A 55,519-nucleotide genomic window follows, 5' to 3' on the forward strand; every position below is an offset into this window, starting at 1 on the left:
GTTTAAATAACGTAAAACGATTTGTATTTTTTCATCAGCTGTAAATTTAGCCATAGAAAAACTGCACCTCCAATTGTTAGACTGTGTCTAACAATTGGGGTGCAGTTCATAATTCCTTACTCTTTTTGCTTCTATAGTGTGAATAATTGATTATCTTTCGTATTTAATTGTCGTTCTTTTTTTATTCTTATAGATCTTAGTACAATCCCAATTCCAAGAAATATAATAGTAGCAACGACTCCGCTAATAGGGTTTAACCAAAAATCACTGCTGTTAGTAAGTGTAATGATCCCTGTTATTGTAACTAAAACAGTAGGAACGGCATCTTCAATTGCATGCATGATAACGCATGGCCATACTGACTTTGTAAGTCTATATATTTCAACATACATAATAGACCAAGAAACCATAAGTATACAGCCTGATAAAAGCATATGTAACCTTGAAATAGATTCAAAATATTCATTTGGTAAAAAGACTAAATAATAAGCGGCATGCCAAAGAGCCCAAACTAAACCAGAAATAATATAAATAAACCAATCGTTTAACTTTATTTCAATGAGCTTAGGAGTTAAATAACCGCGCCATGAAAACTCTTCAAAAATATTTTTAATAAAGTTACCAATAGTAGACATGAATATGAGTGACAATAACGAATATATTTCAAAACTAGTTATGTTAGCTACTCCAAAAATAAGTGCTAAACTTATCGTTATTACTGTAACGAACGGATAAATTAGTATCGCAACGAAGTACCATTTAAAGTTTGCCTTCAAATTTAGTTTTATACCAAAATCATTCCAATCTCGGCTAATAACTCTAAGGAAAATACATGAGAGGAAAGGTAATATTAGCCACAGTCCCATGCCTAAAGAGTTTCCTTCAGGCTGATCTGTTAGAAAAGAATCTAGAATTACGCCAATCCAGCCACTTGCCAATACAATGAACACAAAAATAAGTAAATGTAACTTAATGGGTTTTCTTTTGGTAGCAGTCATTTTGAATAGACTCCTTTACTTTTATTTTTGTTTTTGTGATTTTAGTTATTTTATAAATGAAATAATAGATATCTAGAAAAGAAGCTGGAGAGTATGTAAGGGGAACTTAGTTAGATAGTATAAAGTCCTTTTATCAATAGAAAATAGCAGCTTTTGTATAAATCACTTTATTATATGTGTAGTTGTATGTTTTAGATGTTATATATTCTTATCATGTAAAAATATCATTTGAATTTCAATATTAGAAAGGTGAAAAGTAAGTTTTTTCAGAAAAAACAAATTAAGTCCTTGACTTTATAATTGGATTTTTAATACAATTATATTTCGACTGAAAAATTAGAACGGACAGGAGGGAATCATCTAATGAACAACATTTTTGAAGAAGAGTTACAAAAAATGAAAGATACATTACGTACGATGGATGATCAATTAGAACAGCTTGAAAAAATTCCAGTTTATTATGGCGATGATTTTAAAGAGCAAATTCTTGAAAGTATGAGGGAGTCTAATAGACAAAACTTACGTATTGGTGTACAAGAACCGTACTTTGGAAGATTAGATTTTCAAGAGGATGGCAAGGAAGAAGTTATGCCAATCTACATCGGTAAGGTAGGTGTTTCAGATAAAGATACGATGAAACCAATTGTAATTGATTGGCGGGCACCTGTCGCAAGTATGTTTTATTCATTTACCGGCGGTGATGAATTAGCGTTTTATCAATCACCAGACGGATTAGTAGAAGGTGATGTTTATTTAAAGCGAAACATCTCTATTCGAAAAAGAGAATTAGAACGTGTTGTTGATACATATGTAAAAGGAAATGAAGATGTCTCGCATGCTGATGATTTTCTTCTATATCGATTAGGTGAGAATAAAGATAATAAACTAAAGGATATTGTTTCGACGATACAATCGGAGCAAAATGATATTATTCGTGCGGAAAGAAACTTACCATTACTTATTCAAGGGGTTGCAGGAAGCGGTAAAACAACGATCGCTTTACATCGCCTTGCTTTTTTAATTTATGAATATCGTGAGCAATTAGAAGCGGAGCGAATGATTGTTTTCGCTCCGAATAGTCTGTTTTTAGACTATATTTCGAGTGTACTTCCTGAATTAGGTGTAGGGAATATTAGTCAAACAACATTTCCGGACTGGGCATTACGTACGTTAGATGATCCGGTGAAACTGAAGCAGACAGAAGAAAAGTTGAAAGAAGCATTTTCTATTAATCGTGATGAAAGAAAGGTTATGCTTGGTAAATTAAAAGGTACGCTAGAATTTAAGTCCTTTATTGAAGAGCAAATGTTTCAAATTGAAAAAGAACTAGTACCAACAAGTAATTTTGAGGCATGGGATAAAGCTGTTATTCCAGTGGAAGATATTAAAAAGTGGATGCAAGTCGAATATAAACACTATCCATTAAAGAAAAGAAGAGAACGTCTAGTCGGCCGAATGAAACGCTGGATTGAAATTGAACTGAAAAAGTATGGAGAAACAAACGAGAAAAAATTACTCAAAAAAGAAGCAACTAAAAGACTGAACACTTACATGAAGTTTTGGCCGAAAATGAGTGCTCTTTCACTGTATAGTTCAATATTAAAAAGTAAGGAAATACTCGAAGTATTACCTGAAGAACTTGTTAAAGAAACAGAAAAGAATTGTCGTAAAAAAGAAGTGTATGTAGAAGATTTACCTGCTTTAATATACATACATCACCGCATCACAGGTATTGAAATTGGACAAAAGTTTCATCACGTCGTTATCGATGAAGCGCAAGATTTCTCGCCTTTTCAAGTTTATGTATTGAAAGAAATTACATTAGGTAATTCTTTTACTATATTAGGTGATTTATCTCAAGCGATTTATGATTACCAAGGGATTGAAGATTGGAGTGCTTTTAAGGAAGTATTCCAAGAAACAGGCTATTATGAACTGACGAGGAGCTATCGTTCTACAAAAGAAATTATTGAATTTGCGAACGAAATAATTAAAAACGCTGAGATTCCAGTAGGGCTTGCGACACCAGTTTTTCGTAGTGGTGAAGAGGTCAAAGTAATTCAAGCAGAAGATCAATTTAATGAGATTATGAAGACGTTAAAACATTTACAAAATGATGATGTGAAAACAATTGCGGTAATAGGAAGAACAGACGATGAATGTCGCGATATATATGAGAAATTAACAAAGGCAAGAGTAGCTGTAAACGTCATTGAAGCAGATCAAAGTAAATATGAAGGTGGTATTTCAGTAGTACCTGTATACTTGGCGAAAGGGTTAGAATTTGATGCTGTTCTACTCATTGATGTTGATGAAGAACATTATAAAAATACGAAACACGATGCAAAGTTATTATATGTCGGATGTACGAGATCACTTCATGATTTATGGATTTTCCATAGTGGGGAAGCATCGCCTTTAATTAACGGATTAAAATAAAAATGAAACGCAAGAGGCTTTTCTAGTAACAAAAAGAAGGACCTCTTGTTTTTCCATATAAAGGTACGGGGAGAGAATAACTATGATTACAAAAGTAATAACAAAGAGAAACTGGGAAATCGCAAAGATAAATGGAGAGATTAATGAAGTTTCACTAAAAGAAGAGGGATTTATACACTGTTCAGTTTTAGAGCAAGCCTTAAACGTTGCGGAAAAATATTTCATTCATGAAGAAGATGTTTTATTACTGACAATTGATTTATCCTTAGTAAAAGCAGAAATAAAATATGAACTTGCCTCAAATGGTCAAAAGTATCCGCATGTTTACGGAGCAATTAATATAGATGCAATTATAGATGTTGTTCCATTGCTTAAGGAAAAAGGGGAATTTATATTACCAGAGTTACAAAGTTAAGCGTGTTATAAGTAAGCTAGAAAAGCACAAATTACAAATTTGTGCTTTTTATTATCCGTTTTTTGGTGAAATATTGTTGTTTTTGTCACACTAATACTGTACGACACATAGTATAAAACATATACTGTATGACATATAGTAATGAAAATGAGGTGAATACATGGATGCTTTATTAAATTCGTTAATTACTGAACTAAGAAGAGGTACATTAACATTAGCAGTTTTAAGCCAATTAAGAACGCCGCAGTATGGATATTCACTTGTCCAATTATTAGAGAAATCAGGAATCGTAATCGATCAAAGTACTTTATATCCACTACTTCGCCGGTTAGAAAAGCAAGAGCTAGTGACGAGTAGTTGGGATAAAACAGAGAGTAGACCTCGTAAATATTATGTTTTAACTGAATACGGATTAGAAATATTCCAGCAGTTGAGAAAGGAATGGATAAAGGATTCGAAAGAACTTTATAACTTATTAAAGGAGGAGGACAAGAATGAATTTGATTGATATTTATGTCGAGGAAGTAGCGAAGAGATTACCTGAAAAAAATCGTGAAGATATTATTCTTGAGCTACGGTCAACAATTGAGGATATGTTGCCTGATGATTATAATGAAGATGATGAAAAAAGGGTTCTTGAAAAATTGGGGAGTCCGGTTTCATTAGCTAATGGATATTTGGATAGACCGATGCATTTAATTGGACCGCGTTATTTTGATGTATATACGACATTATTAAAAATGATCATTCCAATTGCAGTTGTTATTGCACTCATTGCAATGGTTGCAGAAAATTTTTTAAGTTATACTGGTGATCAAGCAGTATTAAATGTTATTTTACAAGTAATAGGTAAAGGCATTGGAGAAATTTTTGAAGTAGCCCTCCATGTATTTTTCTGGTTAACACTCGTATTTGCTATTTTAGAAAGAACGGATAAAAACAAAGATACCGAGCCGTTGACGACAAGTTTAAAAAAGTGGACGCCAGATGATTTGAAAAACATTTCGCACATTCCGAAGAAAAAAGCAATCTCCAAGTTTGAAGTTTTTGGAGGGTTAATGTGGACGGCAATATGGGCTACACTTTATTTTTATGCGAATCATCTCGTTGGCGTATACAGTGGTACGGGAAGTGGATTGAAGTTTGTCGCGCCAACGTTTAATCAAGATGTGTTACTTCAGTATTGGCCAATCGTTGTGATGATAATTGTTTTTGAAATAGCTATATCTCTTTATAAGTTAGTACAGGGACAATGGACGAAAAGATTGGCAATCGGGAATGCTATTCTCCAAATAGCTGGAACGATAGTATTTATTATAATTGTAGTAAATCCGCACATATTTACCGATGGATTTATTACGTTTGTGGCAAATGTGTTCACTATTTCTCCGGAAGAACTTAAAAAGTGGCTAATTAGTGGGGGTATTCTCATTTACGTTTTATCTGCTGCATTAAACATTTATGATGGCTTTCGAAAAGCTAGTGTTCGTGTAACAAATAGGTAGTTAAAAAGAGAACGTATATGAAAGGAAGAAAACGATGATAAGGGAAGCAACGGAAAAAGATGTAATATACATTTTAGATATTTATAATGATGCGATACTGAATACAACTGCTGTATATACGTATAAACCCGTAACCCTTGAAAATAGAATAGATTGGTATGAACAAAAAAAGGCTGATGGTTATCCGATTTTTGTATACGAACTAGATAATAAAGTAGTAGGATTTGCAACATTTGGTCCGTTTAGAGCTTGGCCAGCTTATAAATACTCAATTGAGCATTCAGTGTATGTTCATAAGAAGTATAGAAAAAATGGAATTGGAACTTTTTTACTGAAGGCATTAATCACAATTGCAAAAGAAAGAGAATATATGACTTTAATTGCTGGAATTGATGCGGAAAATGAGAAAAGTATTGCTTTACATGAAAACTATGGATTTGTTCATGCAGGGACGATTAAAAAGGCTGGTTATAAGTTTAATAAATGGCTAGATTTAGCTTTTTATCAATTGGAGCTTAATGGTCCTAAAAATCCTTTAGAAGAATAGAGATTTTTTGTAAACATGTATCTTTTAGGTAGCAAGGAGTAATTCATGCTACCTTTTTTTATTGTAAAAGCCTATTTAATCTGCAAAAAAGGGGTTTTTACATTCTATATTGAATGATTAAAGGTGATAAAACGATATGAAATGAGGAATGAAAATGGAAACTGTCATTCAAAAAATGAAAGAGATACAATCTGATCATGTTGGAATAGCTATTTATTCTACAAAAAGCAATCGTATAGTTGCTTCATATAATAGTGAAATAAATATTCCGTTAGCATCGGCAGCAAAAGTAGTAATCGGATTTGTAGTAGCGCAAATGGTGAAGGAAAATAAACGTAATTGGCATGATATACTTCATCATGTTAAATTTAATCCAAATGAAGATAGTGCGCAGTTGTATCCACATTTACAAGGAAGAAGGAATTTAACACTTAGTAAAGCAGTAGAAGTGATGATAGCATGTCATGATAATTACGTTGCACAGTCAGTTGTAATGTACTGTGGTGGATGGGATGCTGTGAAAATGTATGTCCAAACGTATTTTTCAAAAATTCATATACAAGAGGACGCTAGAGATGAGAAAAATGTTGGAGAATTAAATGAAGTTCTTTCACTTTTAGTACATATTTTTCAAGGTTATAAATCAGAAGCAGAATTATGGGAACCAATTATTAGCGGCATGGTAAGACAGCAAGGTGAATATGAAGGAATACATTCATATCACTTAGCTCATATGACAGGTGGATTATCTACAGCTACAATAAATATTGGTATAATAGGAATATTTAACGAATTCCCGTTTCTTTATGTTATTGGGGGAAAAGATTTACCTAATCGACGTGAAAATAAAGAGGTAGATGAAGCTTTTGCAGTAGCTTTGAAGTACATATACAAAGAATATAGTGAAAGCATGCTAGGAGTGAGTAATTGAAAAGAAACTTAAAGACATCAACAATCATTATGTTAATTGTAACGATTATTGCTCTTGAAGTGGGTATCGCACTATACGATCACAATTTGTCATTAGATACTATTTATTTTGCAGCGATCCTCATTTGTATTGTATTACTTTTTGGTACACGTGTTTCTAAGAAGAAAGAGAGACGAAGAAAAACAGCTCTTTTATTTTGGCCATCTATTTTACTGTCTATCGCTTGTTTTGCAGTTATAAGTTACATAAGAATAGGCTATGTTTCTGTACCAGGTATAATTGGCTTTTCATGCTTTGTTATTTATGGTGGTTTCGTATTTATTAGTATTTTAAAAAGGAAAAGTAAAAATGAGAGGTAGCTTACTAAGTTGAAAGGAAGAGATATATGAAACGCATAGAGAATGGTACTCGCATAGAAGGAGAATATATAAAGAATAAAGTCATTCAATATAACATGTCTATTTTAACAGATGAAGCAAAACAGCCGATGGAACAAGTAAGTTTTGTTCTGAAAGATGAGGCTGGGAAAATCTTTGGCGGGGTAACAGGAACGATGTATTTTTATCATCTTCATATAGATTTTTTATGGGTTGATGAATCAGTTCGTCATGATGGTTATGGTAGTCAACTATTACATAAAATTGAAGATATTGCGAAGGAAAAAGGTTGTAGATTAATATTATTAGATTCATTTAGTTTTCAAGCGCCAGAGTTTTATAAAAAGCATGGCTACCGAGAATATGGTGTTGTTGAAGATCATCCGAAAGGGCATAGTCAACACTTTTTAGAGAAGAGGTTATAGTATTCGTGTTTTGCGAGAAAAGTGTTTTTTAAAAGCATCGCCAATAAGGCGATGCTTTTTTTAGTTTATAGAAACTAATCAATCTGATGCAATTATGCGAAGAAATAGTTCGATTCGTATTACAAGGATTTTCTTTTTTTACTATTCAAATAGCTTATTCATTAAATCTTGTATTTCACGTCTTCTTTTATCTGTTTCATCCTTATCAATTGTATACGTATCATCCTCTATTATAAGAACATCACCCTCTTTTGCAGTGGAAGGGAGTTTGGATTTAGGTACATCAATTGTTACGTTATTCACTTCAATAACTGCTAGTTCGCCTTCAAAACGGTCAATAATACCTCTCTTCATAATTATCTCTCCGTTCTTACAGAAATGTTAGAACCATCACTAGTAATAATTACAGTTCCATTTAAATCAGTTCTATATACTTTAACAGACATTGCATTTAACTTTGCTAAAGTTTCCTGAGTAGGATGGCCATATCGGTTACCTGCACCTGCACTGATTACAGCGATACTTGGTTTCACTGCATCTAAAAATAGCTGAGAAGAAGATGTCTTACTTCCGTGATGGCCAGGTTTTAATACATCGGATTTTAGGCCGGAACCATACGTTGCAACCATATCTTTTTCACTTTTAGATTCAGCATCACCAGTAAATAAGAAAGATTTGTTGCCATGTGTTACTTTTAATACCGCACTCCACTCATTTAGATCGTTACCGTATTCTTTAACAGGAGCTAAAAATTGTGAGTTTAAACCATTGATTGGTAAAGTTACTCCAGACTTCGCTTCTTTAATAGTTAACCCTTTGTTAGCTACTGCAGTTAAAAAGTCTTTAAACGTTTGTGTCGTATGACTTACTTTAGGTGCGTAAACGTTTTTTACGTTCATAGCATAAAGTACTTCATCTAATCCACCTACATGATCAGCATCAGGATGGGTGGCAATCATATAATCGATAGTTTGGAATCCTAATCCTTTTAAATAGTTTGCTACTACTTTACCTTTCCCGTTATTTCCGCCATCAATAAGAATCGTTTCTCCACTTGGAGATTTAATAAACGTCGCATCACCTTGTCCGACATTTATATAATGAACTTCTAACTCTCCTTTAGGCTTAGGAAGAGCCGGACGGAAACTAGGTTCTAATACACGAGCTAAAAATGCAGCGAACTGTTCACGAGTTACTTTTACGTCTGGACCAAATGTACCATCAGGAAACCCAGCTGTAATATTATTTTGAGCTAAAATTTTGACAAAATTGTAACCCCAATGAGTAGATGGAACATCAGGGAAATTGACGTCTGCACCTGTAGGTTGCAAATTAAAAGTTTTAACTAAAACTACTGCCATTTCTGCACGAGTTAATGAACGGTCAGGGAAATAGTTTGTTTCACGTTGTACAATGTTATTATGTGCTAACTTATGTACAGAATCATAGTAATAGATACCTTTGGCTACATCGGAAAAAATATGATTATAGCTAGATGGTTTTTCTAATTTTAATGATAAATCTAGCATTAAGGCCATTTGTCCACGAGTTACATCATCACCCGGTTTAAAAGTTCCTTCTGGCGTACCATTAATGATACCTTTATCCGATAAATAGTTAATTTCCTTAATTGCCCAATGATTAGATTGGACATCTGGGAAAGCTTTAGCACTTGTAAGATTTGGAATGAACAATGTTAAAATCATGACAAATGCTGTTAGTAATAAACTAAACTTTTTCAAAAAATCGCCTCACTTAATGTATTTTTTACCTTATTAACTTTACCATTTCTTACAAGTAATTCAAAGTTTAATAGGTAAATATTTTATTAGTTGTTTTGTATTTCCATAAATTCATTAATTTAAAATAATCTAACTTAATAGAGGAGATAGGAAAGGTATTAGAGAATTGTTTATATTGCAATTGTAAAATCTATATTGTAAATTTATAAAATCATTTATAATAATTTATAACATGTTAAATGGGAGAAAGAAAATGTATACATATAAATTACAAGATGAGAAACTAATCTGTTCAGAAAAATTAAAGAGGCTTTACGATTCTGTCGGTTGGTGGCCAGAAAGAAAAGAAATCGATATTCAAAAAATGTTAAAAAACAGTATAGCAATTGGGGTATGGAAAGAAAATGAGTTAATTGGATTTGCTAGAGTTGTGTCTGATGGTGTTTTTCGAGCGTACATAGAAGATGTTGTTGTGCATGAGAGTGTAAGAAATAAAGGTATTGGTGAGAAGATGCTTACAATGTTGCTTGAAGATATATCTCATATCAATATTGTGAGCCTATTTTGTGGAGAGAAACTTATAAAGTTTTATGGTCAACAGCAATTTCAAGCGACGAAACAAATTGTGATGCATCGTAATCAAATAGTGAAAGAATAAGAGGTGACAATTAGAATGATTGCGACAAGAGCGTATTGTTTATCGAAAAGAAAAGCGACAGAAGATTCTCCTGATGGTTGGAATGCAACATGTATGAGGCTTAATAATAAAATATTTGCGATATTGAACCATGAAGAAGGCGAAAAAGCGGCAATAACATTAAAATGTGATCCAGAACTTGCGCTAAGATTAAGAGAAGAGTATCCAGAAACAATCATTCCGGGGTATCATATGAATAAAAAACATTGGAATACGGTGTATATACATAAAGATGTGGAACAGGTGCAAATTAATAAGATGATTGATTGGTCGTATGATTTAGTTCTGCAGTCATTTTCAAAGAAAAAGCAGCAAGAGTTATTAGATTAATATGTATAAGGGGTGGGTGTATTGAAAGACACGATTAAAGATACATATGATAAATTAGCGAGTACATATAAAGAAAATCTAGATGTGGCAAATCCATATAACAGCTATTATGAAAGACCAGCGATGATGGAGATAATTCCAAAGAAATTAGAAGGGAAGAGCGTGCTAGATGCTGGGTGTGCAGCTGGATGGTATACTTCTCAATTTGTAGAAAGTGGAGCAAATGTTACTGCAATTGACGTAAGTTATGAAATGGTAAAAGCTGCAAAGGAAAGTATGGGTGATAAAGCAACGTTTCTTTGTCATGACTTGCAAGAAATATTACCGTTTGAAGACAATACTTTTGATGTAATTGTAAGTTCGTTAACCCTTCATTATTTAGAAAATTGGAATCAAGTATTTCAGGAGTTTCGTCGCGTATTGAAGCCAGGTGGAGAATTTATATACTCCATTCATCATCCTTTTATGGATTTTACAAAGTTTACTTGTAAAAATTATTTCGAAAAACAACTATTGGTAGATACTTGGATTAAACCAAATATTACAATAGAAGTTGAATTTTTTAGAAGGTCACTTCAAGACATTATTAATGAAACAACAAATTATTTTGTGTTAGAAAAAATGGTTGAACCGAGGCCCGTTGAAAAGATGAAAGAAGTAAATGGAAAATCTTATCATTATTTAAATACAAATCCACATTTTCTTATTGTTAAAGCAGTTAATAAATAGCTAGTAAAATGATTATATTTTACTAGCTATTTTGCAGTTTTAAATGATGAAATAGGAGTTTTGAAATGAATACGAAACGAAATAGATTACTATACGTAATGTTTACTATTCTTGTTATTATTTTAGGGCTTAGTTCAAGAAAGTTTGCTTTTGCGCTGCCGGCTCTATTAAATGATTATTTAGGTGATGCTTTATGGGCGTTAATGATTTTCATTGGATTTGGATTTTTATTTCCTAAAATAGAAACGAAGAAATTGGCTTTTATTAGTTTAATGTTTTGCTACGGGATTGAAGTGAGCCAATTGTATCATGCTGAATGGATAGATAGTATTCGTGCAACGACTTTAGGTGGACTTGTGTTAGGTTACGGATTTTTGTGGAGTGATTTGGTGGCTTATACAATTGGTGTTGGGGTAGGATTTCTTTTTGAGTTTATATTAACGAAGAATAAGCGATTTTAAATGGGGGTATTTATTATGGGGGATATATTGGAAATTGTGAATTTTTGGTTTGAAGATAAAGATGTCACAGCCATTGAAATAAAAGCAAACGTAACAAAGATTCATTGTAATAATAAATCCTATATTTTAAAGGAAAAGGGATCGATAAAACAGCTATTAGTTGAAATACATGTATTAGAACAGCTTGAGGAAAAAGGGATTAAAGTACAAAAATTAGTGAAAACGAGTAATAGTAAAAAGTATGTATTTTATAAAGAGAAGTATTATTGTTTGTACGAATATATTGCTGGAAGTGTACTTGAAATAAAAGATACAGAAAATCTGAAGGAGCTAGGAAGTACAATTGGAGAAGGAATAGCTAATTTACATCAAGCACTTAATTCGGTGAATAATAATGAGTTAGTAAAAAGAGATTTGTATACATTGGTATACGAATGGGCGTTACCTAATTTACAAAAGAATGAGCATGTTGATCAGGATGTAGTTCGAAAAATGAATCAAATACATTCAGATTTTAAGAAAACTATCACCTCTTTAAGAAAACAAATCATTCATCGCGATATGCACTTATCGAATGTGATTTTTAAAGATAATGAATTTCAAGGATTTATAGATTTTGAGCTTTTAGAAAGGAATGTTAGAGTATTTGATTTATGTTATTGCTGTACAAGTATTTTGAGTGAGTTACATAGTGATGAGGAATTAAGAGGGAAGTGGCAACATATCATTAGCAAAATCTTTGAAGGATATAATAAGCAAAGTATTTTAACGAGAGAAGAACTACAAGCCATTTGGTACGTTATGCTTTCAATTCAAGTTATCTTTATTACTTATTTTGTTCAGTTACCAGATTTACTAAAGTTAAATGAAGAGATGTTTTTCTGGATTTTTGCTAATAAAGAAACTATTGAAGAATTAATAGAAAGTAGTGTACAAATATGAAAAAAATAATATTAATAGGTTCTGGTGGTTCGGGGAAATCTACATTAGCAAGGCAGTTAGGAAATAAATTAAATATTAAAGTACATCATCTTGATGCGTTATTTTGGAAACCGAATTGGGAAGGGGTACCGAAAGAGGAGCAAAGAACGGTTCAAAATGAATTAGTTAAAGAAGATGAGTGGATTATTGATGGGAATTATGGTGGGACAATGGATATAAGAATGAACGCAGCTGATACAATTATTTTTCTTGATATTCATAGAACAATATGTGCTTATCGTGCTTTTAAAAGAGTTATACAACATCGGAATAAAACAAGACCGGATATGGGCGCGGGATGTAAGGAAAGATTTGATTTGCAATTTTTTAAATGGATATGGGAATATCCTAAGACGAAGCGACCTACAATTTTAAAGAAGTTAAATCAATTGAGTAAGGATAAAGATGTTATTATTTTAAAATCTACAAATGAAGTAAGACTATTTTTAGAGAAGTACAATGCTATAAATGGTTAGATTATAAAAAGAAATAACCTGGGGGTATAGAATTGGATAGATTTATTAGGCTAGTTGATTCTAATATGGTGAAAATTCCAGCAGGAAAAGTAGAATTAAGAGATGATCGAATAAAGAAAGAATGGAAAGTCCAAGTTAATTCGTTTCTTCTTGCAAAGTATGTTGTAACGATGGAATTGTATGATGCGATTACGAATCGTACATCAAATTTATCCAAAGATAAAAACAAACCAGTTGTAAATATCTCATGGAATGATGCCATTATGTTTTGTAATCTACTTTCAAAAAAAGCGGGGTTAAAAGAATATTATTCTATTAATGACGGTGGTCAAATTGTTAGTTGTAATTTAGATTCAAATGGGTACCGATTACCTTCAGAAGCAGAGTGGCAATATGCGTGTAAAGCAGGAACTAATGGATACATATACGGTGAACTGAAAAAGATTGCTTGGTATAATGAAAATTCAAACGGACAAATTCAAGACATCGGTAAAAAAGAACCAAATGCATGGGGACTGTATGATATGTTAGGGAACGTTTGGGAATGGTGCTATGATTTGTATGATGAAAAGGTGTATGGATCATACCGGATTTTTCGAGGTGGTAGTTGGGCTGAGGCAGCTAGAGGTTGCGGTGCGACTTGTCGTCGACGTAGCCATCCTACATTTTATATAGATGACCTTGGGTTTAGGCTCGCTAGGTCCATTTAGAAGAATAATAAGACCTGGGAGCATGGGAAATACCTGTAATCCTAATGACAAAATAGAAAAGATTTAAATTAAGGAGTGTTTAAAGTGGCACGTGTTTTATTCATTAATGCTGGATCAGAAGGACATATAAATCCAACGTTGCAAGTTGTAGAAGAATTAGTTTCGCGCGGAGAAGAGGTAGTTTATTTTTCAATAGAAGCTTTCAGAGAACGTATTGAAAAAACAGGGGCTATTGTAAGAACAATTGACGACCAAAGGTTTATAAAAGCATTTCTTTCCGGTGGCCGAAATTATTTGCAGGAAAGAATAAATGGCCTTCTACATACAGCAGATGTTATTATACCAAGTGTTCTTGAACAAATTGAAGGAGAATATTTTGATTATATGATTCATGATTCGATGTTTGGCTGTGGCCGTATAATTGCTCAAATTTTAAAGCTTCCAGCAATAAATTCCTGTACATCTTTTGCACAAGATGAAAAATCATTTAAACAAATGTTAGACCACCTTTCTAAAAATATCCCACTGGAAATTCAGAATAGAATACATAAAGATTTTCAAAACTTAACAAAAGGAATTGCAGAAAAATATAATGTAGAAATAAACTCACCATATGAAGTTTTTTGTAATCCAGCATCACTCACTATTGTGTATACGATTAAAGAATTTCAACCTTTTGGTGATATGTTTGATGAAACATATAAATTTGTAGGCCCATCTATTTCTTCACAAGTAAAAAATGAAGACTTTGATTTTACTTCAATTGAAGAAAAAAGCCCGATTTATATTTCGCTAGGCACTGTTTTTAATGAAGCGCTTGATTTTTATAAACTTTGTATGAAGGCGTTCGAGAATAGTGATCATACAATTGTGATGTCTATTGGTAATAAAACGAACATAAGTGATTTAGGTGAAATTCCTAAAAACTTCATTGTAAAAAATTATGTGCCACAAACGAAACTACTTGCATATACAAAGTTGTTTATTACACATGGCGGAATGAACAGTACACATGAAGGATTAAATAACGGGATTCCACTCATTGTAATTCCGCAAAGTGCAGATCAGCCAGTAATTGCAAAGCAAGTAGAGAATCTAGGAGTTGGGATTAAGTTATCTATGAAAGAATTAACTGTAGAACAACTACGTGAAAGTGTAGAACTTGTATTAAATAATCCATCATATAAAGAAGCTGCATTGCATTTGAAGGAGTCTTTCCGTAAATCTGGTGGCTATAAGGAAGCTACTAATGAGATTTTTACATTTATAGGTCAGTAATAAATGGAATATTATACATTAGAAGAGTGTCTATATGAAATGATATAGACACTTTTCTGTTATATGAAGCGGAGAATCAATTGTTTTGAAAGATTAAATATCTTGTTTTATAAATTCTAGCCATAGTTTTACATGTTAGTAATGCTTTCACAGTTTCTGCACAACTTCTGCACATACTTTGTTAATTTTTATGTCATGATATATTCGTTAAGTGAAATATTTCACATAAAAAGAAATATATTTTCACTGCGGTGTATGTATAAGTAACACATACATCGTTACAAGATTGTCTCTTGTTATTCTTTTACATCGAAGCCCACATTACACTACGAATTATAACAAGAAGGGGACAGGAACATGAAGAATCAATTTTTAAAACAACTACAAAACATGAAAATGAACAAAAAAAGTCTAGGAGCTGTTGCATTAACAGCTGGAATTATTGGCACGACACTTATTCCTCAAAACGCATACGCGCACGGTTTTGTTGAAAAGCCTGGCAGCCGATCTGCTTTATGTAGTCCAACCTATGGTGCACTGAATGTAAATTGCGGAAGTGTTATGTATGAACCGCAAAGCTTAGAAGCACCAAAAGGATTCCCACAAGGTGGCCCAGTTGATGGACAAATCGCTTCTGCAGGTGGTAAGTTTGGTGGTATTTTAGATCAACAAACAGCCGATCGTTGGTTTAAAAATACAATTACAGGCGGGGAAAATACATTTACGTGGAAATATACAGCGCCTCACTTAACGAGCAAATGGCATTACTATATTACAAAAAAAGGATGGAATCCAAATAAAGCGCTCACAAGAGCAGATTTTGAACCAATTGGAACTGTACAACATGATGGGTCTGCAGCCTCAAATCATTTAACTCACAAAATCAATGTACCTACTGATCGTAGTGGATATCATGTGATTTTAGCAGTATGGGATGTAGCCGATACAGCAAATGCATTCTATAATGTTATTGATGTTAATCTCATCAATGACGTAAAACCAGATACAGAGGCTCCAAGTATTCCAAATGGAATTAAGGCCCAAAAAGTAACAGCGAATAGTATAGAACTAGCTTGGAACAATTCTACGGATAATGTAGGGGTAAAAGGATATCAAATCTTCCGTAACGGAGAGATGATTGACACAGTACCGGGCACTCATTATATTGATAAAAAATTACAACCAAGCACGGAATATTCTTATACTGTAAAAGCGATTGACGCGGCTGGAAATGCTTCGAAAGAAAGTGCAAAGCTTACAGTAAAAACGGCAGTTGAGGCTCCCGATACAGAAGCACCAACACAACCAAAAGGATTACATAGTATGGGAACAACATCGTCAAGTGTGGATCTAATGTGGAGTCCTTCTGACGATAACATTGGTGTGGACCATTACGATATTTATAGAGAAGAAGAAGGATCAATGAAAAAGATTGCAACATCTAATACAACTTCTTATATGGATAAAAATTTACTTCCTAATACTACTTATAAATATGTAGTGAAAGCTGTTGATGTAGCTGGAAATGAATCTGTACAGAGTGATATATTCGTAATCACCACAAAAACTGAAAGCGCTTCATATGAAGAGTGGGATGCAAAGAAAGCATATGAAAAGGGAGATAGAGTTCTACACGAGGGAAAAGTATATGAAGCAGTCCAGAGTTATAAAGGAAATGGGGATCCAAACTGGATTTATGCTTTATCATTATGGAAAACAGTGTAAGCTTTACTAAGGTATGAACTAAGAGATAATGGGCTTTGATGCAAAAGGACATCTTGAGAATTCATTTTTCTATTAATAAAAAAGGGTAGTATATGAATACATAATGTAGTTTCATATACTGCCCTTTTTATTATGATAACATTTTCGTCATAAGTATATGCGGAATGCCATCTTCCATAAATATATCAGAAGAAGTTTGATAGTCTAATTTTTTATAAAATCCTTCAGCTTGTGTTTGACCGTGTAGCTTCACTTTTGTAACTTGTTTGCTACGAGCAATTTCTTCTAACGCTTGAATAATTACTTTTCCTAATCCATATTTGCGATAGTCTTTTAAAATACAAATACGTTCTAGTTTACCAGTGCCATCAACAAATCGTATGCGACCTGTACCAACGGGAAGCTCATTATAATAAACTAAAATATGTTTACATGTCTCACCAATTTCATCGAATGTATCGAATTCGTCTTCAAGAGGGACATTTTGTTCTTTTACAAATACTTCTTTTCGAATGTAGAAGGCAGTTTCTAAATCTGTAAGTTCTGTTATGAGTTTGGAGTGCAATTTGTTCAGCCCTTTCTAGTGTAATGTACTTTTATTTTCATAGTATATCATAATGATACGTAGTAAAGAGAAATATAAAAAGCTGACTGTAAGAGTCAGCATCCATTATAATTCCTGTATCCCGTTGTTTGTTCCAATAATCGCCTTACTAGTCATATTAACAAACAATCCGGTTTCAACTACACCAGTAATCATTTTTAAATGATTGTGTAAATTGGCAGGATTCGTTATGTTATGAGGGAATACACAATCAATAATCATGTTATTATTATCGGTTATAAATGTTTCATTATTTTTTAAGCGTAACGTTGTTTGACAACCTAAAGATTGAATTTTACTTTCGGTTTGTTTCCATGAAAAAGGTATGATTTCAACAGGTAATGGAAAAGTACCTAAATGCGTTACAAGTTTTGATTCATCAGCAATAATAAGTAGTTCTTTAGAGGAGGAGGCAACGATTTTTTCACGAAGTAATGCGCCACCGCCTCCTTTTATAAGGTGTAAATTTGAATCAATTTCATCCGCTCCATCAATTGTAAGATTAAGACTTTGTATGTCGTTTAATGAAATTAGTGGGATATTTAGCTGCTGTGCCAATGCTTCCGTTTCCTTTGATGTCGGGACGGCTTGAAATGATAGTCCTTCTTTTACACGTTCACCTAATTTTTCTATCGTCCAGTATACGGTAGAACCTGTACCAAGCCCAATCTTCATTCCATCTTTTACGAAAGTTGCAGCATATTCACCAGCGAGTTGTTTTAAATTCATCGATTTACTCCGCCGGGCGTGGTCCAGCATCAAGACCTGAATTTTCAACTGTAAGTACCGGACGAACTACTATATCCTTATGTACACGCATTTGACAAGATAATCGTAAATGATCTTCAATCCCTTTTTCTGTAATCGCATTTTTTTCATTTGCATTCGCTTCACAAAAATCACCTGCTATAATTTCTACTCTACAAGTTGTGCAACGTGCTTTTCCGCCGCAACGATGGAGTATGTTTACACCGTTGTCTTCAATTGCTAATACTAATTTTGTGCCTTCTTGTACATCAAAAGTTCCCGTACCTTCAATTGTTAATTTTGGCAAATTTGTTCCTCCTCACGTAAAATGGTACATAACATATTTATGACCGCGAATTATTGAACATAAACATAATTTTTTTATATGCCCCGTAACTTTTTTATTTGTTGAATCGTTAATTAAGTAAGCGCTGAAAAGGAGTGGTTATTTTGTGCACAAAAGTTACTCATATTTTAAAGAATCATATCGATATGAATCATTCAAATATAAATTTTTTAATTGAGCAATATGGAGAGTTAAAAAGATACTGTACTTTTTTAACGAAAAACAAATGGGATGGGGAAGATCTCGCCCAAGAAACAGTGTGTAGAGTACTTCAAAAATATAGAAATAAAGATATTTGTATGGCACTCGTCTATAAAATAGCAAGAAATCGTTGGTTAGATCAGATGAAATCTAAGTCTGTTCATGAAAAAATAAGAGAACAAATCACTTTTGAAGAGCCACAAGAGAATATTGCAGATTTGCATGAAATGGTAGGGAAAGTATTATCTTCATTAAATGTACAGCAATCCACGATTTTATTATTAAAGGATGTTTTTCAATATAGTATCGCTGATATTGCTAAAGTATGTTCCGTATCGGAAGGGGCAGTAAAAGCTTCTTTGTTTCGGAGTAGAAATAGGTTGAAAACTGTAAGTGAAGAAGGGATTGAGATAGTTGAATTCACAGATGATATGGAAGTTGTAGTGACGTCTATTCGAGAGGAGAGACCGGAATTATTAACGAAACTGCTTCCGACAATAGATTTTACTAAGTTACCATCTAAACAGCCAGTCTTATTATTTAATGTGAAACAATCCTCTTCCTACAGTTGTATGCTTTGCGCGGCATAAAAATTATTGGAGGGATTTAAAATGAATGCAATTCCATATGTAGTAGAACAAACAAAATTAGGAGAACGTTCCTATGATATATATTCAAGGTTATTGAAAGACCGCATTATTATAATCGGTTCAGAGATTAATGATCAGGTTGCGAGCAGTGTAGTAGCGCAATTATTATTTTTAGAAGCGGAAGATGCGGAGAAAGATATATTTCTGTATATTAATAGTCCTGGTGGCTCAACGACAGCGGGATTTGCAATATTAGATACAATGAATCTTATTAAACCGGATGTGCAAACGCTTTGTATGGGCTTAGCTGCATCATTTGGTGCCCTTTTACTATTAGCTGGTGCAAAAGGAAAAAGATTCGCGCTTCCTAATAGTGAAATCATGATTCATCAGCCACTTGGCGGTGTAAAAGGGCAAGCAACAGAAATCGAAATTACAGCAAAAAGAATATTGAAATTAAAGCATGACATTAATAAGATTATTGCTGATAGAACAGGACAGCCAATCGAAAAAATAGCACATGATACGGAAAGAGATTATTTTATGACAGCAGAGGAAGCTAAAGAATATGGGATTGTTGATGGGGTCGTTGAGAAAAAATAACATAAACCAGGCTAGAGAATATGCTCATTCTCTAGCCTGGTTTTTTAATCTTTAATCCATTCATCAACTAACGTTTGGTTCTTTTTAATCCATTTTCGCGCCGCTTCTTCGGGATCTTTCGTTTTATTTAACTCGACCATTAATGTACCGAGCTGTTCATCGTTCATTTTCCATTTGTCAAAGTATTTTATGATATCTGGATGATCTTTTTCGAAACCTTTACGAACAGAGTAATAAATGTCATCTTTTTCACCATATACTTTCTTAGGGTCTTTTAAATATTTTAAATCAAATTCTGAAAAGCCCCAATGCGGATTCCAAAGCGTAACAGCGATTGGTTTCTTTTTCGTATATGCTTTCTTTAGTTCACTCATCATCGCCGCTTCAGAAGATTGGACAAGTTTTAGTTTAATATCATATTCCTTCATCGCCTTATTTGTTAAATTCATTAGGCTGCTGCCAGGTTCAATTCCGACAATTTTATTATCTAGTTCATCTTTATGTGCATTTAGATCTTCAATGCTGTTTATGTTTTTTACATAAGAAGGGACAACTAAACCTAGTCCGGTTCCTTCATACCATTTTGATTTTAAGACAATATCATCTTTATAACGATCATTTAGTGGTTTATCCGTAACGGGTAGCCATACTTCTAAATTAGCATCAACATCACCGCGAGCAACACCAGTCCAAATTGCCGCTTTTTCTAAATACATAAGCTCAACTTTGTAGCCTTTTTGTTCTAATAGAACTTTCCACATGTTTGCTGTTGCAATGTTTTCTTTCCAACTTGTTACACCTAGTTTAATTTTTCCTTTCGAATTTGCATTTGTTGCATTACATGAAGAGAAAATCATAGTAATAAATAATGCAAGGCATATGAGCCATATTTTCTTTCTCATTAAAAACCTCCTAAGAAACGTTTGCTTTTTAAATAAATGTATAAGTAAGCATTCTTATTATGAACGGAAAAGAGAATTTTAAAGAAATCTTATAAATGTTATTTTTATGTAATATTTCTTTGCAAAATCGCAACACTATGTGAATAGATGGGTAGAAAAGGAGTAGTGACATGGATAATACAAAGGTACGTGTTGAAAACGTAACAAAAGTATTTGGGAAACACCCGCAAAGAGCGCTTACCTTATTAAAAGAAGGAAAAAGTAAATCGGAAATTTTGAAAGAGACAGGAATGAACGTTGGCGTAAAAAAGGCGACGTTCGAAGTATATACGGGAGAAATTTTCGTTATTATGGGATTGTCTGGTAGCGGGAAATCGACGTTAGTTCGTATGTTAAACCAACTGATTAGACCAACAGCGGGGCATATATACATAGATGGAGAAGATATCGCAACGATGGGCAAAGAAGAGTTGCGAAGAGTGAGAAGAACGAAGATGAGCATGGTGTTTCAGAAATTCGCTCTATTCCCTCATCGTACCGTTTTGCAAAATGTTGCATATGGGTTGGAAATACAAGGAGTTCCAGTAGAGGAACGAGAGAGAAAAGCGTTAGAGTCCTTGAAGTTAGTTGGATTAGACCATCATAAAGATAATTATCCAAGTCAACTGAGTGGTGGTATGCAACAGCGTGTCGGCATTGCGAGAGCGCTTACGAATGATCCGGATGTTTTACTTATGGATGAGTCATTTAGTGCATTAGATCCACTGATTCGAAAAGAAATGCAAGATGAACTGTTAGAATTACAAGATAAAATGGAAAAAACAATTATTTTTATTACGCATGATTTAGATGAAGCCCTTCGAATTGGTGATCGAATTGCGTTAATGAAAGATGGAGAAGTTGTCCAAATTGGAACGCCAGAAGAAATTATGATGAGTCCTGCGAATGAATTTGTAGAGAAATTCGTGGCGGATGTGAATTTAGGAAAAGTAATAACGGCGGAATCTATATTAAAACGACCAGAGACGTTATTAATTGACCGTGGACCACGTGTAGCACTTCAAATTATGAGAAATGCCGGCGTTTCTACAGTGTATGTTGTTAACAAAAAGTATGAGTTTTTAGGAATATTAACGGCAGATGATGCGAGTAAAGCAGTTCAAAAACAGTGGCCAATTGCTGATTTATTACTTACCGATATCCCACACGTGTATTTAGATACTTTACTGGAAGAAACGTATGCGAAAATGGCGGAGATGAAATATCCGTTACCAGTAATTGATGAAAAGAAAAGGTTAAGAGGAATTATTAAACGTGAAAGTGTCATTCAAGCTCTTGCAGGTAATATTGAGGAAGAGGTGAAAGACGATGAATAGTATACCACGTATTCCTTTAGGGGAATGGGTCGACTCATTTGTTGCAAGTTTATATGAGCACTTTGAAGGCTTATTCCGAGGATTCTCTTATATTATCGGCGGATTCGTTGATTTACTCACTAATTTTTTAACAATAATACCGGCTATATTGCTGATTATTATTTTGTGTTTCCTCATTTGGTACACAACGAGAAAAGTATCTTTAGTTATTTTTACACTGATCGGGTTATTATTTATTTTAAATATTAACTACTGGGCACAGACGATGCAGACATTAGCTCTTGTACTTACATCTGTTATTATTTCAATCATTGTAGGTATACCAATTGGTATTTTAGCTTCGCAAAATGAACGGTTTTCAAAATTTTTAAAACCGACATTAGATTTTATGCAAACAATGCCGGCTTTCGTATATCTTATTCCCGCGATTACATTTTTTGGAGTAGGTGTAGTACCTGGGATTATTGCATCAGTAATCTTTGCAATGCCACCGACAATTCGTTTTACTGACTTAGGAATTAGACAAGTTCCAGAAGATTTAATAGAAGCAGCGAATGCGTTTGGCTCTACCGCATCACAAAAATTATTTAAAGTACAATTACCACTCGCAACCGGAACAATCATGGCTGGTGTGAACCAAAGTATTATGCTCTCTTTATCAATGGTAGTAACAGCATCGCTTGTAGGAGCTCCAGGTCTTGGAGTTGATGTATACCGTTCTGTAACACAAGTTAATATCGGAATGGGATTTGAAGCCGGACTAGCCATTGTTGTCATTGCGATTATATTAGACCGCATTACACAAGGATTTCATCAAAAAAGAAGATAAACAAAAAACACACTTTATTATACAAAGTGTGTTTTTTGTTTGAATAAATTACATATGAACAATGAAAGAGCCGCCAGCTGACGCAAAAACTTGTTTTTTTATTTCATTGATTTAATTCTTCGATGAATAACGATATGTTTGTTTAATAGCGACTTTAAAATCTCTTCTTAAGTAGAGGATTATGTGGTGGAAAAGTATAAGTAATAAAGTACATTTTTTGGAAATTATTAAGTGAAATAGCGAATATATTAGTAGACAGTGAAGTCATGTAAATAGATATTATTTTGGAAGAAATTATGAGAGGAGATGCTATTTTGTCTAAAAAGAAAAAAAGCAATGATGCCTTGGCAATAGGCGTCGGTATAGGGGTTGTAATCGGTGTAGTCCAAGGTTATTTTACAAATAATTTAGTAATCGGAATTGTGATTGGGATTGTAATTGGAGTTGTGGTTTTGAAGAAAAAATGAGGTGTAAATTCAATTCAAAATTGTTGCGTTAAAAGAATGAATTTTCGGAATATAAATCCTGTTTTTCCTTTTTTTATGATATTATATATAAAAAGGATGGTGATGGATATGCCAACAAATAATCAAGAAGAACAAAATTGCTTCATTTGTGAAAAACATAAAGGAAATATTACAGTTCCAGGTGGAGCTATTTACGAAGATGAACTCGTTTACGTTGGACATGTCCACTGGGATAGCGAAGAAACGTATCTTGGTTATGTAATGATAGATATAAAAAGACATGTACCTGGTCTTGCTGAACTAACAGATGAAGAAGCAAAAAGGTTCGGACTTATATCAAGTAGAGTAAGTAAAGCACTAAAAGAAAGTGAAGGTGCAGAACATATTTACACTTTTGTTTCAGGGAATGGTGTACCACATATGCATATGCACATCATACCGCGTTATGCAAATACACCAAAAGAGTTTTGGTCACCGACTGAAGTAGCGAAATGGAACGGTGCGCCTTATGGTGATACAGAAAAAATCAAAAAACTATGCGAAAGAATACGAAAGTATATGGTGAGTGAATATGCATACAACAAATAATAGACAATATTCATGGGTTGGAAGTAGAGAAATGTGCTTAGACGAAATTTCGATAAAGCAATATGGTGAAATCGTAATTGGTAAATACGGCGGGAATATAAGTGCCGGAGCAAAAAAGAATGAAGATGGTGCGTTAGTTTGGTCAAATGGTGATTGGGAATTTGCAGCTATACTAGATGGACATAATAGTGCAGAAAGTGTTGATTTAGTAGTAAATACAATTCAAAAAGAATATGAAAATATAAAAGAAATGATGGCTGCATCGATTGATAAAGTATTTCGATCTATTGAAAATCATATTCTTACTATCTTTCAATCTTCTTCATTTAAGGAAAAGTGCCAAAGAATTAAAGGTGAAACAGCTTGCTTACTATGTGTAAGAAAAGAAAATTATATATGGTGGCTATCTATTGGAGACTGTTTAGTTTATGTATTTCATGAAGAGTTACATAAGTTAGGACAATATGCATTAAACTAACGTCATTTTTACGAATGGATTGGAAATATAAACACATTTGATTTACCTATTCCTTGCTATTCATCAGGGATTCGTGAATTACGTAATGGAAAGAATCGAATTGTAATGGTGACAGATGGAGTATTAGAATGCGGGGAACGTCGGTATGAAACTCCTGTAAATCTGTATAGTGATATGAATAGAAATAATATAAAACTTGAAGAAAGTGTTCATCATGTATTAGAGCACGTTCATCATCAATTCGGACGCGATAGTGCGACAATTGTTAGTTGGGACATTGATAATAAAGGAAAGGCTACTTATCCGAGTGATCAGCCAGAGAAAATAAAAGTAAGAAAATAAAAGGAGAGAGTTTTCTGTCAATTACCAAAATAACTCTATTAATTTTATGGGTACTATGTATATTCGTTTTTGAAAAAATAGCAAGAAAAAGATTAAACATCCCGAAACAAAAGGGATGGGATAATCAATATGTGAATAAAACACATAAATGGGGGAATAGAATTATTATTTTCTCTTATATAGTTGTTATTGCGCTAAGTGCTTTTTTTCCAAACCGTATATTTATGGGGTATGTACCTCTTTTGTTTTTTATCACGTTATATGGATTTCAATCACATATGGAGTGGAAATATGATAAGGAATCGCGCGAGTTCTTGATTTCATTATTTGTAGTTACAGCGCTAATAATAACTGGATTAATTATATATTTCTTTCTTTAATAAATTTTCAATTAAATATTTAAAGGAGGAAAATAATGAATAGATCTGTATTACGTGTAGAAGTCATTATTTATAATGGAAATAACTCAAAAGTGCTCGTTCAATGCGATGAAAATGAATCATTTTATCGTTTTCCAGGAGGCTCTATTGAATTTGGTGAAACAGCAAAAGAAGCGATAATAAGAGAATTAATGGAAGAATACGATTTGAAGATTGATGTTCAAGAGCTAGCTGTTGTAAATGAGCATATTTTCGAGTGGAACAACGAAAAAGGACATCATTGTACATTGATACATTGGGGAGTTGTTAAAGAGAGGGTTACAAATGAAATAAGACATAAAGAATATGAAGATATTATTTTAATATGGAAGGGCATAGAGGAATTAAAGGAGAAACCAACATATCCTGAAGGAATTGTAAGTTATTTAGAAGAGAATAACCGTAATATAGTCCACTTTATTACTAAAGATAAATAAGGTAATAGGAGGGGGAGCAATGGGTATTTCTACAATTTTGCTTATTATTATTATTGGACTTGGTATAGGTGGTTACTTTATAGAACAGTTTTTAAGAAGAAAATTAAATATGGAGAAAAGAGGCTTTTTTGGATATAAGCATGTGAATAGTTTGCATGTGAAATTGGAAATAGGATTGTTCTTTATTTATTTCGTAAGTAGTATCATTTATGTTAATAGTAATGAAAATGCAAATGTAGGATATGCCCTTTTCATTTTTTTTGGAACATTATGGACGTTAAGGGCATGGATGGAGTGGAAATATGATAGGGAATCGAAGGAATATATTCTTTCGATAATCGGCTTATTGGCATTTATAGTTATGATTTTATTGCTCATTTACTTTGATCCGTTTTCAATTTAAAACAAAAAGAATAAAAAAGGGGGATGGAATAATTTGGGGCTAAATGAGGTAATTGAAAGAATTCAAGAAAAATGTACGGAACAATCAGTTATAATAATAGGTATTGATGGCTGTGGCGGTGCAGGTAAAAGTACGTTAGCTAATAAAATAAAAAGTGATTTTTCAACTGTAACGGTTGTACATATGGATGATTTTTATTTACCATCTGCAAAGATTGTAAATGTACATCCTACGAATAAATCGATTGGTGCAGATTTTGACTGGAAACGTCTTTTACAAGAAGTTCTAGATCCTATTAGTAATGGATTAGAAGGGCGTTATAAGCGTTATGATTGGGAAAAGGATTCTTTAGTTGGATCCCATATTGTTCCTGCCAGTGGTATTGTAATTATTGAAGGTGTATATGCAACACGTCAGGAGCTAGCGGGAATGTATAATTTGAAAATATGGGTGAATTGTCCTCGTGAAACACGTATAAAAAGAGGGATTGCTAGAGACGGGGAAGCTGCGCGCGATATGTGGGAAAACAATTGGATGGTTGCTGAAGATATGTATGTAGAAAGTCATAAGCCACATGAATTTGCAGATGTTATTATTGATGGCACAAATAATGAAATAACTAATAAATAAGAAACCATTTACTACTAAATGGTTTCTTATTTAATTTAAACATTTAATTTCGTTAATACAGATTTAATGAAATTTGTTTTATCCTCTGCATATTGATGTTTATCATTAGGATTAGCTTGTGAAAGTTGAATCTTTAACTGTTCATACTGTATACGAGCAGTTTTATTGTCTATTAAGTAATCTCGAAATTGTAATTGTTCTATTAAATATGTATTCCCTCGCTCATACATATGAATTTGATGAGTTCTTGGCTCACCTTTATTAAAATAATATCGTTCAGGCAATACATTTTCTCTATATTTATAGTTTAGTAGTTCTAACTTTTTAATACAATGTATACCGTCCGTATAATTTTCTAATTCGATTGCTATATCAATAATTGGCTTTGCACTTAAATGTGGAATAGAAGTACTACCAATATGGTGTATCGCTAAAATATGCTCGCCAATTTGTTCCTCAATGAATTGTTTCTCCTTTACAAATTCAATTGCCCATTCTTCAGTCCATGGAACTAAAAACACTTTACCGTAGGGTAAACCTAACATTTAATTAGCACCTCTTTCAAAATGGTTTTTAATAAAGGGAATTACATCTTCTTAAAACTTCTCAAAACAAGGTATTCCCACAATCTCCAAGGAAGAATTTTCTTTGCAAAGATCATAAATTTCACGCCTTTTCCAATCGGATATCGTAAATTCGTACGCTTAGATTCAGCAATTTCTACAATTTTATTAGCAACATCTATCGGATTGCCAAATGTATCACTGCCGTTATTAATATGTTTTTGTATTTTATCCATATATTCTTTGTAAGGAGAAGTAGTATCAGATTGGTTTGTAGCTAGTTGTTTACCAACTTCCCATATATTCGTGTTATAAGAGCCAGGTTCCACTAAAGCAACATCTATTCCAAAAGGTTTTACTTCTAAACGAAGGGATTCACTCCATCCTTCTAATGCATGTTTTGAAGAAACGTAAGGAGATAGACCGGGGAATCCAACTTGTCCACTAATGCTACTTATATTAATTATTTTTCCACTTTGTTGTTCTCTCATATATGGTAAAACAAGCTGAGTGATCGATATAGCACCAAAAAGATTCGTTTCAAATTGTTTGCGATATTCCTCTACTGGAATTTCTTCTACAAAGCCACCATTAGCATATCCTGCATTATTAATAAGGAGGTCTACTCTGTTTATTTCTTTTAAAAATAATTGAAAGTTATGTATAGAGTTTTGATCGGTTACATCTAATTGTTGAATTTTAATGTTTTGCTGTAAGCTGAGTTGGGTAGCTATAGATAGTAAGTTCACTTGTTTTTCAAGGTTCCTCATTGTAGCGATAACGAAATAGTCTTTTTTCGCAAGTTCAATTGTTGTTAAAAGACCGAATCCACTTGAAGCCCCGGTTATAACTGCGATTTTTTTATTCATTTTTTGCTCTCTTTCTTTTTCTTTTATCATAACGAGTTATGATAAGAAAATCTATTATTCTTATATTCGTTTTGAGAGCATTACCCGTTAACTCTATATTCTATGTGATTTTTAAAAGAGGAAATTATACGGACTCAGCGTATATAGAGAAGTGAGTATGAATACGTTTATGAAATGAGGGAAGAGAGATGGCCCATGTGAAAGATGTATTAGCAGATCAGTTATTAGCGAATGCGAACGATCCTAGTTGGTATATTCCGTTTTCAGATGCAGTTAAGGGTTTATCTGAGAGGGAAGCTTTCTGGAAACCGAATGAAGAGAGTAACAGTATAGCTGAAATTGTACAACATTTATTGTATTGGAATTCTACGTGGCAAACTAGATATAAAGAATCGAATGTGAATGCTGTGCCTGCTATCGGAGATAATAACAAAAGTTTTATGCTTTCAAATAATCAAACTTTCGATGAATTACGAGAAAAACTACTAGAGAAACTGTTACTATGGCAAAATCTCATAAATGAAGAAAAGGTTGAAAGCGATGTAGTGGGATTTCCTGTTTCTGCAAAGTGGTGGGAAGTGCTAGCCAATGTAACTACTCATAATGCATATCATATCGGTCAAATTATTTACATCCGAAAATTACAGAAGAGTTTTGATGGTGAATAACATAATAATTTTCAAATTAGGTGAACAAAAGTGGACAAAACGAGACTAATGTCTCATTTTGTCCACTTTTTTATTTTCAACATAGAGAGAAAACCTATTAAATCAAGGATTGGAAATTGGCACGGTACTTGCTATATAAAAGATGAACAAGAAAATAGGAGGGCTGAACATGTTAAAAACAACTGAAAGTAAAGGGAATGGAATTACGAAAGAACAAGCTCGCTGGATGTACGAAAAAATGTTAGAGATTCGTAAGTTTGAAGATAAGGTGCATGAATTATTCGCGCAAGGCGTTCTGCCAGGTTTCGTTCATTTATACGCTGGGGAAGAAGCGGTAGCAGTTGGTGTATGTGCTCACTTAACGGATAGTGACAGTATTACAAGTACGCATAGAGGCCATGGGCATTGTATCGCAAAAGGTTGCGATTTAAACGGTATGATGGCTGAACTTTTTGGGAAAGCGACAGGGTTATGTAAAGGTAAAGGCGGCTCCATGCACATTGCTGATTTAGATAAAGGAATGCTTGGTGCAAATGGCATTGTAGGTGGTGGTTTCCCGCTTGCTTGCGGCTCAGCATTAACAGCTAAATATAAAGGAACGAAAGATGTAAGTGTTTGTTTCTTCGGTGACGGAGCAAATAATGAAGGAACATTTCACGAAGGGGTTAATTTAGCGGCGATTTGGAAATTACCAGTTATTTTTATCGCAGAAAATAACGGTTACGGTGAAGCGACAACATTTGAATATGCTTCAAGTTGTGATTCCATTGCAGATCGAGCGAAAGCTTACAATATTCCAGGTGTTCAAGTGGATGGAAAGGACTTGCTTGCGGTGTATAAAGCAGCGGAAGAAGCAGTAGAACGTGCTCGTAATGGCGGTGGTCCAACAATAATTGAATGTATGACATATCGTAATTACGGTCATTTCGAAGGTGAAGCACAAACGTATAAAACTTCAGAAGAAAAAGAAGAACATTTAAATGAAAAAGATGCGATTGTGAATTTCCGTAAGCATTTAATTCATGAAGCTTTATTAACTGAATCTGAGCTTGTAGATATGGAAAAGGCAGTAGATGAAGCGGTTCAAAAATCAATTGAATTTAGTGAAAATAGTCCATATCCAGAGGATGAAGAGTTATTAAAAGATGTATACGTTTCTTACAAATAAGAGGAGGGTGAAAAATAATGACTAGAACAGTAAGTATGTCAACTGCAATTAATGAAGCGATGAAAATCTCAATGCGTCGTGATGAAAACGTAATTTTAATAGGAGAAGACGTTGCAGGTGGTGCACAAGTTGATCACTTGCAAGATGATGAAGCATGGGGCGGTGTTCTTGGTGTTACGAAAGGCCTTGTACAAGAATTTGGCCGAAATCGTATTTTAGATACACCAATTTCAGAAGCGGGTTACATGGGAGCAGCAATGGCAGCTGCGGCAACAGGACTACGTCCGATTGCTGAATTAATGTTTAATGATTTTATCGGTAGTTGTCTTGATCAAGTATTAAACCAAGGTGCAAAGTTCCGCTATATGTTCGGTGGTAAAGCGAAAGTGCCAGTTACAGTACGTACGATGCATGGTGCAGGTTTTAGCGCAGCTGCACAACATTCACAAAGTTTGTATGCGTTATTTACGAGCATTCCAGGTATAAAAGTTGTCGTTCCTTCTACTCCATATGACGCAAAAGGCTTATTATTAGCGGCAATTGAAGATGATGACCCAGTAATCTTCTTTGAAGATAAAACACTTTACAATATGAAAGGTGAGGTGCCGGAAGGGTATTATACAATTCCATTAGGTAAAGCAGATATAAAACGTGAAGGTTCTGATGTAACAATCGTCGCCATTGGAAAACAAGTTCATACAGCACTTGCAGCTGCTGAGCAATTATCGAAAAAAGGACTTGAAGTAGAAGTAATTGATCCACGTTCTTTATCACCACTAGATGAAGATACGATTTTAGCATCAGTTGAAAAAACAAATCGCCTTATTGTTATTGATGAAGCAAATCCAAGATGTAGTATCGCAACGGATATTGCGGCAATTGTAGCGGATAAAGGATTCGATTTGTTAGATGCACCTATTAAACGAATTACAGCACCACATACACCAGTTCCGTTCTCGCCACCACTTGAAAAGTTATATTTACCAACGCCGGAAAAAGTAATTGAAACTGTATCAGAAATGATCGGAGACCAATCTTTATTACATGTGTAATAAAACGATGAGAAGGGAGAGAGAAGCATGGCTGTAGAAGTTGTAATGCCGAAGTTAGGTATGGCGATGAAAGAAGGTGTTATTACGAGCTGGAATATTAAAGCAGGCGATCATGTATCAAAAGGTGAACTAATTGCTAGTATTAATTCGGAAAAAATTGAAACTGAAATAGAAGCACCAGCGGATGGAACTGTTCTTGATATAGCTGTAAGTGAAGATGAGGGAGTTCCACCTGGCACTGTCATTTGCTATATCGGTAAGCTGAACGAAAAAGTAGAAATCAATGAAAGTATAAATGTTGTAGAAGAAAAAGCACCTAATCTAGAGCCTAAAAAGGTCCAACATCCAGAACCATATGCGAAAGAAGTGGCGAAGCAAAGAATCAAAATTTCACCTGTAGCGAAGAAAATTGCAAAGTCTGAAAATCTAGATATCAAAGCATTAGTTGGTACAGGACCTGGCGGAAGGATTACAAAAGTAGACGTATTAAAAGTGATTGAAGAAAGAGTAACAATTCCAGAAGTACTTGAACAAGAAGAAAGTAAAGCAATTCCTGTTACTGGTATGCGGAAAGCAATCGCAAACCGTATGCATGCAAGTTTACAAAATAGTGCGCAATTAACATTAACGATGAAAGTAGATGTTACAGATTTAGTTGCTTTACATAAAGAAATAGCGGCAGTTGTACAAAAACGATACGATAACAAACTAACTATTACGGATTTCGTTTCTCGTGCTGTTGTATTAGCCCTTGGAGAGCATAAAGAAATGAACAGTGCTTATATGGATGATACAATTCATCAATTTGAACATGTTCATTTAGGCATGGCAGTCGCATTAGAAAAAGGATTAGTCGTTCCAGCTATTCGCTTTGCTAATGATCTATCTTTAGTAGAGTTATCTAAACAAATTAAAAATGTTGCACAAAAAGCAAGAGAAAGTAGTTTAAGTAGTGATGATATGCAAGGGACAACCTTTACAATTAGTAATTTAGGTAGCTTCGGTATTGAATATTTTACGCCAGTATTAAATACACCTGAAACTGGTATTTTAGGTATAGGTGCAATTGAACATGTTCCAGTATATAAAGGGAAGAAAATAAAAAAAGGCAGTATGTTACCTTTAAGTTTAACATTCGATCATCGTGTATTAGATGGTGCACCAGCAGCTGCATTTTTACGCACAATTAAACGTTATTTAGAAGAACCTGTAACAATTCTTTTATAAAGAGAAGGTGAGAGAATGAGTAAACTAGTCGTTATTGGTGGCGGACCTGCTGGCTATGTAGCAGCAATTACCGCGGCTCAAAGTGGAAAAGAAGTCACTCTTATTGATGAAGCTGATCTTGGCGGGACTTGTTTAAATGTTGGGTGCATGCCTACAAAATCATTGTTAGAAAGTGCAGAAGTGCATGACATTGTGAGAAAAGCGAATCATTATGGAATTATGCTTAACGAAGGAAGTATTTCAGTTGATTGGAAGCAAATGCAGGCGAGGAAATCACAAGTTGTAACACAGCTCGTCCAAGGAATTCAATATTTAATGAAGAAAAATAAAATAAAAGTTATACAAGGTAAAGCAAGATTTGAAACGAATCATCGTGTGAGAGTTACACACGGTGATAAAGAAATTGTAGTAGATGGAGAACAGTTCATTATTGCAGCAGGTTCAGAACCGACTGAATTACCTTCTGCTACATTTGATGGGAAATGGATTTTAAATAGTAGCCATGCAATGTCCCTAGAAAATATACCGAAATCATTATTAATTGTTGGTGGTGGTGTAATAGGATGCGAGTTTGCAAGTATTTATAGTCGTCTTGGAACAAAAGTTACGATTGTTGAAATGGCACCGCAATTATTACCTGGTGAAGATGAAGATATCGCACACATTTTAAGAGGGAAACTAGAAAATGATGGCGTAGAAATATTTACAGGAGCAGCTTTAAAAGGATTAAATAATTATAAAAAGCAAGCTTCATTTGAATATGAAGGAAGTACCCAAGTAGTTAATCCAGAATTTGTTCTCGTTTCTGTCGGCCGAAAACCACGTGTACAACAATTAGATTTAGAAAAAGCAGGCATTCAATATTCAAATAAAGGAATTTCTGTGAATGAACATATGCAAACCAATGTATCACATATTTACGCAGCGGGTGATGTGATTGGTGGAATCCAGCTTGCTCACGTTGCTTTCCATGAAGGAACGACAGCAGCATTACATGCGAGTGGAGAAGATGTAAAAGTAAACTATCATGCTGTACCTCGCTGTATTTATACAGCTCCAGAAATTGCTAGTGTCGGTTTAAGTGAAAAATTAGCAAGAGAGCAATATGGTGATATTCTTATCGGAGAGTTTCCTTTTTCAGCAAATGGAAAAGCGCTTATTATTGGAGAACAAACGGGTAAAGTAAAAGTCATTGTGGAACCTAAATATCAAGAAATTGTAGGGATTTCTATTATTGGTCCACGTGCAACCGAACTGATTGGACAAGGAACTGTAATGATTCATACAGAAGTTACTGCTGATATTATGAGAGATTATATTGCAGCACACCCAACTTTATCTGAAGCGATTCATGAAGCGCTATTGCAAGCGATAGGACATGCTGTACACGCTTAAATGGAAGTGTAATAAACCACTATTCTCTAAATGTATGAGAGAATAGTGGTTTGAATTTTTACAGAAGAAATTGAATATCCTATTATTTTTTTACTTCAATCGCTGAAGTAATATCGTTCCAATCAGCAGCTAAATTAGCAGTTTTACCGTACCAATCAGCGTGTTTAAATATAACACCTTTTCCATATCCTTGTGTAGAAGTATGCTCCCAAAGTGTCGTTGAATAACTTGCTGAAGGTGATGCTGTACTTACAGAGGAAATTCTGTCGTTCCAGCTAGATGGCAAGTTTTTAAAGCCGCTGCTCCAGTAAATATATTGGCCACCTTTATCTTTATGTTCATAAAAATCAGTACTACCAGCACCGCTACCTAAAGGATTGATTTTATTTTTAAGTACTTTTTTATCCTTTTCAATATAAGCATCTAATGTTTCGCGGCTAGTAAAACCATAAGCTAGCCAATCTCCATTTTCATTTTGCTCTGGTAATACCATAGTAATTTGGATGTCTTTCTTATCTTGATCACTTAATTTTGTAAGAGAATTAACATTCTGTTCATCCACTTTTAAATAATCAAAAGACTTAATTGTGTTACCTTTTTCTTCAGCACTTGCTACTCCTAGTCCTCCAGTTAATGCAAATCCCACTACTAATGTACCTGCTACTAATTTCTTCAACATATAACCATACCTTTTTGTTTAGATTTTTGTACTAGTAAAATGTATTCTAATTATCAACTATCGTAAATATTCTGGAGTTTTAGAAGTGAAAGGTGGAATATTTACAGTTTTGCATTTTTTCTTTAGAAAAAATAGGTATTAGAATGATATAATAAATAGATATATCGCTTTTGTTGGATGTTAAAATATTTTAGGAGGGAAGCTGAAGAAGTAACGATTTGTGCAAAAGATGTATTGCTGGAGATAGATTACTAGTAAACTTGATGACTTTACAAACAAAAAAACAGTCGTATTTGACTGTTTTTTATTTAGTTGCTAAATTATCAAGTTTCCAATATGTATCTGTTAACGGCGCGGCTTTGCTATCTATGTATAGATACATATTATTTAAATCTTTTGGTGAAGTTTTCAGTTCAAATACAACGTCAGTAGTTAAAGAGAATTCGTGTGGAACATTTTTATAGTGCTCGTCATATATCGGATGAGCTTCACCTTCATATTTCTGACCAGTTTTTTCATCTTGTATGAAATATTTTATTTCCGAAAGATCAATAGTTTGTCCATCATCTCGAACATTATTAATCATAACACGAGTAGTAATGCGCCATTCTTTGTCTATTTTTTCGAATTTAGCATTTTCAACAGTTGCTCTATAGTATTCATTTTTAACTATTTCCCCATAATGCATTGCATTCTTTTCAAGAGCGCTCTTTTCTTGTTTTGGTGCAGTATTCCCATTACATCCTGCCATTAGTCCTGTAAATAATAATGCTGTACAAGTTACTTTCATTATAGATTTCATAATAATTCCTTTCTGTGTTAAAAAGTGAGACATAGGAATAATTTTACATTAATAAAAGGATGAATGGAAGTATAATTGTGAAACATGCAAATATGCATTTATTTAGTTGTTAATTTAATGGGATAGAAAAAGGGAGAAAACCTGTATAGAGCTGAATAAAGAAGTATTGAAAATATTGTAAAACAGAAAAAACATGCATATAATTAAAAGATGGATAAATTTTACGAATATTCAATGATAGTGGTGAGAACATGTTTACTGAAGAGCGTAGAGAGAAAATTTTGGAGTTACTTAAGAAAAATGGAAGGGTAATTGCTAAAGATCTTGCGGAAAGTTTTGATATGTCTATTGATTCAATAAGAAGAGATTTGTCTATTATGGAGAAGGATGGCTTATTAAAAAGAACGCACGGAGGTGCAATTGAACTTGCTCGAGTAAGGAATTTAGCTGCTGAGCGATTTGAACGTTATAGTAATGGTTCTGTATATGAAGACGCAATTGCAAAAATCGCAGCTTCTTATATACAAGAAGGAGATTCTGTTTTTATTGGTGGGACTTCTATTTATTATGTCATGTTAAAATATTTACCTGAAACATCATTTACAGTTGTTACAAATTCTATAGAAATTGCTAGTACGTTACGGGAATATAAGAACATTGATACGTACTTAATTGGTGGAAAGGTGAAACCATCAGGAAATATGACAGATACACTTGCCTCAGAATGGATAAGTAGATTCTCTATTGATCTGTATTTCTCTACAGGTGGTGGCATTTCATTGAATGGTATAAGTACTGCAACGCCTGAAGTTGCTTATTTTAGTAAAACAGTAAATAAGATTGCTAGACGAAATATTTGTTTAGTTCCTCACAATAAACTTGGAATAGACTACTTTATAAAAGGAGAATCACTGATTGAAATTGACCTTATAATAACAGATTCAGAGGCTAGTAAAGAAACGATTCAACAATTTGAGAAACAAGGTAAAGAAATTGTAATAGCATCAATAGACTACTTTTAAAAGGAGCTTGAAATGATTATAAAAGGACAAAAATTCCACATAAATGGATTAGTTTATACAATTCGTTCGGCAACTGAAACAGATGCGGAACAGTTATCGGAAATTAGAGTTCAAATCGATGGAGAAACTGAAAACATGGATAGAGAAGCTGGAGAGGGATTTATAGATAAGATAGGTTTTCAAAAAATAATAAAAGCAGATAGTGGCGAGACAAAGAATTTGTTTTTAGTTGCAGAAGTGCACAACCGAATCGTTGGGTTTTCAAGATGCGAAGGGTCAAATTTGAAGAGATTATCTCATAAAGTAGAATTTGGCGTTTGTATTTTAAAAGAGTTTTGGGGATATGGAATAGGTAAGAGTCTATTGCAACAATCTATTCATTGGGCTGATGAAAATGAGATTAAAAAGATATCATTACAAGTATTAGAGACAAACGAAAAAGCCATTCTACTTTATAGAAAATTAGGTTTTGAAGTAGAAGGAATTTTGAAAAATGATAAAAGACTGTCAGATGAAAAGTATTATAATACGGTTGTAATGGGAAGGTGTATTTGAGGTGTTTATAAAAGAGGTGGAAATGTATGTTTTATAGAAGAAAGTACTATATAGTAAAGAATGAATTTATAGAAATATTTAATGAGCATTTTAATAAAACAAACTTACCAAATCAGTTAAAGCATGGTTCCAGGCTAATAGGACGCTGGATGAAAGATAATAAGAATGGTACGACTGAAGTGTTTGCAATATGGGAATATGATAGTTATGAACAATATAAAGAAATAGAATCAAAGATTAGAAATGACGAGAAGCATATTAGAAGAATACATGAATGGTATGAAAAACATGGCGGGAAAAAATATGTTTTTCAGAAGTACATAGTAGAGATGAAAAATGAAGAGTTAGTGTGTACTGTAAAGTGATAGAGATGTGAGGGATAATGGGAATGAAAACAAAATTATATTTTAGTGTAGCATCCACAATTTTATTTGCAATAGCCGTGATTGTTTTCTTTATAAATGGAAATCCACAAAAGTGGTTTTGGTTATGTATTTTCTTTGCTTCCATTATACAAAATATAGTGCTACTAAAAAAGAATAAAGAAGTGCATTAAGATATTCAAATTATTAACATATTTGTGTCGTCTTTCTAGTTTTGTTGAAAACGCTTTTATTCAGTTTTATAATAAAAGTATGTTTTTACAAATCTCCAAAATAATGAATAGGGAGATGATATAATGCTAGCTTCACCGTTTTACTTACATACATGGAAAAAGTTTGTTGATGAAGGTGTCCTTGATTCGAACCGTATAAACGAAAGAATTTCAGAGTCATGGTATCGATGTAAACAAGCAAATGTGAATCCTCATATGAATAAAGGTCAGAAAATTTTGTCTTCTAATATTTTTCAAGACCAAAAGAAAAAGAGTGAAATCTTCCTAGATATAGCAATACCTCAAATACAAAATATGAGAAAAACCATTGATGAACTGCAAATGATGGCATTATTAATCGATCCAGACGGTTACGTTCTATCGTTAAGTGGAAATAAACAAACGTTGCAACGAGCGAAACATATTAATTTCGTTGAAGGTGTGAAATGGACGGAAGCGGCTGTTGGTACAAATGCGATAGGAACAGCGTTAGAAATTGAAGAGGCTATTATGATAAGTGGTACAGAGCATTATTCTGTCGCATCTCATAGCTGGAGCTGTGCGGCCGCTCCTATTCATAATGATGATGGGAAATTAATAGGCGTTCTAGATTTCTCTTGTCCGATTGAGTTTTCGCATCCATATATGCTCGGTATGGTAACTTCGATTGCACATGCGATTGAACGTGAATGTAGTATTCGAGTACATCAAAATGAACTGCAGTTAATCCATCGTTTTTTAGATGTAATTGACAGTGATGAACAAGTAGTAATTTGTAATCATCGCGATGTTATCGTTTCTGCGAGCAAGAGGGTTCGGGAACGAGTATGTAATTGGTCACGAATGAAACTTGAAGATTTAATGCACTATGGATTGAAAACTAAATTAGAAGTTCCAGTATACAGTAATAATAGAATGATTGGGAAATGTATTTATGTAAAGGAAAATAAACAAGGAAATTTATTTTCAACTGTCCCACTTATAAACGGAATTACTTTCCCTGGAGTGATTGGGACGAGCAGTGCATTTCAACATACTTTAGAAGAAATTAAGCTTGTATCTCCAACTGATGCTAGTGTATATGTGTGCGGGGAAACAGGTGTAGGGAAAGAATATGTAGCGAGAGCGATTCATGAAAATAGTCCAAGAAAAAATGGTCCATTTATAGCTGTTAACTGCGGTTCATTACCGAAAGAATTAATGGAAAGTGAATTGTTTGGTTATGCTGAAGGAGCGTTTACAGGTGCACGGCGCCAAGGATATAAAGGGAAATTCGAACAAGCAGATGGAGGAACAATATTTTTAGATGAAATTGGTGAAGTGCCTCCAGAGATGCAAGTCGCATTATTGCGTGTTTTACAAGAACGAACAGTAACCCCAATTGGCAGTTCAAAAGAGGTACCGGTAAATATTCGTATTATTACTGCGACACATAAAGATTTATTGCGATTAGTAGAAGAAGGGAAATTTCGTCAAGATTTATATTATCGGTTACATGTTTATCCGCTTTATGTTCCAACGTTAATAGAAAGAAAAGAGGATATTCCATACTTCATAAAACATTTTTGTGAACAAAAGAATTGGAATGTTGTATTTCCAAAAAGTATTTGTAATCAATTTTATCAGCATACATGGCCCGGAAATATTCGAGAATTATTAAATGTATTAGAACGCATTTACATTTTATCGCAAGGACAGGAAATATGCGAAAAACAAATCTCTTTTTTATTACAAACAATGATGGGAAATCAACATCAACTTGCATTGCAAGCAGAAAATAAAATAGAGAACACATTAAATTTCCGCGAAAGAATACAGCGTGACAGCATGATTGAAGCGCTAGAAAAGACGAACGGAAATGTTTCGTTAGCTGCAAAACTTTTAGATGTACCTCGAAGTACATTTTATAAACGAATGCAAAAATATAAGCTATAAAGTAGATTTTTGTAATCTACTTTTTCTTTGTGGGCTCATGTTCTGTCGGAATATGCGCTTACCGGGGAAATAATAAAATAGTTAGAAATAAATTTCCGAAAGGGGGACTTATGTGAAGTATATTGAAATTGGTATTGGAAATAGGTGGTTCGTTCGAACAGAAACCGAAAATAAAGATGGAACTGAATTTGAGGAAAGAGGAATTATAAAACCTATTTATTTTGAGTCACTGTACGTACGAATGTGGTTTCGGAAAACGTGTTTAATTTTTGATACGAAAGAAGGGTTTAAAAAGGTTAAGAAGAGGAGGATTGATTATAAATTTATAGTTGGAATTGTAAGTAGACTGAATAAAGAAAAGGTGTACTAACATACGTAGTTATATTGACCAGAAAATCCTTTTGACTTATATCAAATTCATGAAAAGCAATTTTTATAAATATAAATTGATAATAAAACCGCTAAGGAAACTTAGCGGTTTCTTTTTAAATGGGAGGGATTTTCGTATGAATAGGATCGTAACGGTTTTACTTGCAATTATTATAATGGGGTATTCCATTTATAGTTGGAATGATACTTCGGAAATGAGTATGCTAATTTTACAAACGCTTTTAGGTTTTATGTTAGTTAGCTTAGGGGTGCAAAATTTAAAAAATAACGAAAAAGAAAATAGAAGTATAGGGATCGCTTTATTACTCGTGGCTTTGTTTTTAATTGTTGTATCTTTAATAAAATATTTTGTATGAATAAGTTTTTAAATTAATAAAAAATTAAAATTCTACTTGTATTTCACTATATAAAATATGACATAATGATTTAGTTAAAATAGAAATGGATAGGGTATTTGAGAGGGGCAGTATAATGAGTTTTGCAATAGAAATAGTAATAAAAGCACCAATGGATGTTGTATGTGACTACATAATAGAAGATGAAAAAATAAAAGAATGGAATACGTTTATAATAGAAAATCGCTATCCTTCAAATATGGATAAAGAGAATCCACGTGTAGGAGATAAATATATTACTGTTCAAAAAGTCGGTAAGAAAATATTCGAGGCTGAAGTAGAAATCCTTGAATACGATGCACCTCATATTATTTCACTTGGCAGTGAAATGAAGCAAGGTTATTCAGCAATGACTTATATGTTAGAAGAAGATGAGGAGGGTACAGCACTTACATTAATTTCAGAATATGAACCTAGTAATTTTTACTATAAAATTATGTATAAGTTAACAGGCTGGATTTCACAAGGTTTAACTATGGAACAAATTGAGCGTCTAGCAGAATGTGTAGAAGCTGCTTATCATAAAGAAGATTAATATTAAAAATAAGGTAAAAGCGTTACTCAATTCCGTGAGTAACGCTTTTACTGTTTGAAGATTTTTCATTGAAAATCTCAATAGCTCTTTCATATATTTCTTTATCAACACAAAATCTTTCTGTTATCCAATAATTAAGTTCAGAAGATGTAAGGCTTTGTTCTCTTTTCTTATCTTGGAAATATTGTTTTAAAACATTAGCATTAATAGAAGTTGGAATACCATCGATATAACCGAAAATCTGAATTTTCTTTAATACAGGAGATGTATGCCAATCGTTAGACTTTGTAATGAGTTCTTTCATACTTGATAAATCTATTGGCTCTGTATGTAAGATTTTTGCTGGACCTGGATTTCTAGTAATTTCAATCTTATTATTTGAGACTTCATAAGTAAAAGTTTCCCTTACATTACTTACTTGAAATGATTCATAAAGTGGATAAGCTTGGAATAAAGGTGCACAGTAACCAACATCAACATAGTAAGGCTGCTCTAAGTTAACGCGTAAGCATAAATGTCCGGGATTCATATACAAATAATGAACGTCAAAACCAAGGTTTGATAATAACCAATGAAATCCAATTGAGTGCGTCCAACAAGTACCCCCCAGACCTTTTGTAGTAATACGGTTTATGTATGTATCAATGGAAGGGAAATAATTACCTGTTTCATTACCTTTTTCCCAGTCAATTATTTTAGTAAGAGTTTCCCACTTTATTTTTTCTTGATGAGCTTTAATAAGCTCATTTAAAAACTTTAAGCTAGTAGGTTGATTTGTAGTACCTAAAAATGATAGAAATTTATTTACTAGTTTTTCTTGAGACATTTTCTGATCCTTTCTATATAGAAATCGTTTTTGGTATTATTATACAATAGATATCAGAAAATACAGGTATTTATTAATGGAGTGGGAGAGAATTATATGTCTATGTCGCTATATTATAAAAAAATCCGAGAGAAATTAGGCCATGAACTAATTTTTATGCCGAGTGTAGCTGCGGTTATAAAAAATGAGCAAGAAGATATTTTATTTCAATATCCTGGCGGGGAATACTGGAGTTTGCCAGCTGGAGCAATTGAGCCTGGAGAAACTCCAGAAGAAGCAGTAGTTCGTGAAGTGTGGGAAGAAACAGGATTGAAAGTGCAAGTAAAAAAACAAAAAGGGGTGTTTGGAGGAGAAGAGTATCGCCATACATATCCGAATGGCGATCAAGTAGAATATATTGTTGTTGTGTTTGAATGTGAAATTACTAGTGGAAAACTGAAATCAATAGATGGTGAATCTTTAAAACTACAATATTTCTCATTATCTGAAAAGCCTCCTTTAGCACTACCATACCCAGATAAAATATTTTTATAGATGTAAAATAACACACCTTATTTATTGAAGGTGTGCTATTTATATAACCCCGTTGTATACATTTCCGTCAATGTATGTACTATCTCTTCTAACTCTAATTTTTTATCATTTTTCACAATCGTCCAAAGAAATATCTCATTCATTGCGAACCAAGCACGTGCTACAGTTTCTTTATTTAATTCAGGATGCGCTAACCCATTTTCTTGAGAGTATGTAATATCTTGCGTAATGCTGTTTATAAATCGTTCTCGAATCTCATCCCATTTTTGACGTATCTCTTTTGATAGCCCGATTGCTTCTTCTACAACTTGTAAAATAGCTCGTTCTTTCTCTGCTAGTTGGAGGAATGCCCTCACTTGGTTTTGAATCATATTACGTGCTTCTTCTTTTGTTTGAGGAGAAAAAGAGCGCTCAGCAATATCATAAAATTGATTCATAACATCTTCCATTAAAACGGTGAGGAGATCATCTTTGTTTTTGAAGTATACATATGCCGTTCCATAACCAGTTTCTGCATGTTTAATAATTTGCGTAATGGTTGTTTTCTGAAATCCGTTATTAATAAAAACAATGTATCCGGAATGTAAAAGTTTCTTTTTAGTTTCTAAGGAGCGGTGTTTTCTTGATGAAAGAGTAGTGTTTTTCAAAGAATCACCTCTTTATACTGAAATATCTGAAAATATAATTGTATTGTAAAAGAAATTCATATATAAAGTCAACTGACATAATATCATTGACGTTATATCAACTAAGGTGATATATTTCAATTAGTTAGAATAAAAAGAAAATTAAGAGAAGGTGACACCATGTATACAGAACCATTTCAACCAACTTATGAGTATGCGCTTGAATGTGATAAACATGATGAACTGAAAGATTTTCAAACTGAATTTTATAAAAAAGAAGGAACAATATATTTAGATGGAAACTCATTAGGGCTACTTTCAAAAAGAGCAGAAAAATCATTACTTACTTTGCTAGATTCATGGAAAGAGTACGGTATTGACGGCTGGACCGAGGGTGAGCATCCGTGGTTTTTCCTTTCGGAGAAATTAGGTGAATTGACTGCGCCTCTTATTGGAGCTTTACCAGAAGAAACTATTGTAACCGGTTCCACGACGACGAATATTCATCAAGTAATCGCAACTTTCTATGAGCCGAAAGGAATTCGCACAAAAATTCTTGCGGATGAGTTGACATTCCCGTCCGATATATATGCACTTCAAAGTCAAATTCGTTTAAAAGGATTAGATCCAGATGAGAATTTAGTACGAGTGAAGAGCCGAGATGGTAGAACACTTTCTGAAGATGATATTATTCATGCAATGACAGATGATATCGCGTTAATTTTATTACCTTCTGTACTATATAGAAGTGGCCAAGTTCTTGATATGAAACGTTTAACAGCGGAAGCGCATAAGCGTGGTATTCATATCGGATTTGATTTATGTCATTCGATTGGTTCTATTCCGCATCATTTCAAAGAATGGGATGTTGATTTCGCTATTTGGTGTAATTATAAATACTTAAATGCAGGACCTGGTGGTGTTGCTGGTCTTTATGTAAATAAAAAGCATTGTAATAGACTTCCAGGATTGTCTGGATGGTTCAGCTCTAGAAAAGATAAGCAGTTTGATATGGAACATACATTAACAGCTGCTGATCATGCAGGTGCATATCAAATTGGTACCCCTCACGTATTAAGTACAGCGCCGTTAATCGGTTCTCTTGAAATTTTTAAAGAGGCTGGTATAGAACGTTTACGTGAAAAATCTTTACATATTACAAGTTACATGCTTAATTTAATTGCTCATGAATTAAGTGATTTTGAATTTACAATTGGAAATCCATTAGAGGATGAAAAACGAGGCGGGCATATTTATTTAGAGCATGCAGAAGCAGCACGCATATGTAAAGCGTTAAAAGCAAATGGAGTTATCCCTGATTTCCGTGCACCTAATGGAGTAAGACTTGCGCCAGTCGCTTTATATAACACATACGAAGAAGTGTGGAAATCTGTACAAATATTAAAGAAAATCATGAAAGATGAAGAATATAAACAGTTTGAAAATAAGAGAGAGGTTGTGGCATAGGTATGAAAACATCAGAGTGGATTGATATTTCACAACCGCTAAATAATGATATTGCTACTTGGCCAGGGGACACACCGTTCTCGTATGAAGTATCATGGCCGAAAGAAGAGAGTGGCTCAGTAAATATTGGAAAATTAACGATGAGTATTCATACAGGTACTCATATTGATGCGCCGTTTCATTTTGATAATGAAGGAAAGAAAGTAATAGATTTAGATATTCAAGTTTATGTCGGCCCAGTACGAATCATTGACGTTTCTAATCTTGAAAGCATCGGGAAAAAAGAATTAGAAAACTTTCATTTAGAAGGAGTAGAACGGTTGTTATTACGCACATCTTCACATGGTAAAGTGAATGAATTCCCAAATGTAATCCCGCATTTACATGCAGATATAGCACCGTTTCTTTCAGAGAAAGGTATACGTTTAATCGGGGTGGATGTACCGTCAGTTGATCCATTAGATGATAAAGAATTAGAAGCGCATCATCAATTGTTTAAACATGGCATACACATTTTAGAAAATGTCGTACTAGATCACGTAGCAGACGGCGATTATGAATTGATTGCATTACCACTTGCCTTAACAGATGCAGATGGAAGTCCAGTTCGAGCAGTTATTAGACCAATATAAGTAGAAATATATAAAAGGGGCGTTTGGCTAATATGAAAGAAAACGAAAAGATAATTATGGAAAAAGGGATTCATACGGATTTTAAAGAGAATATGACGTATGGGGAATATTTACAATTAGATAGTTTACTATCTTCTCAAAAGAGATTATCAGATCACCATGATGAAATGTTGTTCATCGTTATTCACCAAGCAAGTGAGCTTTGGATGAAGCTTATTTTACATGAATTACATGCAGCAATTGAATCTATTAAACAAGATAAATTACAACCAGCTTTTAAAATGTTAGCGCGTGTATCAAAAATTCAGTCGCAAATTATTCAATCTTGGGATATTCTTGCGACATTAACACCATCCGAGTACATTGAGTTTCGTGACTCGCTCGGTCAAGCTTCAGGTTTTCAATCGTATCAATATCGTATGATTGAGTATGCGCTTGGTTATAAAACGCCGCATGCATTAAAAATTTATGAAAAAGATCCAGAATTACACGCTCGACTTCATACGGCGCTACATGCACCAAGTTTGTATGATGTCGCAATTCAAGCACTTGTAAAAGAAGGATTCCCTATTCATAAAGATGTGTTAAATCGCGATATTACGCTGCCTTATGAAGAAGATGCCACGGTAGAAGCGGCATGGCTTGAAGTGTATGCCGATGTGAAAAAGTATTGGAACTTATATCAGCTTGCTGAAAAATTGATTGATATTGAAGACTGGCTACAACAATGGCGTTTCCGTCATATGAAAACGGTAGAACGAATTATCGGACATAAAATGGGAACAGGTGGATCTTCAGGTGTATCTTATTTAAAACGAGTACTTGATCAACGATTCTTCCCAGAGCTTTGGAATGTTCGTACGAAATTATAGAAACAAACCTGTCAGCTAAACTGACAGGTTTGTTTTTTTATTTGAACTCAATTATGTTTTAATAGAAGCTACAAGATATAATAAATGAAGTGATTTTTTAAACGGAGGTAAAGTTTTGAATTTCAAGCAGCTAGAAAATAAATTTGAAAAGAAAAAAGTGAATACATTTCTTGTTTATCAAAAAGGAAAATTAACAACCGAGTATTATAAAACACCCGAATGTACAAATAACTTATATAAAATAAATTCGATTACAAAAAGTATCGTATCTTTATTAATTGGTATTGCAATTGATAAAGGCTATATAAATGATATACATACACCTATTACAGAGTGGATTGAAAATGTACCTGAGGGAAAACATGATTTGACGCTTTATCACTTATTAACAATGACTACTGGTGAGGAGTGGAAAGAGTTTGGAAATGGAGTAGTATTCCCGAATGACTTTGTAGAATCAGCGAACTGGGTGCAATATATATTAGAAAAACCAATAATTGAAGAACCGGCTACAAAAATGAATTATAACTCAGGTTCTTCGCATTTACTTAGTTACATTATCCAAAAAGCTACTGGAATGCCGACAGAACAGTTTGCGAAAAGGTACTTATTTAATCCGTTAGAGATTACAGAATATGAGTGGCAACAAGATTCCCAGGGAATATATGTTGGTGGTTTCGGTATGAAAATGAAATCTAAAGATTTATTAAAACTCGGAATATTATGTTTGCAGAATGGAATTTGGCAGGGGAATGAAATTGTATCATCGAAATGGTTAGAAGAATCAAGTACACCTCTATTTGAAACGTATGAACATGTCGGGGCATATGGATATCACTGGTGGGTATTGAATAACGAAAGATTTCACATACCGTATTGTATGTACTTTGCTATGGGATACGGCGGGCAATACATCGTTGTCATTCCGCAGTTAGAGGTGGTTGCTGTAATTAGTAGTCATATGCCTAAACGTGGGCTCGTTCCATTAAAGTTATTTATTGAGCATGTACAGGAGAATTATAAGTTTGTATAAGAAGAGGAGGGACTGTATGGGGGATGTAAAAACATTATCTTTATTTAGACTATGTTTAAGCCTTCTAGCATTTAGTGCAATCATTACGCAATTTATAATACGGGCACAAGTGAAACCGTTCAATCCAGTTAATTTTTTCAGTTTCTTCACTATCGAAAGTAACATTTTAGTTGCATGTATTCTCCTTTTAAGTAGTATCGGAACAGCTACATTTGGTCGATCAGAACAGTTTGGTGTACTTCGTGGTGCAGCGGCTGTATACATACTTACGACTGGACTCATTTATTTTTTATTATTAAGAGGGTTAGAAGAATCACTTCAAACCGCAATACCATGGGTAAATACGGTGTTACATTATATCATGCCAATTGCCATGCTTTTAGATTGGATATTAAATCCACCAAATAAGAAAATCACTTGGAAACAAGCCGCAAGTTGGCTCTTATTCCCGTTTTTTTACGTTCTATATAGCTTAATACGTGGTCCAATCGTGAATTGGTATCCTTATCCGTTTTTAGATCCGAGAATAAGTGGATATGGTAGAGTACTTTTATACAGTATAGGAATAGCAGTTGTAATTGGCGCTATTTGTATATTGGTAAGATTTTTAGGGAATCGAAACTTTAGGAATGAATTTTAGAAATGAAAGAACCCGACTGTTTAAAATATAAACAGTCGGGTTCTTTCATTTTATCCCGCATTAACGGGCAGTAAGACCCCCTCCTCAAAATTCAGCGAAAGCAAAGAAGTTAGGTGGGGATCTCAACTGCCCGTAAAAGCCCGATTGGTTCAACTAATAATCAGTGGGGGATGAACAAAACCCCCACTGATTAAAGTTTCACTTTATCTACTCGTCTTCTGAAACGACATTTTTATAAACTTATCCGTCTTCGTTTCAAACTCTACATCAACAAAAACACCATATTCCTTTCCGTCTTCACGTAGCCACAATTTGAATTTTTCAACTGTTATTTGAACGGTTTTTGGTTTTCTACCTATATGAAGATAATCAATAATCTCCGCTTTTGGGTACTGTTCTTTCGTTTTTTCTACAGCAAGCTTACCCCATTTCGCATACGGCGGCTGCGCATGAACAATTGATGAGCTTGTATATACATTTGAACATATTGTTAGGAACAGAATAACGAGTGCGACACGCTTTAACAATTTTTTCATAATGAACTCCTTTTACCTTTTTGTATATTGTTTACATACTTTTTCAACGATATTAGTTTGGATTTTTTTGTCTTCTTTACATAAAAGCGAGGCTTTTACAAAACATAACCAAGAAATCATTTCCGTAATTAAGGAGGGAAAATTATGCGCCAAAAAGCTGTTTTTAAAATAGCTGTTTTGCTTGCGTTCATAGGACTGTCTTTCATGGTCAGTAGTATACAACTAAAAAATGTAGAAGCCTTTTCTAATCAAGTCATTCAAAGGGGAGCATCTGGCGAAGATGTCATTGAACTGCAATCTCGTTTGAAATATAACGGATTTTATACAGGAAAAGTGGATGGTGTTTTCGGCTGGGGTACATACTGGGCACTTCGAAATTTTCAAGAGAAATTCGGTTTACCTGTTGATGGTTTAGCCGGAGCTAAAACGAAGCAAATGCTCGTGAAGGCAACGAAGTATGATAAGTCAACTGCTAATAAAGGAACGACAACGAATAAAGGAAATAGTGGTGGTACAGCACAAGAAAATAAACCACCTCAAAATAAAGGGACAAATGTTCCAAATGGTTATTCCCAAAACGACATTCAGCTTATGGCAAACGCAGTATATGGAGAATCTCGTGGTGAGCCGTACTTAGGACAAGTTGCAGTCGCTGCAGTTATTTTAAATCGTGTTACAAGTGCATCATTTCCAAATACTGTTTCGGGTGTGATTTTTGAGCCAAGAGCATTTACAGCGGTAGCAGACGGACAAATATATTTAACGCCAAATGAAACAGCGAAAAAAGCTGTATTAGATGCAATTAATGGATGGGATCCAACAGGAAACGCATTGTATTATTTCAATCCAGATACTGCAACAAGTAAATGGATTTGGACTCGTCCACAAATTAAAAAGATCGGGAAACATATTTTCTGTAAATAGAGCGGAGGTGGAACTATGTTACGAGGTATTATAATCGTATTATTAACAGTTGGTGTAGTTGGAACTGGATACTGGGGCTATAAAGAGCACCAAGAAAAGAATGCAGTATTAATTCGAGCAGAAAATAGCTATCAACGTGCGTTTCATGATTTAGCGTATGAGGTTGATTTATTGCACGATAAAATTGGAACAACGCTTGCGATGAATTCGCGCGCATCTTTATCGCCTGCATTAGCAGATGTATGGAGATTAACATCGGAAGCTCGTTCGGATGTAGGACAACTTCCTTTAACATTAATGCCTTTTAATAAAACGGAAGAATTTTTAGCGAATATCGGTGATTTTAGTTACCGTGCAGCCATTCGTGATTTAGAAAAAGAACCATTAAATGATCAAGAATACAAAACGTTGCAAACTTTATATTCCAATGCAGGGAATATACAAGATGAACTAAGAAAAGTGCAACATCTTGTTTTGAAAAACAATTTACGCTGGATGGATGTTGAGATGGCACTCGCATCAAATCGTGATCCTGCAGACAATACAATTATTGACGGATTAAAGACAGTAGAAAAAAATGTAACATCGTATTCATCTACAAACTTCGGACCGACCTTTACAAGTGCACAAAAAAATAAAAAAGGTGGATTTGCAGCAGAAGGAAAAGCAATTTCAAAAGATGAAGCGGCGAAAATTGCAAAATCGTTTTTAAATTTAAAAGGAAATGAAAAAGTAGAAGTCGAGAAAAGCGGAAAAGGTGCGAAAGAATCTTTCTATAGTGTGAAAATTAAAGACGAGGCAACGAATAATGAGTTTTATATGGATATTACCGGAAAAGGCGGATATCCAATTTGGGTTATGAATAATCGAGAAATTAAAGAACAGAAAATTAGTTTAAACGATGCAGGAAGTAAAGGTTTGAAATTCTTAAAGGACCATAAGTTTCATAATATGGAGCTTTATGATAGCTCACAATATGATAATGTTGGAGTATTTACGTATGTAGTAAATGAGAATGGCGTACGAATTTATCCAGAGGCAATTCAAATGAAAATTGCTTTAGATGACGGTTCTATCGTCGGATTTTCGGCGAAAGAATATTTAGCATCACATCAAAAACGAACAATCCCTTCGGCAAAGCTAACTGCAGCAGAAGCAAGAAAGAAAATAAACCCTGATGTAAAGGTAATGGAAGAGCGAAAAGCAATGGTAGTAAACGATTTGCATAACGAAGTACTTTGCTATGAATTTGTAGGTACTTTAGGGAAAGATACGTACCAAATTTTCATTAATGCAAATAGCGGAGCAGAAGAAAAAGTGAAGAAAATGCAAGCTGTTGAAAAAATTTATGATTAAACTTGAATGGTAAAGTGGTGAGAATAATGAAGATTTTAATATATCTATTGATGGTTTGTTTATTAATAACTGGATGCAGTATTGGAAAAAAAGATAATCCAAATGAAAAGCCCGAGCAAAAAAATGTTTCAATGAAAAATGTTAATTATACAAATAAGTCAAATAAGTCAAATAAGCCAAATGAAAAAGCAGCGGACCATTTAGCATCTTTAGCGGCAAGTGTGCCAGGTGTAAATGATGCGACAGCGGTAGTAGTTGGGAAATATGCTATTGTAGGAATTGATGTAAAAGCGAAACTAGATCGAACACGTGTTGAGTCCATAAAATACTCTGTTGCAGAAAGCTTAAAAAACGATCCTGATGGTGCTAATGCAGTCGTTGTAGCAGATGTTGATACGTATGAAAGACTGAAACAAATTGGAAAGCAAATTAAAAAAGGAAAAACAGGTGAAGGTATACTGGATGAGTTAGCAGCAATTGTTGGCCGAGTAATGCCACAAGTTCCAAATGACATGATTGAAAATCGAGAAACGAATCCAATAAAAGATAATGATAAACAATTACCAAAAGATGAAGAACAAGAACTGAGAAAAGAACAGAATGACCAATCAAATAATCACTTAAATAAATAAATTTAACCGTAACCCTGTACTAAATTGTACAGGGTTTCTCAATATAATATTAAATATTCAGTTTATTTTTAAGGGAATATATGGTTTAATTATTATGGGAGGGACAACTGTTATGATGAAAAAAAGCACATTAATATTATGTAGTTTATGCTTAGGTTTCAGTATGACAGCGTGTGAACAGAAGAAAGAAGTAAAAAAGCAAACAGCGACTTCTTCTACTGTGATGGAAAATCAAAAGAAAGAATCTATCAATATAAATCATTTCTCCAATATAAATGAAGGAATGACTTATAAAGAAGTGAAAGATTTAATTGGTTTTGAGGGGGATTTACTCATAGAAGAAGGGGTGGAACATTCTACACAAATTAAGCAAATCTTTGCTTGGAAGGGAAGCAATCCAACTGCATTAGTTGAAATTACATTTTTAGATGGCAAAGTACATTCTAAAGTGCAGCAAGGTTTAAGTTAATAAGTAAAAAATGGGAGAGTTTATCATGAACATACATACAGGGGAAATTCAATTAGTTCCGTATAAAGAGGAATTTAAGGAAGTTATACAAACATTTACTTTACCAAGTGAACAAGTTCAATTTACATCGGACCCAGTTGAATTATTGAAAAAAGCAAAAAATGATCGTACAAAAAATGTGATTGTTATTTTAGATTACAATAGGGTACCTGTTGGTCTTTTTGCATTGCAAACAGGAGATAGAGTGCAGGAGTTCACAGAAAATGAGAACGCTTTACTTTTAACTTCATTTTCTATAAATCACAATAGACAAAGGAAGGGATACGCTAAAAAATCACTGGCACTATTACAAGAGTTTGTACAATGTTATTTTCCGATGAAAAATGAAGTTGTACTTGCTGTGAATGAAAAAAATATTCCTGCACAAAATTTATATGAAAAAGTTGGCTTCCAAGACAAAGGTTTTAGAAGAATGGGACCAATTGGTCAACAAATCATAATGCATTTACCTATCATAAAATAACGAGAAAAAACTTACTCTTGTACAAAAGTAGTAAGTTTTTTATTTAGAAAGATATGTAATATATAAATAAATGAAATAGAAATGAAGGAAATACAAAATGAATCAAGTTAGAAAATGGAATATTATCGGTGGAAGGGTGATAAAAACAGGAATTGCGGTTTTTCTTACAGTTCTAGTTTGTGAATTTTTCAATATTCCAACTATATTTGCTGTTATCACCGCAATTGTAACGATTGAGCCAACTGCAACGGATTCTATAAAAAAAGGACTGGTTCGTTTTCCAGCTTCAACAATTGGATCAGCATATGCAATGACTTTCACATTTTTCCTAGGTCATCAGGCGCTTTCTTATGCGTTAGCAGCGATGTTTACAATCGTTACATGTCAAAAACTAAAGTTACATGCGGGAACGTTAGTTGCAACATTAACTGCTGTTGCAATGATCTCAATTACGGCAGATCACTATTTTACTGCATTTTTAATTCGATTAGCTACTACATCTACTGGTATTATAGTGTCTACTTTAGTGAATTTTTTCATCTTACCACCACATTATGTTAAAACAATTTCGGGATGTACAGAGGAACTATTTGTTAAAACGGCAAATATTATGGAGGAATGGCTTAATGCATTAATTGAAGGGAAAGTGATAACCAAAGAGACAACTCATAATCTATCTAAAGTGAATTTATTATTACATAAAGCGGTACAATTTGTTCAATATGAGCAAAAAGATTGGAAATATCATCGACATACAAAAAAAGAAATGAGAAGTTTTTTACTTGTACAAAAGCAACTGCATTTATTACAGCAAATTATTTATCATATAGATAATTTAGCTCGAACACCAATTGAAACATGTGACTGGTCGCAAAATGAAAAAGAGATTTTACGACGAACAATTCATTCTATAATTTCTATATTAAGAAATAATTGTAATAAAATGGATGAGGAGCATTTTAAACTGATTGATGAATTAGACAAGCAATTTTGGAATTATAAAAATGATTTAGCACATTGTAAACCGAATCAATATCATCATCATTTTTCCAGTGAATCTATCATTTTATTTGAGGTATTATCTATACATGATATGTTAGAGGAATTAAAACAAATATTTGAGAAATATGAGGGGGAAAATCAATTCAATTGTTCAGTTCATTAAAATGTGGAGGATTGCTATGACAATTTATATTGCACTACTAAGAGGAATCAATGTAGGCGGTCATAAGATAATTAAAATGGCTGATTTAAAACAAATGTTTGAATCAATAGGACTAAAACAAGTAAAAACATATATTCAAAGTGGTAATATCGTGTTCGAATCTGAAAAAGATATTGATTTTTTAAACAAACGAATACAATCTGAAATTAAAAACGTTTTTGGTTTTGGTGTTCCGGTTATGTTAAGAACACATGAGGAATTTATAAACATTACCAAAAGATGCCCCTATGAAGTCAATTCATTGCGAGAAGGCGAAAGTATACATGTTGCCTTCTTAGCAAATGAACTTTCTGAATTAGAAAAAGATCAGCTACTTATGCAAAAAAATGAGACTGAAGATTGTTATATACATGAAAAAGTTGTGTATTTATTTTTCAAAAATAGCATTCGAAATTCAAAATTAATGAATCAGTTCCAGAAGTTACATACACCAGCTACGATAAGGAATTGGCGGACTGTGAATAAATTAAAAGCGATAGTAGAAGGGATGTAAATATAAAAAGATGAGATTTTCTGTATATAGAAAATCTCATCTTTTTATTTATATTGTTTTGCGACTATAAGTTCGACAATAGGATAAATAAAGAATGAAGAACAAAGCGCGATGAACAGAGGAAGGTTTTTTATTTCATCAAGTAATAGGAATGCAAATCCTTCTGATACTATTAAAATTAAAAACATAAGGCATATAAGTACAAAATAAGCAACTTTAAAACTTTTATATTTGATTTGCTGTCCCATTTCATCTTGGCTTTCTTTCGATACTCCGTTCGGATCTCCCCAAGTAATTTGATTAATTAAATTACCGATAATTAACGAAAAAGCGAATATTGTTCCTCCTAAAATCGAACCTTCCGTTACATATTTATATGCTCCATGTATGAGAACGACAATTAATGATAAAACGATAATTATGAAAATAAATTTTTTATGGTTCAATTTAGAAATAGCACCTCCATTGTTGTAAAAAACTCTTTACAACTATAGTATAAAATTGGGAAACTTTAATGTCAAATACTTTTTACACATGAGGCCGCGAAAATGATATTTTGTATTTACGGTTAATAAAAAATTACATTACATTTGAATGTAAAAGAATGGGCTCGCATATATTTGGAAGGGATGTCAGATTAATTTAGGGGGTAGTTATGTCTATTCTTTTAAAAGCTGGTGCTGATGCAGGTAATAACGGTTTGAAGTTAATGGTGAAAGGGCAAGATCCTATTTTTATTCCGAGTATATATGCTTTATATATAGGAGAGCCTACAGGATTGTTAGATGAGGGAGATGTTTCATTATCTGAATTAGAAAATCACATTGACGTGACCATTAGTTCTCCATCGTTAATGTTAAATAATGTGCGGTATATCGTTGGAGAAAAAGTCATTCAAGATCAATTAAAAGGTACTGAAGTTGAGAAGAAATCGAATAAGTCAACTGATGAGTTAATGGTTATTACGATTCTATCTGGTTTAGCGGTAAGTGCTATGCGTCAAAGTCCAACTTCTAGTCATATTAACATTCGTTATGATTTATCTGTTGCTCTCCCTATGCAGCTTATTACACAAGAAATAGCTGCGGAAAATGCGAAACGTTATATGGGGAATCATAAGGTTGTGTTCCATTATCCAAACGGACGTGATGTTACAATTAATATTTCCATCGAATATTGTAAATGCCTACCTGAAGGTGCTTCTGGGACGTGGGGCATTGTATATGATGAAGAAGGAAATGTTGTAAAACATAAAATAGAATGTGAACAAAATAAAGTGTCAGAAATTGATTTTGTTGATAAAACATTATTATCTTTTGATATTGGTGCAGGGACAACAGAAGAAGTCGTTTCACTAGGTGTAAACTTTAGACCACAACTAAGTAAGGGTTTATCGTACGGTGTGAAAGAAACGTTACTACAAATTATTACGAGATGGAACCGGAAGTATCCAACAAAGACAATTGATAGTATTACAGAATTCAATCAAATTTATTTAAATGATAAACACCCTAGAAATGCATTATTAGTTGAGGAATCACAACCAGCACTATTAGGTTTAGCAGCGCGTGTTGCAACGGATATTATTAACAAAATTGATGATATGAAAGACGATCCATATGTATTTATTTATGGCGGGGGCGCAGTTATCATAAAAAATAGCCTGAAAATGATTTTAAAACAAAAAGGGCGTTTAACAAATGTAATCTTTGTAGATAATCCATTATTTACAAATGCACGTGGATTATTAGTCTACACTTGTTCGCCAAAATATAGAGAGCATAAGCAAAAAGAGTTAGGATTTACAAACTTAACAATAAGTTAGTTGGTGGAAGTATGCGATCTAGGCGATATAAACGTGGTGACCGAGTAAAAATTAATATTCATAAGTCAGTATCACCTGAAATGCTTGCATGGCTGAATAAACAATCAAATCCAACCAACTTCTTTTTCTTTGCAGCGCAGCAACTTTTTAAACAAGTAGGAGATATTGATGTGTCAAAAGCTATACCAAGTAGCCATGTTTTCTCGTTATACGTGGAGCCATCATCTTTATTAAAAGTAGAAGTTAATCCTTTTAAAAGCGTACCACTAGAAGCAAATAAATCCACCGATAATAAAAAAAAAAAATCATGGGAAGCTGTTGACCAATT

69 protein-coding genes and 1 pseudogene (1 of these 70 cut by a window edge) are annotated in these 55,519 nt (G+C 33.6%); 55 read left to right on the top strand and 15 right to left on the bottom strand.

Going from position 1 to position 55,519, the window contains the following annotated elements:
* Positions 1-131: 131 nt before the first annotated feature.
* Positions 132-998, bottom strand: coding sequence for a CPBP family glutamic-type intramembrane protease (locus tag ACTFRN_RS15690; protein ID WP_000127491.1), 867 nt, complete (start codon positions 996-998; stop codon positions 132-134).
* 363 nt (positions 999-1,361) lie between these two features.
* Here ACTFRN_RS15690 and ACTFRN_RS15695 point away from each other — a divergent pair, with 363 nt between their 5' ends.
* The 8 genes from ACTFRN_RS15695 (at position 1,362) to ACTFRN_RS15730 (ending at position 7,637) form a co-directional block, all read left to right on the top strand.
* Entirely contained in the window at positions 1,362-3,437 is a 2,076-nt protein-coding gene (locus tag ACTFRN_RS15695) for a HelD family protein (protein ID WP_001059509.1), read from the top strand.
* 82 nt (positions 3,438-3,519) lie between these two features.
* Positions 3,520-3,852: a DUF952 domain-containing protein gene (locus ACTFRN_RS15700; protein ID WP_000629063.1), complete on the top strand. Its 333-nt coding sequence runs from the start codon at positions 3,520-3,522 to the stop codon at positions 3,850-3,852.
* A 160-nt stretch (positions 3,853-4,012) separates the two neighbouring features.
* Positions 4,013-4,360, top strand: a complete 348-nt coding sequence (locus tag ACTFRN_RS15705) for a PadR family transcriptional regulator (protein ID WP_000339349.1) — start codon at positions 4,013-4,015, stop codon at positions 4,358-4,360.
* Positions 4,347-5,357: an HAAS signaling domain-containing protein gene (locus ACTFRN_RS15710; protein ID WP_001048849.1), complete on the top strand. Its 1,011-nt coding sequence runs from the start codon at positions 4,347-4,349 to the stop codon at positions 5,355-5,357. The genes ACTFRN_RS15705 and ACTFRN_RS15710 overlap by 14 nt, the downstream gene beginning before the upstream one ends.
* Before the next feature lie 34 nt (positions 5,358-5,391).
* Positions 5,392-5,904 (top strand): GNAT family N-acetyltransferase, encoded by a 513-nt coding sequence (locus ACTFRN_RS15715; RefSeq protein WP_000617503.1) that lies wholly within the window; start codon positions 5,392-5,394, stop codon positions 5,902-5,904.
* 154 nt (positions 5,905-6,058) lie between these two features.
* Positions 6,059-6,835, top strand: coding sequence for a serine hydrolase (locus tag ACTFRN_RS15720; RefSeq protein WP_088106744.1), 777 nt, complete (start codon positions 6,059-6,061; stop codon positions 6,833-6,835).
* Entirely contained in the window at positions 6,832-7,194 is a 363-nt protein-coding gene (locus tag ACTFRN_RS15725; RefSeq protein ID WP_088106745.1) for a hypothetical protein, read from the top strand. The genes ACTFRN_RS15720 and ACTFRN_RS15725 overlap by 4 nt, the downstream gene beginning before the upstream one ends.
* Before the next feature lie 26 nt (positions 7,195-7,220).
* Positions 7,221-7,637 (top strand): GNAT family N-acetyltransferase, encoded by a 417-nt coding sequence (locus ACTFRN_RS15730; protein WP_074567962.1) that lies wholly within the window; start codon positions 7,221-7,223, stop codon positions 7,635-7,637.
* A gap of 141 nt (positions 7,638-7,778) precedes the next feature.
* Here ACTFRN_RS15730 and ACTFRN_RS15735 read toward each other — a convergent pair whose 3' ends face one another.
* A complete protein-coding gene (locus ACTFRN_RS15735; protein ID WP_000820164.1) occupies positions 7,779-7,991 on the bottom strand; it encodes a DUF3006 domain-containing protein in 213 nt (70 codons plus the stop codon).
* Positions 7,992-7,993: 2 nt separating this feature from the next.
* Positions 7,994-9,379 (bottom strand): S-layer homology domain-containing protein, encoded by a 1,386-nt coding sequence (locus ACTFRN_RS15740; RefSeq protein ID WP_014893649.1) that lies wholly within the window; start codon positions 9,377-9,379, stop codon positions 7,994-7,996.
* A gap of 253 nt (positions 9,380-9,632) precedes the next feature.
* Between ACTFRN_RS15740 and ACTFRN_RS15745 the strand changes: the two genes are divergently transcribed.
* The 9 genes from ACTFRN_RS15745 (at position 9,633) to ACTFRN_RS15785 (ending at position 16,766) form a co-directional block, all read left to right on the top strand.
* The gene (locus ACTFRN_RS15745; protein WP_074567963.1) at positions 9,633-10,037 is read left to right on the top strand and encodes a GNAT family N-acetyltransferase; all 405 of its coding nucleotides are present in this window, start codon (positions 9,633-9,635) and stop codon (positions 10,035-10,037) included.
* Between the two features lie 15 nt (positions 10,038-10,052).
* Positions 10,053-10,406, top strand: coding sequence for an MmcQ/YjbR family DNA-binding protein (locus ACTFRN_RS15750; RefSeq protein ID WP_000562184.1), 354 nt, complete (start codon positions 10,053-10,055; stop codon positions 10,404-10,406).
* Positions 10,407-10,427: 21 nt separating this feature from the next.
* Positions 10,428-11,135 carry a class I SAM-dependent methyltransferase gene (locus ACTFRN_RS15755; RefSeq protein ID WP_088106746.1) on the top strand — a complete coding sequence of 236 codons (708 nt, stop codon included), beginning with the start codon at positions 10,428-10,430 and terminating at the stop codon, positions 11,133-11,135.
* A gap of 65 nt (positions 11,136-11,200) precedes the next feature.
* Positions 11,201-11,596 carry a DUF2809 domain-containing protein gene (locus ACTFRN_RS15760; RefSeq protein WP_074567965.1) on the top strand — a complete coding sequence of 132 codons (396 nt, stop codon included), beginning with the start codon at positions 11,201-11,203 and terminating at the stop codon, positions 11,594-11,596.
* 15 nt (positions 11,597-11,611) lie between these two features.
* The gene (locus ACTFRN_RS15765) at positions 11,612-12,538 is read left to right on the top strand and encodes a phosphotransferase enzyme family protein (protein WP_074567966.1); all 927 of its coding nucleotides are present in this window, start codon (positions 11,612-11,614) and stop codon (positions 12,536-12,538) included.
* Positions 12,535-13,053 (top strand): DNA topology modulation protein, encoded by a 519-nt coding sequence (locus tag ACTFRN_RS15770; RefSeq protein WP_074567967.1) that lies wholly within the window; start codon positions 12,535-12,537, stop codon positions 13,051-13,053. Before ACTFRN_RS15765 ends, ACTFRN_RS15770 begins: the two co-directional genes overlap by 4 nt.
* Before the next feature lie 65 nt (positions 13,054-13,118).
* On the top strand, positions 13,119-13,763 hold the full coding sequence (locus ACTFRN_RS15775; RefSeq protein WP_049111478.1) for a formylglycine-generating enzyme family protein: 645 nt from the start codon (positions 13,119-13,121) through the stop codon (positions 13,761-13,763).
* Between the two features lie 84 nt (positions 13,764-13,847).
* Positions 13,848-15,041, top strand: coding sequence for a macrolide family glycosyltransferase (locus tag ACTFRN_RS15780; RefSeq protein WP_088106747.1), 1,194 nt, complete (start codon positions 13,848-13,850; stop codon positions 15,039-15,041).
* Positions 15,042-15,398: 357 nt separating this feature from the next.
* Complete coding sequence (locus ACTFRN_RS15785; protein WP_088106748.1) at positions 15,399-16,766, top strand: lytic polysaccharide monooxygenase; 1,368 nt, start codon at positions 15,399-15,401, stop codon at positions 16,764-16,766.
* A 130-nt stretch (positions 16,767-16,896) separates the two neighbouring features.
* Here the strand turns inward: ACTFRN_RS15785 and ACTFRN_RS15790 are convergent, their stop codons facing one another.
* The 3 genes from ACTFRN_RS15790 to ACTFRN_RS15800 form a co-directional block, all read right to left on the bottom strand.
* Positions 16,897-17,331 carry a GNAT family N-acetyltransferase gene (locus ACTFRN_RS15790; protein ID WP_014893650.1) on the bottom strand — a complete coding sequence of 145 codons (435 nt, stop codon included), beginning with the start codon at positions 17,329-17,331 and terminating at the stop codon, positions 16,897-16,899.
* Positions 17,332-17,436: 105 nt separating this feature from the next.
* A complete protein-coding gene (gene rpiA, locus ACTFRN_RS15795; RefSeq protein WP_049111464.1) occupies positions 17,437-18,099 on the bottom strand; it encodes a ribose-5-phosphate isomerase RpiA in 663 nt (220 codons plus the stop codon).
* 4 nt (positions 18,100-18,103) lie between these two features.
* On the bottom strand, positions 18,104-18,424 hold the full coding sequence (locus ACTFRN_RS15800; protein WP_049111462.1) for a 2Fe-2S iron-sulfur cluster-binding protein: 321 nt from the start codon (positions 18,422-18,424) through the stop codon (positions 18,104-18,106).
* Between the two features lie 143 nt (positions 18,425-18,567).
* Between ACTFRN_RS15800 and ACTFRN_RS15805 the strand changes: the two genes are divergently transcribed.
* Together ACTFRN_RS15805 and clpP are read left to right on the top strand one after the other, a co-directional pair.
* Positions 18,568-19,254: an RNA polymerase subunit sigma-70 gene (locus ACTFRN_RS15805; protein ID WP_049111461.1), complete on the top strand. Its 687-nt coding sequence runs from the start codon at positions 18,568-18,570 to the stop codon at positions 19,252-19,254.
* A 21-nt stretch (positions 19,255-19,275) separates the two neighbouring features.
* Positions 19,276-19,857, top strand: coding sequence for an ATP-dependent Clp endopeptidase proteolytic subunit ClpP (clpP, locus tag ACTFRN_RS15810; RefSeq protein ID WP_001992188.1), 582 nt, complete (start codon positions 19,276-19,278; stop codon positions 19,855-19,857).
* A 44-nt stretch (positions 19,858-19,901) separates the two neighbouring features.
* On the opposite strand, the gene ACTFRN_RS15815 is transcribed toward clpP, so the two are convergent.
* The gene (locus ACTFRN_RS15815) at positions 19,902-20,759 is read right to left on the bottom strand and encodes a glycine betaine ABC transporter substrate-binding protein (RefSeq protein WP_001227648.1); all 858 of its coding nucleotides are present in this window, start codon (positions 20,757-20,759) and stop codon (positions 19,902-19,904) included.
* Between the two features lie 170 nt (positions 20,760-20,929).
* Between ACTFRN_RS15815 and ACTFRN_RS15820 the strand changes: the two genes are divergently transcribed.
* The 9 genes and pseudogenes from ACTFRN_RS15820 to ACTFRN_RS15860 all read left to right on the top strand — a co-directional run bounded on the left by ACTFRN_RS15820 (position 20,930) and on the right by ACTFRN_RS15860 (position 26,728).
* Entirely contained in the window at positions 20,930-22,135 is a 1,206-nt protein-coding gene (locus ACTFRN_RS15820; protein ID WP_000370623.1) for a quaternary amine ABC transporter ATP-binding protein, read from the top strand.
* On the top strand, positions 22,128-22,964 hold the full coding sequence (locus tag ACTFRN_RS15825) for an ABC transporter permease (protein ID WP_001084758.1): 837 nt from the start codon (positions 22,128-22,130) through the stop codon (positions 22,962-22,964). Before ACTFRN_RS15820 ends, ACTFRN_RS15825 begins: the two co-directional genes overlap by 8 nt.
* A gap of 296 nt (positions 22,965-23,260) precedes the next feature.
* Positions 23,261-23,431: a hypothetical protein gene (locus ACTFRN_RS15830; protein WP_001992228.1), complete on the top strand. Its 171-nt coding sequence runs from the start codon at positions 23,261-23,263 to the stop codon at positions 23,429-23,431.
* A gap of 102 nt (positions 23,432-23,533) precedes the next feature.
* Positions 23,534-24,019 carry an HIT family protein gene (locus ACTFRN_RS15835; protein WP_061130474.1) on the top strand — a complete coding sequence of 162 codons (486 nt, stop codon included), beginning with the start codon at positions 23,534-23,536 and terminating at the stop codon, positions 24,017-24,019.
* Positions 24,003-24,839 (top strand): annotated as a pseudogene (locus tag ACTFRN_RS15840) (PP2C family serine/threonine-protein phosphatase). The gene ACTFRN_RS15835 and the pseudogene ACTFRN_RS15840 overlap by 17 nt, the downstream one beginning before the upstream one ends.
* A 41-nt stretch (positions 24,840-24,880) precedes the next feature.
* Positions 24,881-25,219: a DUF4181 domain-containing protein gene (locus tag ACTFRN_RS15845; RefSeq protein ID WP_162837645.1), complete on the top strand. Its 339-nt coding sequence runs from the start codon at positions 24,881-24,883 to the stop codon at positions 25,217-25,219.
* Between the two features lie 35 nt (positions 25,220-25,254).
* Positions 25,255-25,695: an NUDIX domain-containing protein gene (locus ACTFRN_RS15850; protein WP_001082146.1), complete on the top strand. Its 441-nt coding sequence runs from the start codon at positions 25,255-25,257 to the stop codon at positions 25,693-25,695.
* Positions 25,696-25,714: 19 nt separating this feature from the next.
* Positions 25,715-26,098, top strand: coding sequence for a DUF4181 domain-containing protein (locus tag ACTFRN_RS15855; protein WP_000513005.1), 384 nt, complete (start codon positions 25,715-25,717; stop codon positions 26,096-26,098).
* Positions 26,099-26,131: 33 nt separating this feature from the next.
* Positions 26,132-26,728: a uridine kinase family protein gene (locus ACTFRN_RS15860; RefSeq protein WP_049111457.1), complete on the top strand. Its 597-nt coding sequence runs from the start codon at positions 26,132-26,134 to the stop codon at positions 26,726-26,728.
* Between the two features lie 35 nt (positions 26,729-26,763).
* Here the strand turns inward: ACTFRN_RS15860 and ACTFRN_RS15865 are convergent, their stop codons facing one another.
* Together ACTFRN_RS15865 and ACTFRN_RS15870 are read right to left on the bottom strand one after the other, a co-directional pair.
* Positions 26,764-27,273 carry a GrpB family protein gene (locus ACTFRN_RS15865; protein ID WP_049111455.1) on the bottom strand — a complete coding sequence of 170 codons (510 nt, stop codon included), beginning with the start codon at positions 27,271-27,273 and terminating at the stop codon, positions 26,764-26,766.
* Positions 27,274-27,314: 41 nt separating this feature from the next.
* Complete coding sequence (locus tag ACTFRN_RS15870) at positions 27,315-28,160, bottom strand: oxidoreductase (protein ID WP_001034816.1); 846 nt, start codon at positions 28,158-28,160, stop codon at positions 27,315-27,317.
* Positions 28,161-28,348: 188 nt separating this feature from the next.
* On the opposite strand from ACTFRN_RS15870, the gene ACTFRN_RS15875 reads away from it, so the two are divergent.
* The 5 genes from ACTFRN_RS15875 to lpdA all read left to right on the top strand — a co-directional run bounded on the left by ACTFRN_RS15875 (position 28,349) and on the right by lpdA (position 33,670).
* Positions 28,349-28,828 carry a DinB family protein gene (locus tag ACTFRN_RS15875; RefSeq protein ID WP_000951609.1) on the top strand — a complete coding sequence of 160 codons (480 nt, stop codon included), beginning with the start codon at positions 28,349-28,351 and terminating at the stop codon, positions 28,826-28,828.
* A gap of 169 nt (positions 28,829-28,997) precedes the next feature.
* Positions 28,998-29,996, top strand: a complete 999-nt coding sequence (acoA, locus tag ACTFRN_RS15880) for an acetoin:2,6-dichlorophenolindophenol oxidoreductase subunit alpha (RefSeq protein ID WP_000921306.1) — start codon at positions 28,998-29,000, stop codon at positions 29,994-29,996.
* A 17-nt stretch (positions 29,997-30,013) separates the two neighbouring features.
* Positions 30,014-31,048 (top strand): acetoin:2,6-dichlorophenolindophenol oxidoreductase subunit beta, encoded by a 1,035-nt coding sequence (gene acoB, locus ACTFRN_RS15885; protein ID WP_000198893.1) that lies wholly within the window; start codon positions 30,014-30,016, stop codon positions 31,046-31,048.
* Positions 31,049-31,075: 27 nt separating this feature from the next.
* Complete coding sequence (locus ACTFRN_RS15890; RefSeq protein ID WP_088106749.1) at positions 31,076-32,275, top strand: dihydrolipoamide acetyltransferase family protein; 1,200 nt, start codon at positions 31,076-31,078, stop codon at positions 32,273-32,275.
* 15 nt (positions 32,276-32,290) lie between these two features.
* Positions 32,291-33,670, top strand: a complete 1,380-nt coding sequence (gene lpdA / locus ACTFRN_RS15895; protein WP_000041225.1) for a dihydrolipoyl dehydrogenase — start codon at positions 32,291-32,293, stop codon at positions 33,668-33,670.
* A gap of 82 nt (positions 33,671-33,752) precedes the next feature.
* Here lpdA and ACTFRN_RS15900 read toward each other — a convergent pair whose 3' ends face one another.
* Together ACTFRN_RS15900 and ACTFRN_RS15905 are read right to left on the bottom strand one after the other, a co-directional pair.
* The gene (locus tag ACTFRN_RS15900) at positions 33,753-34,349 is read right to left on the bottom strand and encodes a hypothetical protein (RefSeq protein WP_014893655.1); all 597 of its coding nucleotides are present in this window, start codon (positions 34,347-34,349) and stop codon (positions 33,753-33,755) included.
* A gap of 304 nt (positions 34,350-34,653) precedes the next feature.
* Positions 34,654-35,151, bottom strand: a complete 498-nt coding sequence (locus ACTFRN_RS15905) for a hypothetical protein (protein WP_000836196.1) — start codon at positions 35,149-35,151, stop codon at positions 34,654-34,656.
* A gap of 251 nt (positions 35,152-35,402) precedes the next feature.
* On the opposite strand from ACTFRN_RS15905, the gene ACTFRN_RS15910 reads away from it, so the two are divergent.
* From ACTFRN_RS15910 to ACTFRN_RS15940, 7 genes are all read left to right on the top strand, one after another.
* Positions 35,403-36,173 (top strand): DeoR/GlpR family DNA-binding transcription regulator, encoded by a 771-nt coding sequence (locus tag ACTFRN_RS15910; RefSeq protein ID WP_088106750.1) that lies wholly within the window; start codon positions 35,403-35,405, stop codon positions 36,171-36,173.
* A gap of 12 nt (positions 36,174-36,185) precedes the next feature.
* Complete coding sequence (locus tag ACTFRN_RS15915) at positions 36,186-36,728, top strand: GNAT family N-acetyltransferase (RefSeq protein WP_049111449.1); 543 nt, start codon at positions 36,186-36,188, stop codon at positions 36,726-36,728.
* A gap of 26 nt (positions 36,729-36,754) precedes the next feature.
* Positions 36,755-37,093: an NIPSNAP family protein gene (locus ACTFRN_RS15920; protein ID WP_000499962.1), complete on the top strand. Its 339-nt coding sequence runs from the start codon at positions 36,755-36,757 to the stop codon at positions 37,091-37,093.
* A 314-nt stretch (positions 37,094-37,407) separates the two neighbouring features.
* Positions 37,408-39,258 (top strand): sigma-54-dependent Fis family transcriptional regulator, encoded by a 1,851-nt coding sequence (locus tag ACTFRN_RS15925; RefSeq protein WP_000881417.1) that lies wholly within the window; start codon positions 37,408-37,410, stop codon positions 39,256-39,258.
* A 112-nt stretch (positions 39,259-39,370) separates the two neighbouring features.
* Complete coding sequence (locus ACTFRN_RS15930; RefSeq protein ID WP_000873848.1) at positions 39,371-39,628, top strand: DUF3977 family protein; 258 nt, start codon at positions 39,371-39,373, stop codon at positions 39,626-39,628.
* Positions 39,629-39,764: 136 nt separating this feature from the next.
* The gene (locus ACTFRN_RS15935) at positions 39,765-40,004 is read left to right on the top strand and encodes a DUF3953 domain-containing protein (protein WP_001080079.1); all 240 of its coding nucleotides are present in this window, start codon (positions 39,765-39,767) and stop codon (positions 40,002-40,004) included.
* A 115-nt stretch (positions 40,005-40,119) separates the two neighbouring features.
* A complete protein-coding gene (locus ACTFRN_RS15940) occupies positions 40,120-40,578 on the top strand; it encodes an SRPBCC family protein (protein ID WP_088106752.1) in 459 nt (152 codons plus the stop codon).
* A 22-nt stretch (positions 40,579-40,600) separates the two neighbouring features.
* Here ACTFRN_RS15940 and ACTFRN_RS15945 read toward each other — a convergent pair whose 3' ends face one another.
* Positions 40,601-41,404, bottom strand: a complete 804-nt coding sequence (locus ACTFRN_RS15945) for an arylamine N-acetyltransferase (RefSeq protein WP_088106753.1) — start codon at positions 41,402-41,404, stop codon at positions 40,601-40,603.
* Positions 41,405-41,500: 96 nt separating this feature from the next.
* Here ACTFRN_RS15945 and ACTFRN_RS15950 point away from each other — a divergent pair, with 96 nt between their 5' ends.
* Positions 41,501-41,938, top strand: a complete 438-nt coding sequence (locus tag ACTFRN_RS15950; RefSeq protein WP_000062910.1) for an NUDIX hydrolase — start codon at positions 41,501-41,503, stop codon at positions 41,936-41,938.
* A gap of 35 nt (positions 41,939-41,973) precedes the next feature.
* On the opposite strand, the gene ACTFRN_RS15955 is transcribed toward ACTFRN_RS15950, so the two are convergent.
* On the bottom strand, positions 41,974-42,585 hold the full coding sequence (locus tag ACTFRN_RS15955; RefSeq protein ID WP_000799595.1) for a TetR/AcrR family transcriptional regulator: 612 nt from the start codon (positions 42,583-42,585) through the stop codon (positions 41,974-41,976).
* A 159-nt stretch (positions 42,586-42,744) separates the two neighbouring features.
* Between ACTFRN_RS15955 and kynU the strand changes: the two genes are divergently transcribed.
* The 5 genes from kynU to ACTFRN_RS15980 all read left to right on the top strand — a co-directional run bounded on the left by kynU (position 42,745) and on the right by ACTFRN_RS15980 (position 47,208).
* On the top strand, positions 42,745-44,031 hold the full coding sequence (gene kynU, locus ACTFRN_RS15960) for a kynureninase (RefSeq protein WP_000287847.1): 1,287 nt from the start codon (positions 42,745-42,747) through the stop codon (positions 44,029-44,031).
* Between the two features lie 2 nt (positions 44,032-44,033).
* Positions 44,034-44,663, top strand: a complete 630-nt coding sequence (kynB, locus tag ACTFRN_RS15965) for an arylformamidase (protein ID WP_000858050.1) — start codon at positions 44,034-44,036, stop codon at positions 44,661-44,663.
* A 32-nt stretch (positions 44,664-44,695) separates the two neighbouring features.
* Complete coding sequence (kynA, locus tag ACTFRN_RS15970) at positions 44,696-45,535, top strand: tryptophan 2,3-dioxygenase (RefSeq protein WP_000661934.1); 840 nt, start codon at positions 44,696-44,698, stop codon at positions 45,533-45,535.
* Between the two features lie 115 nt (positions 45,536-45,650).
* Positions 45,651-46,568: a serine hydrolase domain-containing protein gene (locus tag ACTFRN_RS15975; RefSeq protein ID WP_049112132.1), complete on the top strand. Its 918-nt coding sequence runs from the start codon at positions 45,651-45,653 to the stop codon at positions 46,566-46,568.
* A gap of 16 nt (positions 46,569-46,584) precedes the next feature.
* Entirely contained in the window at positions 46,585-47,208 is a 624-nt protein-coding gene (locus tag ACTFRN_RS15980; protein ID WP_088106754.1) for a Pr6Pr family membrane protein, read from the top strand.
* A gap of 203 nt (positions 47,209-47,411) precedes the next feature.
* On the opposite strand, the gene ACTFRN_RS15985 is transcribed toward ACTFRN_RS15980, so the two are convergent.
* Positions 47,412-47,744 (bottom strand): DUF3889 domain-containing protein, encoded by a 333-nt coding sequence (locus ACTFRN_RS15985; RefSeq protein ID WP_049113436.1) that lies wholly within the window; start codon positions 47,742-47,744, stop codon positions 47,412-47,414.
* Positions 47,745-47,888: 144 nt separating this feature from the next.
* Between ACTFRN_RS15985 and sleB the strand changes: the two genes are divergently transcribed.
* The 7 genes from sleB (at position 47,889) to ACTFRN_RS16020 (ending at position 53,366) form a co-directional block, all read left to right on the top strand.
* Positions 47,889-48,668, top strand: coding sequence for a spore cortex-lytic enzyme (gene sleB / locus ACTFRN_RS15990; RefSeq protein WP_001249066.1), 780 nt, complete (start codon positions 47,889-47,891; stop codon positions 48,666-48,668).
* Positions 48,669-48,683: 15 nt separating this feature from the next.
* On the top strand, positions 48,684-50,024 hold the full coding sequence (ypeB, locus tag ACTFRN_RS15995; protein WP_000943712.1) for a germination protein YpeB: 1,341 nt from the start codon (positions 48,684-48,686) through the stop codon (positions 50,022-50,024).
* 26 nt (positions 50,025-50,050) lie between these two features.
* Positions 50,051-50,656 (top strand): YhcN/YlaJ family sporulation lipoprotein, encoded by a 606-nt coding sequence (locus ACTFRN_RS16000; RefSeq protein ID WP_088106755.1) that lies wholly within the window; start codon positions 50,051-50,053, stop codon positions 50,654-50,656.
* Positions 50,657-50,768: 112 nt separating this feature from the next.
* On the top strand, positions 50,769-51,125 hold the full coding sequence (locus ACTFRN_RS16005; protein WP_000976539.1) for a lipoprotein: 357 nt from the start codon (positions 50,769-50,771) through the stop codon (positions 51,123-51,125).
* Positions 51,126-51,150: 25 nt separating this feature from the next.
* On the top strand, positions 51,151-51,648 hold the full coding sequence (locus tag ACTFRN_RS16010; RefSeq protein ID WP_001020860.1) for a GNAT family N-acetyltransferase: 498 nt from the start codon (positions 51,151-51,153) through the stop codon (positions 51,646-51,648).
* Positions 51,649-51,745: 97 nt separating this feature from the next.
* Complete coding sequence (locus tag ACTFRN_RS16015) at positions 51,746-52,813, top strand: aromatic acid exporter family protein (RefSeq protein WP_049111611.1); 1,068 nt, start codon at positions 51,746-51,748, stop codon at positions 52,811-52,813.
* A 16-nt stretch (positions 52,814-52,829) separates the two neighbouring features.
* On the top strand, positions 52,830-53,366 hold the full coding sequence (locus ACTFRN_RS16020) for a DUF1697 domain-containing protein (RefSeq protein ID WP_049111615.1): 537 nt from the start codon (positions 52,830-52,832) through the stop codon (positions 53,364-53,366).
* A gap of 44 nt (positions 53,367-53,410) precedes the next feature.
* Here the strand turns inward: ACTFRN_RS16020 and ACTFRN_RS16025 are convergent, their stop codons facing one another.
* On the bottom strand, positions 53,411-53,812 hold the full coding sequence (locus tag ACTFRN_RS16025; protein WP_014893659.1) for a hypothetical protein: 402 nt from the start codon (positions 53,810-53,812) through the stop codon (positions 53,411-53,413).
* A gap of 209 nt (positions 53,813-54,021) precedes the next feature.
* Between ACTFRN_RS16025 and ACTFRN_RS16030 the strand changes: the two genes are divergently transcribed.
* Both ACTFRN_RS16030 and ACTFRN_RS16035 read left to right on the top strand, forming a co-directional pair.
* Positions 54,022-55,191 (top strand): ParM/StbA family protein, encoded by a 1,170-nt coding sequence (locus ACTFRN_RS16030; RefSeq protein WP_000025611.1) that lies wholly within the window; start codon positions 54,022-54,024, stop codon positions 55,189-55,191.
* A gap of 11 nt (positions 55,192-55,202) precedes the next feature.
* Positions 55,203-55,519, top strand: partial view of a hypothetical protein gene (locus tag ACTFRN_RS16035; RefSeq protein WP_001257756.1) — the 5' portion only. 19 nt of this gene lie beyond the right edge of the window; 317 of the gene's 336 nt are visible here — the first part of the coding sequence; its start codon is at positions 55,203-55,205; the stop codon falls past the right edge of the window.

It is taken from the genome of Bacillus cereus group sp. MYBK245-2, from assembly GCF_051916145.1.
Taxonomy (GTDB): Bacteria; Bacillota; Bacilli; order Bacillales; family Bacillaceae_G; genus Bacillus_A; species Bacillus_A pacificus.

Excerpts from the sequence above, each read along its gene's own strand:
- ACTFRN_RS15690 (WP_000127491.1), bottom strand. The coding sequence starts at position 998 with ATGACTGCTACCAAAAGAAAACCCATTAAGTTACATTTACTTATTTTT.
- ACTFRN_RS15695 (WP_001059509.1), top strand. The coding sequence starts at position 1,362 with ATGAACAACATTTTTGAAGAAGAGTTACAAAAAATGAAAGATACATTA.
- ACTFRN_RS15700 (WP_000629063.1), top strand. The coding sequence starts at position 3,520 with ATGATTACAAAAGTAATAACAAAGAGAAACTGGGAAATCGCAAAGATA.
- ACTFRN_RS15705 (WP_000339349.1), top strand. The coding sequence starts at position 4,013 with ATGGATGCTTTATTAAATTCGTTAATTACTGAACTAAGAAGAGGTACA.
- ACTFRN_RS15710 (WP_001048849.1), top strand. The coding sequence starts at position 4,347 with ATGAATTTGATTGATATTTATGTCGAGGAAGTAGCGAAGAGATTACCT.
- ACTFRN_RS15715 (WP_000617503.1), top strand. The coding sequence starts at position 5,392 with ATGATAAGGGAAGCAACGGAAAAAGATGTAATATACATTTTAGATATT.
- ACTFRN_RS15720 (WP_088106744.1), top strand. The coding sequence starts at position 6,059 with ATGGAAACTGTCATTCAAAAAATGAAAGAGATACAATCTGATCATGTT.
- ACTFRN_RS15730 (WP_074567962.1), top strand. The coding sequence starts at position 7,221 with ATGAAACGCATAGAGAATGGTACTCGCATAGAAGGAGAATATATAAAG.
- ACTFRN_RS15735 (WP_000820164.1), bottom strand. The coding sequence starts at position 7,991 with ATGAAGAGAGGTATTATTGACCGTTTTGAAGGCGAACTAGCAGTTATT.
- ACTFRN_RS15745 (WP_074567963.1), top strand. The coding sequence starts at position 9,633 with ATGTATACATATAAATTACAAGATGAGAAACTAATCTGTTCAGAAAAA.
- ACTFRN_RS15750 (WP_000562184.1), top strand. The coding sequence starts at position 10,053 with ATGATTGCGACAAGAGCGTATTGTTTATCGAAAAGAAAAGCGACAGAA.
- ACTFRN_RS15760 (WP_074567965.1), top strand. The coding sequence starts at position 11,201 with ATGAATACGAAACGAAATAGATTACTATACGTAATGTTTACTATTCTT.
- ACTFRN_RS15765 (WP_074567966.1), top strand. The coding sequence starts at position 11,612 with ATGGGGGATATATTGGAAATTGTGAATTTTTGGTTTGAAGATAAAGAT.
- ACTFRN_RS15770 (WP_074567967.1), top strand. The coding sequence starts at position 12,535 with ATGAAAAAAATAATATTAATAGGTTCTGGTGGTTCGGGGAAATCTACA.
- ACTFRN_RS15775 (WP_049111478.1), top strand. The coding sequence starts at position 13,119 with ATGGTGAAAATTCCAGCAGGAAAAGTAGAATTAAGAGATGATCGAATA.
- ACTFRN_RS15785 (WP_088106748.1), top strand. The coding sequence starts at position 15,399 with ATGAAGAATCAATTTTTAAAACAACTACAAAACATGAAAATGAACAAA.
- rpiA (WP_049111464.1), bottom strand. The coding sequence starts at position 18,099 with ATGAATTTAAAACAACTCGCTGGTGAATATGCTGCAACTTTCGTAAAA.
- clpP (WP_001992188.1), top strand. The coding sequence starts at position 19,276 with ATGAATGCAATTCCATATGTAGTAGAACAAACAAAATTAGGAGAACGT.
- ACTFRN_RS15815 (WP_001227648.1), bottom strand. The coding sequence starts at position 20,759 with ATGAGAAAGAAAATATGGCTCATATGCCTTGCATTATTTATTACTATG.
- ACTFRN_RS15820 (WP_000370623.1), top strand. The coding sequence starts at position 20,930 with ATGGATAATACAAAGGTACGTGTTGAAAACGTAACAAAAGTATTTGGG.
- ACTFRN_RS15825 (WP_001084758.1), top strand. The coding sequence starts at position 22,128 with ATGAATAGTATACCACGTATTCCTTTAGGGGAATGGGTCGACTCATTT.
- ACTFRN_RS15830 (WP_001992228.1), top strand. The coding sequence starts at position 23,261 with ATGAGAGGAGATGCTATTTTGTCTAAAAAGAAAAAAAGCAATGATGCC.
- ACTFRN_RS15835 (WP_061130474.1), top strand. The coding sequence starts at position 23,534 with ATGGATATGCCAACAAATAATCAAGAAGAACAAAATTGCTTCATTTGT.
- ACTFRN_RS15850 (WP_001082146.1), top strand. The coding sequence starts at position 25,255 with ATGAATAGATCTGTATTACGTGTAGAAGTCATTATTTATAATGGAAAT.
- ACTFRN_RS15855 (WP_000513005.1), top strand. The coding sequence starts at position 25,715 with ATGGGTATTTCTACAATTTTGCTTATTATTATTATTGGACTTGGTATA.
- ACTFRN_RS15865 (WP_049111455.1), bottom strand. The coding sequence starts at position 27,273 with ATGTTAGGTTTACCCTACGGTAAAGTGTTTTTAGTTCCATGGACTGAA.
- ACTFRN_RS15870 (WP_001034816.1), bottom strand. The coding sequence starts at position 28,160 with ATGAATAAAAAAATCGCAGTTATAACCGGGGCTTCAAGTGGATTCGGT.
- ACTFRN_RS15875 (WP_000951609.1), top strand. The coding sequence starts at position 28,349 with ATGGCCCATGTGAAAGATGTATTAGCAGATCAGTTATTAGCGAATGCG.
- acoA (WP_000921306.1), top strand. The coding sequence starts at position 28,998 with ATGTTAAAAACAACTGAAAGTAAAGGGAATGGAATTACGAAAGAACAA.
- acoB (WP_000198893.1), top strand. The coding sequence starts at position 30,014 with ATGACTAGAACAGTAAGTATGTCAACTGCAATTAATGAAGCGATGAAA.
- ACTFRN_RS15890 (WP_088106749.1), top strand. The coding sequence starts at position 31,076 with ATGGCTGTAGAAGTTGTAATGCCGAAGTTAGGTATGGCGATGAAAGAA.
- lpdA (WP_000041225.1), top strand. The coding sequence starts at position 32,291 with ATGAGTAAACTAGTCGTTATTGGTGGCGGACCTGCTGGCTATGTAGCA.
- ACTFRN_RS15900 (WP_014893655.1), bottom strand. The coding sequence starts at position 34,349 with ATGTTGAAGAAATTAGTAGCAGGTACATTAGTAGTGGGATTTGCATTA.
- ACTFRN_RS15905 (WP_000836196.1), bottom strand. The coding sequence starts at position 35,151 with ATGAAATCTATAATGAAAGTAACTTGTACAGCATTATTATTTACAGGA.
- ACTFRN_RS15910 (WP_088106750.1), top strand. The coding sequence starts at position 35,403 with ATGTTTACTGAAGAGCGTAGAGAGAAAATTTTGGAGTTACTTAAGAAA.
- ACTFRN_RS15915 (WP_049111449.1), top strand. The coding sequence starts at position 36,186 with ATGATTATAAAAGGACAAAAATTCCACATAAATGGATTAGTTTATACA.
- ACTFRN_RS15920 (WP_000499962.1), top strand. The coding sequence starts at position 36,755 with ATGTTTTATAGAAGAAAGTACTATATAGTAAAGAATGAATTTATAGAA.
- ACTFRN_RS15925 (WP_000881417.1), top strand. The coding sequence starts at position 37,408 with ATGCTAGCTTCACCGTTTTACTTACATACATGGAAAAAGTTTGTTGAT.
- ACTFRN_RS15935 (WP_001080079.1), top strand. The coding sequence starts at position 39,765 with ATGAATAGGATCGTAACGGTTTTACTTGCAATTATTATAATGGGGTAT.
- ACTFRN_RS15940 (WP_088106752.1), top strand. The coding sequence starts at position 40,120 with ATGAGTTTTGCAATAGAAATAGTAATAAAAGCACCAATGGATGTTGTA.
- ACTFRN_RS15945 (WP_088106753.1), bottom strand. The coding sequence starts at position 41,404 with ATGTCTCAAGAAAAACTAGTAAATAAATTTCTATCATTTTTAGGTACT.
- ACTFRN_RS15950 (WP_000062910.1), top strand. The coding sequence starts at position 41,501 with ATGTCTATGTCGCTATATTATAAAAAAATCCGAGAGAAATTAGGCCAT.
- kynU (WP_000287847.1), top strand. The coding sequence starts at position 42,745 with ATGTATACAGAACCATTTCAACCAACTTATGAGTATGCGCTTGAATGT.
- kynB (WP_000858050.1), top strand. The coding sequence starts at position 44,034 with ATGAAAACATCAGAGTGGATTGATATTTCACAACCGCTAAATAATGAT.
- kynA (WP_000661934.1), top strand. The coding sequence starts at position 44,696 with ATGAAAGAAAACGAAAAGATAATTATGGAAAAAGGGATTCATACGGAT.
- ACTFRN_RS15980 (WP_088106754.1), top strand. The coding sequence starts at position 46,585 with ATGGGGGATGTAAAAACATTATCTTTATTTAGACTATGTTTAAGCCTT.
- ACTFRN_RS15985 (WP_049113436.1), bottom strand. The coding sequence starts at position 47,744 with ATGAAAAAATTGTTAAAGCGTGTCGCACTCGTTATTCTGTTCCTAACA.
- sleB (WP_001249066.1), top strand. The coding sequence starts at position 47,889 with ATGCGCCAAAAAGCTGTTTTTAAAATAGCTGTTTTGCTTGCGTTCATA.
- ypeB (WP_000943712.1), top strand. The coding sequence starts at position 48,684 with ATGTTACGAGGTATTATAATCGTATTATTAACAGTTGGTGTAGTTGGA.
- ACTFRN_RS16000 (WP_088106755.1), top strand. The coding sequence starts at position 50,051 with ATGAAGATTTTAATATATCTATTGATGGTTTGTTTATTAATAACTGGA.
- ACTFRN_RS16005 (WP_000976539.1), top strand. The coding sequence starts at position 50,769 with ATGATGAAAAAAAGCACATTAATATTATGTAGTTTATGCTTAGGTTTC.
- ACTFRN_RS16010 (WP_001020860.1), top strand. The coding sequence starts at position 51,151 with ATGAACATACATACAGGGGAAATTCAATTAGTTCCGTATAAAGAGGAA.
- ACTFRN_RS16015 (WP_049111611.1), top strand. The coding sequence starts at position 51,746 with ATGAATCAAGTTAGAAAATGGAATATTATCGGTGGAAGGGTGATAAAA.
- ACTFRN_RS16020 (WP_049111615.1), top strand. The coding sequence starts at position 52,830 with ATGACAATTTATATTGCACTACTAAGAGGAATCAATGTAGGCGGTCAT.
- ACTFRN_RS16030 (WP_000025611.1), top strand. The coding sequence starts at position 54,022 with ATGTCTATTCTTTTAAAAGCTGGTGCTGATGCAGGTAATAACGGTTTG.